General features: G+C 73.1%; 64 protein-coding genes and 1 other RNA gene. 32 read left to right on the plus strand and 33 right to left on the minus strand.

From position 1 onward, the window contains the following. From WCD74_RS28630 to WCD74_RS28645, 4 genes are all read left to right on the plus strand, one after another. Nucleotides 1-1,115 (plus strand): transposase (locus WCD74_RS28630; protein ID WP_337698332.1); only part of this gene is annotated, 1,115 nt, incomplete at its 5' end. 185 nt (nt 1,116-1,300) lie between these two features. After that, complete coding sequence (locus WCD74_RS28635; protein ID WP_337698333.1) at nt 1,301-2,062, plus strand: YebC/PmpR family DNA-binding transcriptional regulator; 762 nt, start codon at nt 1,301-1,303, stop codon at nt 2,060-2,062. Continuing rightward, on the plus strand, nt 2,059-2,559 hold the full coding sequence (locus WCD74_RS28640; RefSeq protein WP_337698334.1) for a GNAT family N-acetyltransferase: 501 nt from the start codon (nt 2,059-2,061) through the stop codon (nt 2,557-2,559). The genes WCD74_RS28635 and WCD74_RS28640 overlap by 4 nt, the downstream gene beginning before the upstream one ends. 40 nt (nt 2,560-2,599) lie before the next feature. After that, nucleotides 2,600-3,226, plus strand: a complete 627-nt coding sequence (locus tag WCD74_RS28645) for a hypothetical protein (protein WP_337698335.1) — start codon at nt 2,600-2,602, stop codon at nt 3,224-3,226. Here WCD74_RS28645 and WCD74_RS28650 read toward each other — a convergent pair. The 3 genes from WCD74_RS28650 to WCD74_RS28660 all read right to left on the minus strand — a co-directional run bounded on the left by WCD74_RS28650 (nt 3,223) and on the right by WCD74_RS28660 (nt 5,283). After that, nucleotides 3,223-3,843 (minus strand): recombinase family protein, encoded by a 621-nt coding sequence (locus WCD74_RS28650; protein WP_337698336.1) that lies wholly within the window; start codon nt 3,841-3,843, stop codon nt 3,223-3,225. The genes WCD74_RS28645 and WCD74_RS28650 overlap by 4 nt on opposite strands. A gap of 572 nt (nt 3,844-4,415) precedes the next feature. Continuing rightward, the gene (locus WCD74_RS28655) at nt 4,416-4,988 is read right to left on the minus strand and encodes a GNAT family N-acetyltransferase (protein WP_337698337.1); all 573 of its coding nucleotides are present in this window, start codon (nt 4,986-4,988) and stop codon (nt 4,416-4,418) included. 55 nt (nt 4,989-5,043) lie between these two features. Beyond that, complete coding sequence (locus tag WCD74_RS28660; RefSeq protein ID WP_337698338.1) at nt 5,044-5,283, minus strand: hypothetical protein; 240 nt, start codon at nt 5,281-5,283, stop codon at nt 5,044-5,046. Nucleotides 5,284-5,406: 123 nt separating this feature from the next. Between WCD74_RS28660 and WCD74_RS28665 the strand changes: the two genes are divergently transcribed. Beyond that, nucleotides 5,407-5,727, plus strand: a complete 321-nt coding sequence (locus WCD74_RS28665) for a hypothetical protein (RefSeq protein ID WP_337698339.1) — start codon at nt 5,407-5,409, stop codon at nt 5,725-5,727. 25 nt (nt 5,728-5,752) lie between these two features. Then, nucleotides 5,753-6,085 (plus strand): hypothetical protein, encoded by a 333-nt coding sequence (locus WCD74_RS28670; RefSeq protein WP_337698340.1) that lies wholly within the window; start codon nt 5,753-5,755, stop codon nt 6,083-6,085. Between the two features lie 8 nt (nt 6,086-6,093). Here the strand turns inward: WCD74_RS28670 and WCD74_RS28675 are convergent, their stop codons facing one another. Beyond that, complete coding sequence (locus WCD74_RS28675; RefSeq protein WP_337698341.1) at nt 6,094-7,518, minus strand: MFS transporter; 1,425 nt, start codon at nt 7,516-7,518, stop codon at nt 6,094-6,096. A 316-nt stretch (nt 7,519-7,834) separates the two neighbouring features. Here WCD74_RS28675 and WCD74_RS28680 point away from each other — a divergent pair, with 316 nt between their 5' ends. Further along, nucleotides 7,835-7,966, plus strand: coding sequence for a hypothetical protein (locus tag WCD74_RS28680; protein ID WP_337698342.1), 132 nt, complete (start codon nt 7,835-7,837; stop codon nt 7,964-7,966). Nucleotides 7,967-8,015: 49 nt separating this feature from the next. Here WCD74_RS28680 and tenA read toward each other — a convergent pair whose 3' ends face one another. From tenA to WCD74_RS28705, 5 genes are read right to left on the minus strand one after another with little or no spacing between them, the layout of a single operon-like run. Continuing rightward, a complete protein-coding gene (gene tenA / locus WCD74_RS28685) occupies nt 8,016-8,666 on the minus strand; it encodes a thiaminase II (RefSeq protein ID WP_337698343.1) in 651 nt (216 codons plus the stop codon). Between the two features lie 4 nt (nt 8,667-8,670). Then, nucleotides 8,671-8,976, minus strand: coding sequence for a YciI family protein (locus tag WCD74_RS28690; RefSeq protein WP_337698344.1), 306 nt, complete (start codon nt 8,974-8,976; stop codon nt 8,671-8,673). Then, entirely contained in the window at nt 8,973-9,464 is a 492-nt protein-coding gene (locus WCD74_RS28695; protein ID WP_337698345.1) for an SRPBCC domain-containing protein, read from the minus strand. The genes WCD74_RS28690 and WCD74_RS28695 overlap by 4 nt, the downstream gene beginning before the upstream one ends. Continuing rightward, the gene (locus WCD74_RS28700; protein WP_337698346.1) at nt 9,461-9,796 is read right to left on the minus strand and encodes an ArsR/SmtB family transcription factor; all 336 of its coding nucleotides are present in this window, start codon (nt 9,794-9,796) and stop codon (nt 9,461-9,463) included. The genes WCD74_RS28695 and WCD74_RS28700 overlap by 4 nt, the downstream gene beginning before the upstream one ends. Beyond that, a complete protein-coding gene (locus WCD74_RS28705; protein ID WP_337698347.1) occupies nt 9,793-10,149 on the minus strand; it encodes a VOC family protein in 357 nt (118 codons plus the stop codon). The genes WCD74_RS28700 and WCD74_RS28705 overlap by 4 nt, the downstream gene beginning before the upstream one ends. 92 nt (nt 10,150-10,241) lie before the next feature. On the opposite strand from WCD74_RS28705, the gene WCD74_RS28710 reads away from it, so the two are divergent. Then, a complete protein-coding gene (locus tag WCD74_RS28710; RefSeq protein ID WP_337698348.1) occupies nt 10,242-11,177 on the plus strand; it encodes a cobalamin biosynthesis protein in 936 nt (311 codons plus the stop codon). Here the strand turns inward: WCD74_RS28710 and WCD74_RS28715 are convergent. From WCD74_RS28715 to WCD74_RS28725, 3 genes are read right to left on the minus strand one after another with little or no spacing between them, the layout of a single operon-like run. After that, nucleotides 11,165-11,965 (minus strand): SURF1 family cytochrome oxidase biogenesis protein, encoded by an 801-nt coding sequence (locus tag WCD74_RS28715; protein WP_337698349.1) that lies wholly within the window; start codon nt 11,963-11,965, stop codon nt 11,165-11,167. The two genes, WCD74_RS28710 and WCD74_RS28715, sit on opposite strands and share 13 nt — an antisense overlap. 15 nt (nt 11,966-11,980) lie before the next feature. Continuing rightward, nucleotides 11,981-12,772, minus strand: coding sequence for a fructosamine kinase family protein (locus WCD74_RS28720; RefSeq protein ID WP_373696149.1), 792 nt, complete (start codon nt 12,770-12,772; stop codon nt 11,981-11,983). Further along, nucleotides 12,769-13,236 (minus strand): low molecular weight protein-tyrosine-phosphatase, encoded by a 468-nt coding sequence (locus WCD74_RS28725; RefSeq protein WP_373696150.1) that lies wholly within the window; start codon nt 13,234-13,236, stop codon nt 12,769-12,771. Before WCD74_RS28725 ends, WCD74_RS28720 begins: the two co-directional genes overlap by 4 nt. 38 nt (nt 13,237-13,274) lie before the next feature. On the opposite strand from WCD74_RS28725, the gene WCD74_RS28730 reads away from it, so the two are divergent. From WCD74_RS28730 to WCD74_RS28745, 4 genes are read left to right on the plus strand one after another with little or no spacing between them, the layout of a single operon-like run. Then, nucleotides 13,275-14,099, plus strand: coding sequence for a Nif3-like dinuclear metal center hexameric protein (locus WCD74_RS28730; RefSeq protein WP_337698351.1), 825 nt, complete (start codon nt 13,275-13,277; stop codon nt 14,097-14,099). Beyond that, nucleotides 14,096-14,824 (plus strand): zinc ribbon domain-containing protein, encoded by a 729-nt coding sequence (locus WCD74_RS28735; RefSeq protein WP_337698352.1) that lies wholly within the window; start codon nt 14,096-14,098, stop codon nt 14,822-14,824. The genes WCD74_RS28730 and WCD74_RS28735 overlap by 4 nt, the downstream gene beginning before the upstream one ends. Beyond that, complete coding sequence (locus WCD74_RS28740) at nt 14,824-15,480, plus strand: histidine phosphatase family protein (RefSeq protein WP_373696151.1); 657 nt, start codon at nt 14,824-14,826, stop codon at nt 15,478-15,480. Before WCD74_RS28735 ends, WCD74_RS28740 begins: the two co-directional genes overlap by 1 nt. Then, nucleotides 15,477-16,310 (plus strand): SAM-dependent methyltransferase, encoded by an 834-nt coding sequence (locus WCD74_RS28745; RefSeq protein WP_337698353.1) that lies wholly within the window; start codon nt 15,477-15,479, stop codon nt 16,308-16,310. The genes WCD74_RS28740 and WCD74_RS28745 overlap by 4 nt, the downstream gene beginning before the upstream one ends. Here WCD74_RS28745 and WCD74_RS28750 read toward each other — a convergent pair. Together WCD74_RS28750 and WCD74_RS28755 are read right to left on the minus strand one after the other, a co-directional pair. Beyond that, the gene (locus WCD74_RS28750) at nt 16,252-17,475 is read right to left on the minus strand and encodes an SLC13 family permease (protein WP_337698354.1); all 1,224 of its coding nucleotides are present in this window, start codon (nt 17,473-17,475) and stop codon (nt 16,252-16,254) included. The genes WCD74_RS28745 and WCD74_RS28750 overlap by 59 nt on opposite strands. Beyond that, the gene (locus WCD74_RS28755; protein WP_337698355.1) at nt 17,472-18,236 is read right to left on the minus strand and encodes a sulfite exporter TauE/SafE family protein; all 765 of its coding nucleotides are present in this window, start codon (nt 18,234-18,236) and stop codon (nt 17,472-17,474) included. Before WCD74_RS28755 ends, WCD74_RS28750 begins: the two co-directional genes overlap by 4 nt. Before the next feature lie 135 nt (nt 18,237-18,371). On the opposite strand from WCD74_RS28755, the gene rnpB reads away from it, so the two are divergent. Beyond that, nucleotides 18,372-18,771: RNase P RNA component class A (gene rnpB, locus WCD74_RS28760), an RNA gene on the plus strand. Nucleotides 18,772-18,839: 68 nt separating this feature from the next. Here the strand turns inward: rnpB and WCD74_RS28765 are convergent. The 9 genes from WCD74_RS28765 to WCD74_RS28805 all read right to left on the minus strand — a co-directional run bounded on the left by WCD74_RS28765 (nt 18,840) and on the right by WCD74_RS28805 (nt 25,258). After that, complete coding sequence (locus WCD74_RS28765) at nt 18,840-19,346, minus strand: hypothetical protein (RefSeq protein ID WP_337698356.1); 507 nt, start codon at nt 19,344-19,346, stop codon at nt 18,840-18,842. Between the two features lie 87 nt (nt 19,347-19,433). Continuing rightward, a complete protein-coding gene (locus tag WCD74_RS28770; protein ID WP_337698357.1) occupies nt 19,434-20,561 on the minus strand; it encodes a tyrosine-type recombinase/integrase in 1,128 nt (375 codons plus the stop codon). Continuing rightward, nucleotides 20,561-20,752 carry a helix-turn-helix transcriptional regulator gene (locus WCD74_RS28775; RefSeq protein WP_337698358.1) on the minus strand — a complete coding sequence of 64 codons (192 nt, stop codon included), beginning with the start codon at nt 20,750-20,752 and terminating at the stop codon, nt 20,561-20,563. The genes WCD74_RS28770 and WCD74_RS28775 overlap by 1 nt, the downstream gene beginning before the upstream one ends. Next, entirely contained in the window at nt 20,749-22,428 is a 1,680-nt protein-coding gene (locus tag WCD74_RS28780; protein ID WP_337698359.1) for a replication initiator, read from the minus strand. Before WCD74_RS28780 ends, WCD74_RS28775 begins: the two co-directional genes overlap by 4 nt. Continuing rightward, nucleotides 22,425-23,984, minus strand: a complete 1,560-nt coding sequence (locus tag WCD74_RS28785; RefSeq protein ID WP_337698360.1) for an FtsK/SpoIIIE domain-containing protein — start codon at nt 23,982-23,984, stop codon at nt 22,425-22,427. Before WCD74_RS28785 ends, WCD74_RS28780 begins: the two co-directional genes overlap by 4 nt. Further along, entirely contained in the window at nt 23,984-24,151 is a 168-nt protein-coding gene (locus WCD74_RS28790; protein WP_337698361.1) for a hypothetical protein, read from the minus strand. Before WCD74_RS28790 ends, WCD74_RS28785 begins: the two co-directional genes overlap by 1 nt. Further along, on the minus strand, nt 24,148-24,555 hold the full coding sequence (locus WCD74_RS28795) for a WhiB family transcriptional regulator (protein ID WP_337698362.1): 408 nt from the start codon (nt 24,553-24,555) through the stop codon (nt 24,148-24,150). Before WCD74_RS28795 ends, WCD74_RS28790 begins: the two co-directional genes overlap by 4 nt. After that, entirely contained in the window at nt 24,552-24,830 is a 279-nt protein-coding gene (locus WCD74_RS28800; protein WP_337698363.1) for a hypothetical protein, read from the minus strand. Before WCD74_RS28800 ends, WCD74_RS28795 begins: the two co-directional genes overlap by 4 nt. After that, complete coding sequence (locus tag WCD74_RS28805) at nt 24,827-25,258, minus strand: plasmid replication, integration and excision activator (protein WP_337698364.1); 432 nt, start codon at nt 25,256-25,258, stop codon at nt 24,827-24,829. The genes WCD74_RS28800 and WCD74_RS28805 overlap by 4 nt, the downstream gene beginning before the upstream one ends. Before the next feature lie 317 nt (nt 25,259-25,575). On the opposite strand from WCD74_RS28805, the gene WCD74_RS28810 reads away from it, so the two are divergent. The 3 genes from WCD74_RS28810 to WCD74_RS28820 all read left to right on the plus strand — a co-directional run bounded on the left by WCD74_RS28810 (nt 25,576) and on the right by WCD74_RS28820 (nt 27,907). Beyond that, nucleotides 25,576-26,601, plus strand: coding sequence for an NsdA family TPR-like regulatory protein (locus WCD74_RS28810; protein ID WP_507237336.1), 1,026 nt, complete (start codon nt 25,576-25,578; stop codon nt 26,599-26,601). 16 nt (nt 26,602-26,617) lie between these two features. Continuing rightward, nucleotides 26,618-27,319 (plus strand): creatininase family protein, encoded by a 702-nt coding sequence (locus WCD74_RS28815; RefSeq protein ID WP_337698366.1) that lies wholly within the window; start codon nt 26,618-26,620, stop codon nt 27,317-27,319. A 261-nt stretch (nt 27,320-27,580) separates the two neighbouring features. Next, entirely contained in the window at nt 27,581-27,907 is a 327-nt protein-coding gene (locus WCD74_RS28820) for a hypothetical protein (protein WP_337698367.1), read from the plus strand. Between the two features lie 644 nt (nt 27,908-28,551). Here WCD74_RS28820 and WCD74_RS28825 read toward each other — a convergent pair. Further along, entirely contained in the window at nt 28,552-29,448 is an 897-nt protein-coding gene (locus WCD74_RS28825; RefSeq protein ID WP_337698368.1) for a hypothetical protein, read from the minus strand. A gap of 592 nt (nt 29,449-30,040) precedes the next feature. Between WCD74_RS28825 and WCD74_RS28830 the strand changes: the two genes are divergently transcribed. Further along, entirely contained in the window at nt 30,041-30,280 is a 240-nt protein-coding gene (locus tag WCD74_RS28830) for a hypothetical protein (protein ID WP_337698369.1), read from the plus strand. A gap of 39 nt (nt 30,281-30,319) precedes the next feature. Continuing rightward, nucleotides 30,320-30,850: a dihydrofolate reductase family protein gene (locus WCD74_RS28835; protein ID WP_337698370.1), complete on the plus strand. Its 531-nt coding sequence runs from the start codon at nt 30,320-30,322 to the stop codon at nt 30,848-30,850. Here the strand turns inward: WCD74_RS28835 and WCD74_RS28840 are convergent, their stop codons facing one another. After that, the gene (locus tag WCD74_RS28840; protein WP_337698371.1) at nt 30,851-31,207 is read right to left on the minus strand and encodes a VOC family protein; all 357 of its coding nucleotides are present in this window, start codon (nt 31,205-31,207) and stop codon (nt 30,851-30,853) included. A 30-nt stretch (nt 31,208-31,237) separates the two neighbouring features. On the opposite strand from WCD74_RS28840, the gene WCD74_RS28845 reads away from it, so the two are divergent. Together WCD74_RS28845 and WCD74_RS28850 are read left to right on the plus strand one after the other, a co-directional pair. Further along, a complete protein-coding gene (locus WCD74_RS28845) occupies nt 31,238-31,852 on the plus strand; it encodes a dihydrofolate reductase family protein (protein ID WP_337698372.1) in 615 nt (204 codons plus the stop codon). 69 nt (nt 31,853-31,921) lie between these two features. After that, nucleotides 31,922-32,251 carry a VOC family protein gene (locus tag WCD74_RS28850; protein WP_337698373.1) on the plus strand — a complete coding sequence of 110 codons (330 nt, stop codon included), beginning with the start codon at nt 31,922-31,924 and terminating at the stop codon, nt 32,249-32,251. A 6-nt stretch (nt 32,252-32,257) separates the two neighbouring features. Here WCD74_RS28850 and WCD74_RS28855 read toward each other — a convergent pair whose 3' ends face one another. Beyond that, a complete protein-coding gene (locus WCD74_RS28855) occupies nt 32,258-32,698 on the minus strand; it encodes a VOC family protein (protein ID WP_337698374.1) in 441 nt (146 codons plus the stop codon). Nucleotides 32,699-32,751: 53 nt separating this feature from the next. Then, complete coding sequence (locus WCD74_RS28860; protein WP_337698375.1) at nt 32,752-33,489, minus strand: OBAP family protein; 738 nt, start codon at nt 33,487-33,489, stop codon at nt 32,752-32,754. Nucleotides 33,490-33,669: 180 nt separating this feature from the next. Here WCD74_RS28860 and WCD74_RS28865 point away from each other — a divergent pair, with 180 nt between their 5' ends. Beyond that, nucleotides 33,670-33,840 carry a CsbD family protein gene (locus WCD74_RS28865; RefSeq protein ID WP_337698376.1) on the plus strand — a complete coding sequence of 57 codons (171 nt, stop codon included), beginning with the start codon at nt 33,670-33,672 and terminating at the stop codon, nt 33,838-33,840. A 60-nt stretch (nt 33,841-33,900) separates the two neighbouring features. On the opposite strand, the gene WCD74_RS28870 is transcribed toward WCD74_RS28865, so the two are convergent. Continuing rightward, nucleotides 33,901-34,902: an aldo/keto reductase gene (locus WCD74_RS28870; protein ID WP_337698377.1), complete on the minus strand. Its 1,002-nt coding sequence runs from the start codon at nt 34,900-34,902 to the stop codon at nt 33,901-33,903. Between the two features lie 25 nt (nt 34,903-34,927). Beyond that, complete coding sequence (locus tag WCD74_RS28875) at nt 34,928-35,896, minus strand: aldo/keto reductase (RefSeq protein WP_337698378.1); 969 nt, start codon at nt 35,894-35,896, stop codon at nt 34,928-34,930. 144 nt (nt 35,897-36,040) lie between these two features. Here WCD74_RS28875 and WCD74_RS28880 point away from each other — a divergent pair, with 144 nt between their 5' ends. From WCD74_RS28880 to WCD74_RS28895, 4 genes are all read left to right on the plus strand, one after another. Beyond that, nucleotides 36,041-36,517 carry an Hsp20/alpha crystallin family protein gene (locus WCD74_RS28880; RefSeq protein ID WP_337698379.1) on the plus strand — a complete coding sequence of 159 codons (477 nt, stop codon included), beginning with the start codon at nt 36,041-36,043 and terminating at the stop codon, nt 36,515-36,517. Between the two features lie 118 nt (nt 36,518-36,635). After that, nucleotides 36,636-37,001: a helix-turn-helix domain-containing protein gene (locus tag WCD74_RS28885; protein WP_337698380.1), complete on the plus strand. Its 366-nt coding sequence runs from the start codon at nt 36,636-36,638 to the stop codon at nt 36,999-37,001. A gap of 103 nt (nt 37,002-37,104) precedes the next feature. Next, nucleotides 37,105-37,896 carry a polysaccharide deacetylase family protein gene (locus WCD74_RS28890; protein ID WP_337698381.1) on the plus strand — a complete coding sequence of 264 codons (792 nt, stop codon included), beginning with the start codon at nt 37,105-37,107 and terminating at the stop codon, nt 37,894-37,896. A 70-nt stretch (nt 37,897-37,966) separates the two neighbouring features. After that, nucleotides 37,967-38,608 (plus strand): biliverdin-producing heme oxygenase, encoded by a 642-nt coding sequence (locus WCD74_RS28895; protein ID WP_337698382.1) that lies wholly within the window; start codon nt 37,967-37,969, stop codon nt 38,606-38,608. Here the strand turns inward: WCD74_RS28895 and WCD74_RS28900 are convergent, their stop codons facing one another. Then, nucleotides 38,609-39,340 carry an SDR family NAD(P)-dependent oxidoreductase gene (locus WCD74_RS28900; RefSeq protein WP_337698383.1) on the minus strand — a complete coding sequence of 244 codons (732 nt, stop codon included), beginning with the start codon at nt 39,338-39,340 and terminating at the stop codon, nt 38,609-38,611. 87 nt (nt 39,341-39,427) lie between these two features. On the opposite strand from WCD74_RS28900, the gene WCD74_RS28905 reads away from it, so the two are divergent. After that, entirely contained in the window at nt 39,428-40,246 is an 819-nt protein-coding gene (locus WCD74_RS28905) for a helix-turn-helix transcriptional regulator (protein ID WP_337698384.1), read from the plus strand. Here the strand turns inward: WCD74_RS28905 and WCD74_RS28910 are convergent. Continuing rightward, nucleotides 40,180-41,109 (minus strand): patatin-like phospholipase family protein, encoded by a 930-nt coding sequence (locus tag WCD74_RS28910; protein WP_337698385.1) that lies wholly within the window; start codon nt 41,107-41,109, stop codon nt 40,180-40,182. The two genes, WCD74_RS28905 and WCD74_RS28910, sit on opposite strands and share 67 nt — an antisense overlap. Then, complete coding sequence (locus WCD74_RS28915) at nt 41,085-41,825, minus strand: putative protein N(5)-glutamine methyltransferase (protein WP_337698386.1); 741 nt, start codon at nt 41,823-41,825, stop codon at nt 41,085-41,087. Before WCD74_RS28915 ends, WCD74_RS28910 begins: the two co-directional genes overlap by 25 nt. 19 nt (nt 41,826-41,844) lie before the next feature. On the opposite strand from WCD74_RS28915, the gene WCD74_RS28920 reads away from it, so the two are divergent. Next, nucleotides 41,845-43,059: an alpha-hydroxy-acid oxidizing protein gene (locus WCD74_RS28920; protein WP_373696153.1), complete on the plus strand. Its 1,215-nt coding sequence runs from the start codon at nt 41,845-41,847 to the stop codon at nt 43,057-43,059. 4 nt (nt 43,060-43,063) lie between these two features. On the opposite strand, the gene WCD74_RS28925 is transcribed toward WCD74_RS28920, so the two are convergent. After that, nucleotides 43,064-44,281 (minus strand): PucR family transcriptional regulator, encoded by a 1,218-nt coding sequence (locus tag WCD74_RS28925; protein ID WP_337698387.1) that lies wholly within the window; start codon nt 44,279-44,281, stop codon nt 43,064-43,066. Between the two features lie 151 nt (nt 44,282-44,432). Between WCD74_RS28925 and WCD74_RS28930 the strand changes: the two genes are divergently transcribed. Genes WCD74_RS28930 through WCD74_RS28950 form a run of 5 tightly spaced genes read left to right on the plus strand, consistent with a single transcriptional unit; the run spans nt 44,433 to nt 49,388 of the window. Continuing rightward, entirely contained in the window at nt 44,433-45,248 is an 816-nt protein-coding gene (locus tag WCD74_RS28930) for an ABC transporter ATP-binding protein (RefSeq protein WP_337698388.1), read from the plus strand. After that, entirely contained in the window at nt 45,245-45,997 is a 753-nt protein-coding gene (locus WCD74_RS28935) for an ABC transporter ATP-binding protein (RefSeq protein ID WP_337698389.1), read from the plus strand. Before WCD74_RS28930 ends, WCD74_RS28935 begins: the two co-directional genes overlap by 4 nt. Before the next feature lie 42 nt (nt 45,998-46,039). Beyond that, nucleotides 46,040-46,918 (plus strand): branched-chain amino acid ABC transporter permease, encoded by an 879-nt coding sequence (locus tag WCD74_RS28940; RefSeq protein WP_337698390.1) that lies wholly within the window; start codon nt 46,040-46,042, stop codon nt 46,916-46,918. A 2-nt stretch (nt 46,919-46,920) separates the two neighbouring features. Continuing rightward, the gene (locus tag WCD74_RS28945) at nt 46,921-48,057 is read left to right on the plus strand and encodes a branched-chain amino acid ABC transporter permease (RefSeq protein WP_373696154.1); all 1,137 of its coding nucleotides are present in this window, start codon (nt 46,921-46,923) and stop codon (nt 48,055-48,057) included. Next, complete coding sequence (locus WCD74_RS28950) at nt 48,057-49,388, plus strand: ABC transporter substrate-binding protein (protein WP_337698391.1); 1,332 nt, start codon at nt 48,057-48,059, stop codon at nt 49,386-49,388. Before WCD74_RS28945 ends, WCD74_RS28950 begins: the two co-directional genes overlap by 1 nt. The last annotated feature ends 36 nt before the right edge of the window (nt 49,389-49,424 follow it).

The raw sequence follows: 49,424 nt of genomic DNA on the forward strand, positions 1-49,424 counted from the left end.
CACAGTCCGCGGACTTGCGGAAGTACTACAACAAGCACGCCAAGACCGACCGGCTCGACTGCGAGCTGTTGGCTCGGATACCGCTGCTGCACCCCGACGGGTTGGTCGCGACCCCCGGACTGGGACCGGCTGAGGCGTTGCGCCGCGCGGTGGGACGCCGCGCCAGCCTGGTCGCGCGGCGCGCCGGCTCGCTGCAGCGTCTCGACGCGTTGCTCGAGCTGCTCGGACCCGCCTGGACCGCGGCTCTGGGCACCGACCCGGGTAAGGCGGCCTGCAGCGTGCTCGAGCGCTACAGCGATCCGCACGCCCTGCTGAGGCTGGGGCGGGCCCGGCTGACGCGGCTGCTGATCCGCACCAGCCGCGGGGCCTGGCGCGAGGACAAGGCCGATGCCCTGCTCGCCGCCGCCCGGGCGACGTTGTCGCTCTGGCCCGAGGGCGCGATCGACCTCGCCGAACTCGCCGAGGACATCGCCGCCGAGACCCGCCTGCTGCGCGGACTCGACAACGAGATCGACCAGGTCGACGACCGGATTGCCGCGGCCTACCAGGACGCTGATCCCACCGGGATCCTCGCCTCGGTCCCCGGACTCGGACCGGTCCTGGCCGCCGCGATCCTGGGCCGGCTCGGCGACCCCAACCGGTTCCGCGATCTGGCCGCGGTCCGCGCCTATACCGGCCTGATCCCCAAGATCAGCCAGTCCGGCACCTCCGAGACCCATCAGGGCCCCACCAAGGCTGGCGACCACGTCCTGCGCTGGTCGTTGTTCATCGCCGCCGACCACGCCCGCAAGACCGATCCCGGCCTCGCGGCCCGCTACCAACGGCTACGCGACCGCGGCAAACACCACAACAGCGCGCTCTGCACCCTGGCCGCGGTCCTGGTGACCCGCATCGCCGCATGCTGGCGCCGCGGCGAGCACTACCGCCTCCACGACCTCGACGGCCGCGAGATCACTGAATCCGAAGGCCGAGCGCTCGCCAGCACGATCAACACCGAAGCCACCCGCGCCCGCTCACAGACCACGACGGGGACGGGCCGGCGAAGCAAGGAGTCGCAAAGCGCTCCATCGACCGGCCCGTCAACGACGCACTCTACGACCCGCCCCGCGGCTTGACTTCCCTTAGGAACTCAGTCACGCCTCCGTCGTCACCGGGGGAGCCCCCGCCGGTAGACTCGACGGTCGAGGTAGGAGCGCGACGGGCCCCGGAGGGCCCTCGCCGCCCGTGCCGGCGCCGGCACCCCGCTCGCGGAGGTCGGGCGCTGCACGGCCACGCGCGGACGACGAAGGGCGGGAGAGCCATGAGCGGCCACTCCAAGTGGGCGACGACGAAGCACAAGAAGGCCGCCATCGACGCCAAGCGCGGCAAGATGTTCGCGAAGCTGATCAAGAACATCGAGGTCGCAGCGCGGACCGCCGGCGGCGACCCGTCGGCGAACCCCACCCTCTACGACGCCATCCAGAAGGCCAAGAAGACCTCCGTCCCGAACGACAACATCGACCGCGCCGTCAAGCGCGGCTCGGGCGCCGAGGCCGGCGGGGCCGACTACCAGGCGATCACCTACGAGGGCTACGCCCCGGGCGGGGTCGCGGTGCTCATCGAGTGCCTCACCGACAACAAGAACCGCGCCGCCGGCGAGGTGCGCACGGCTATGAACCGCAACGGCGGCGCCATGGCCGACCCGGGCTCGGTGGCCTACCTGTTCAACCGCAAGGGCGTCATCCTCGTCCCGAAGGAGCAGGCCTCCGGGGAGATCGGGGAGGACGACCTCCTGCTCGCCGTCCTCGAGGCGGGGGCCGAGGAGGTCAACGACTACGACGAGAACTTCGAGGTCGTCTGCGAGCCGACCGACCTCGTGGCCGTGCGCACGGCGCTCCAGAGCGCCGACATCGACTACGACTCGGCGGAGGCCTCCTTCGTCCCGTCGATGAACGTCGAGGTCGACGCCGACGGCGCCCGCAAGGTGCTGCGCATCATCGACGCCCTCGAGGACTCCGACGATGTGCAGAACGTCTACTCGAACTTCGACGCCTCCGACGAGGTCATGGCCGAGGTGGGATGACGGTCCTTCCCGACGGCCGGTCGGTGCCGGTCGTGATCGACCGGCTGCGGCCCGAGCACGTCGGCGAGGCGCTGACCGTGCAGTACGCGGCGTTCCTGTCCGAGGGCCGGCTGTACGGGACGTTCGAGATCCCGCCGCTGACCGAGACGGTCGACGAGCTGGCCGCGGACCTGGACCGGGCGGACACCCGCGGGTGGGCGGCCTTCGTCGGGCCCCGGCTGGCGGGGAGTGCCCGGCTGCGTGGCGTGGGTGGCGTGGGGCCCGTCGGTTTCGCCCGGTGTTCCGTGGCTCCCGACCTGCAGGGCCGCGGGATCGGCACCGCGCTGCTCGTCGCGGCGCACGCCGACCTCGCCCCCGGTACCGAGTCGGCGCTGGTGACCGGCGAGCGCAGCGTCGGCAACCTGGATCTCTACCGCCGGCACGGGTACGTCGAGGCGGGGCGCGAGGTCGACTCCGAGGGGGTGTCCGTCGTGCGGATGCGCCGGGTCGCGCCCTGAGGACCGTCACCCCCGGGTGGTCGCGGCCGTTGCGGATGGCGTGACGTCCTCCGGAGGGCCCGGCCGGGGTCGTGCGACGCCCTGGTACTGCATCCACGAGTCCGGGGGCGCCGCGGCCTCGACCCTGGCGGCCGCGGGACTCGTCGCGGCCGCCGCCACGCTGGCGTTCCTCGGCCTGGTGTTCGCGGGGGAGTGGGCGCTCGGCGCGGTGGCGTTCGGGGTCGCGCTGGTCGCGGGCGGGAACGCGTGGGCAGCGGCTCGCAACATCTCGTGGTTCGACCGCGGACGGCCGGCGCCGCCGGCGCCCGCCCCGGCGGCGCCCCGTCCGCCCGTCCAGCCCGTGCCGCCGGTGTCCGTGGCCCGTCCGCAGGGACCCCTCCCGCCGGGATGGACGCGACCGGGGCCGCCTCCGCCGCCGGTCGCCCGGCCCGCCACGGCCACACCGCAGCCGACGCCCCGACCGGCCACGCCGCAGCCGACGCCCCGCCCGGCCACTCCGCAGCCAGTCGCGCCGGAGGCGTGCGATCAGCACGACGCGCCCACGGTCGTCGACCAGGGGGCGGACGAGCGCCCGAGTCCCCGGGAGGCCGCCCGGTCGGCGCGGGTCCGCGTCCGCGGCGGGGCGACCGCGAAGGGCCGGCGCGTCGCGGGGTCGCGGCAGAGTTAGTTGTCGAGGCCCGAGCGGCCCTCGTCGTGCGGCTCGGGCGGGACGATCTGCCGTCCGCCGAGCTCGGGCACGTGCTTGTAGAGCGTCGAGCGGCTGACCCCGAGGAGCCGGGCGATCGATGCGACCGAGTTCTCCGGGCGGGCGAGCATGGCCCGGGCCTGGGACACCTGCTCCGGGCTCAGGGCCGGCGGGCGCCCGAGCCGCTGGCCGCGGGCGCGCGCGGCGGCCAGGCCGTCCCGCGTGCCCTCGACGAGCAGCTCGCGCAGGAACTCCGACAGCGCGGCGAAGACGTGGAAGACCAGGCGGCCCCCGGGCGTCGTGGTGTCCAGGCCCTCGTGCAGCGACCGGAACCCCACGCCGCGGCTGCGCAGCTCTCCCACCAGCGCCACCAGCTGCGGCAGGGAGCGGGTCAGCCGGTCGAGGCGCACGACGACGAGGACGTCGCCGGGCGACAGCGCGGCCAGGCACGCGTCGAACTCCGGCCGTGCCGCGCCGCCCTTGCCCGACGACTGGTCCACGAACACCCGCGTGCACCCGGCGTCGAGCAGCGCGGCCCGCTGCTCCTCGGGGTTCCCGGCCTCGCTCGGTGCGCCGGCCGACCCCCGTCCGTATCCCACGACCTCCCCGGACATCTCGTCCGGCTCGGCCGCGAGGAGATCGCGACTCTGAACACCTTCCACGGGGCGAAAGGTTACGAGAAACGGTCGGGTGGTGCTCTTTCGCCCCTCGCCGGATGAATTCGCCACGGGGTTCTCGTCGATGTCCGGAGGTATTACCTCGGGTCAGCAGCCGGGCCCGCTGGGCTGATCGGAGGCGTTTCTCTCACTCAGTGAGTCTCGGGCGGTGCCGGCTTCACGCCGTTGATTGCTGAATCAATGCGAACCGATTTCGCCCGATCGGGGGTACGTGCCGCAGTCGCCTGCACGGGGCGTCAGAGCCGCCGCCGAGGTGGGGGCGCGCATCGCGTCGTCGCAGGTGCGGCGACGCTCGGAGGCCGGTGGTCCGGCCGGGAGCCCGTGGCGGCGGGCGCCCGGCCGGACCGCGGACGCCGGGGAGGTGACACGGCGTCCGGTGAGGGAACGGAGATCGCGGATGTTCGTGACGCGAGCGGCGGCACATTCCCGGAACGGGCGGGAGAACGCGCGGGAATCTGTCCGTGCGGCGAACACTTCATTCGCGGAACGTGCATTCAGTCCCGATGCAGGTCCTTCTGCATGATCACCGTGTCCACCCACTGGCCCTGCTTGTACCCGACCGCGGGCATGCGGCCGACGACCTCGAACCCGAGCCGGCGGTGCAGCACGATGGACGGCGTGTCGTGGCGGGCGTCGGGCAGGGTCGCGATCACCGCCACGACCTGCCGGATGTCCGTGTGCCCGAGGTCCTCGACGAGGGTGGTCAGCAGGCGCCCTCCGAGCCCTGCGCCCGTCGCCTCCGGCGCGATGTAGACCGAGTCCTCGACGGTGTAGCGGTAGGCCGCGTGCGGCCGGAAGCGCGCGCACATCGCGAAGCCCGCGACCCGGAGTCCGTGCCGGGGGGCGTTCGGGTGCCCCGCGGGGAGGTCCGCGACGAGGAACGGCACCTTCTGCTCGTGCGCGGCGGCGATCCGCTCGCGCCAGGTCCGCTCGGACGGCGGGTCCTCGACGAACGTCGCGATCGAGGCGAGCACGTACCCGCCGAAGACGTCCGCGATGCGCGCGGCGTCGTCGTCCTCGGCCGGGCGCACGGTGATCTCCGGGCGGGGCCCGGCGGCGGCGGTCATGGACGGATCCTCCCGCGCGGGCGGCTCCGCGCGCCACGGCCGGGCCCGGATGCGGTCACTCGATGCGGACGAGCTGGAACTCCCACTCCTCGGCCTCGTTGAGCGCGGTCCGCTCGTAGATCGCGTGGCTCTGCCCGCCGACCATGCGCGACATCGTCTCGCGCACGCCGCGCTCGTCAGACGGCAGCGGGATGCGCTGGACCAGCGGGGGCTCGGCCGGCCCGCCGTCCGGCACCGATATGGCTCCGACACCCTGCAACGGCCCGTTGACGTACCGGACGGCGACTTCCCTCATGCACCCCTCCTGCGTGATCGCTGGAGGGTCACCCTACGGCCGCACCCCGCGCGCGTCACCACCGCCGAATCCGACCCGAACAGAGCAGCGCGCGCCGTCCGTGCGCCACCTAGCGTGGTCAGAGTGCGTTCGGCCGTCCTGCTGCTCACCGGATTCGGCGTGCTCGTCGCCGGGATCGCCGTCGTCGCGACCGGGTGGGGCGGGCCGCTCCTCGGCGGCGGCCTGATCGTGGTCGGGCTGGCGCTCAAGGTCGTCGGGTTCCTGCTCGGCGACTCGACGTCCGCCGAGCCGGGGCGGGGCCCGCAGACGCTCGCGGGACGCAGCGTCGAGCGGCCCCGGGCCGGGATCCCGGTGGGGCGGACGAACCTGCGCCGCGGCGTGGTCTCCCCGCTGCGCAGCGCGCGGCCCACCCCCTCGTCGTCGCGACACCGTCGGGCGTCGTGACGGCCCGCGTGCGAAGCTGCGCGCCGTGACGACCTGGGAGTACGCGACCCTGGACATCTCTGCCGTCCAGCTGGCCAAGGCCGACCTGGACCCGTCGTCGTCGAACCACGAGACCGCCGAGTGGCAGGCGTACGCCGTGGGCCCGAAGGACGAGCTGATCTTCGAGGAGTACCGGCCCTACAGCGTGCCCTGGGCCCGCCTGTTCGCCGAGCACCTCAACCGCCTCGGGCGGGACGGGTGGGAGCTCGTGCAGTTCGGCGGGCCGCAGCACGCCCTGTACCCGACGGGGTACGTGCACTCCTCCGGCACGTACACCACCGTCGTCGAGAGCCGGTTCGTGCTGCGGCGCCCCGCCTGACGTTCCGCTCAGTCGCGACGGACGCCCGCGGCCTCGAGCTCGCGGGCCTCCTCCGGCGTCGAGACCGCCGGGTTGGAGCCCAGCAGCGGCCTCCCCGCCGGGTCCTTGAGCTTGACCAGCACCACCAGCCCGACGACCCCGGCGAAGACCAGGTAGGCCGCCGGCCAGTAGCCCCACCCGGTGCCGAGCACCAGCGCCGTCATGATCAGTGACGTCGTCCCGGCGAAGGCCGAGACGAAGATGTTGAACGAGATCGACAGGCCGCCGTAGCGGACCTCGGTCGGGAACTGCGCGGGCAGCGTCGACGGGCACGTGGACGCGAACAGCACCAGCAGCAGGCCCATGACGCCGAGGCCGACGCCCACGAGCACGACCGACCCGAGCTGCAGGATGTAGAGCATCGGGAAGGCGAGGACGATCGTCCCGACCGACCCGGCCAGCAGCAGCGGCTTGCGCCCGACGCGGTCGGAGAGCATCCCGAGGGCCGGGATGACGAAGACCCCGACCCAGAGGATGACGATCTGGATGACCTGCGAGGTCGTCGTGTCGATCGCCTGCCCGCCCACCGCGCTGACGTTGTCCTCGAGGTAGGTCGGCATGTAGCTGGTCAGCATGTAGTTGAGGATGTTCCACGCGACGACGAGCCCGCCGGCGGTGAGCATCGCGGGCCAGTAGGTGACGAAGAGCTTCTTGATGCCCTCGCCCGCCTGGTTGCCCTCGCGCTCCTCGGACTCCGAGAGCAGCGTCTGGAAGGCGGGGGTCTCCTCGAGCTTCACCCGCAGGTACACCCCGACGATGCCCAGCGGCAGCGCGATGAAGAACGGGATGCGCCAGGCCCAGGTGGCCGCGAATTCCGGCGTCGAGATCAGCGGGATGACGGTCGCGACCGTTGCGCCGAGCGCGTAGCCGATGAACGTCCCGCACTCCAGGAAACTGCCGAAGAAACCGCGTCGGCGGTCCGGGGAGTATTCCGCGATGAAGGTCATCGCCCCCGCGTACTCACCGCCGGTGGAGAAGCCCTGCACCACGCGGCAGAGCACCAGCAGGATCGGCGCCCAGATGCCGATCGCGGAGTACGGCGGGATGAAGCCGAGCAGGAAGGTCCCGATCGCCATCATGATGACGGTGATCGAGAGGACCTTGGTGCGCCCGATCCGGTCGCCGAGCGGACCGAAGAACAGGCCTCCCAGTGGTCGGACCAGGAACGACACCGCGAACCCCGCGAACACCCCGATCTGCGCGAGCGTCGGGTTGTCGGGCGGGAAGAAGTTCGACTCGATCGTCGTCGCCAGGTAGGCGTATACCCCGAAGTCGAACCACTCGGTGATGTTGCCGACCGCGGCCGCCCCGACCGCCCGCTTCATCGTCGCGTCGTCGGTGACCGTGATGTTGGCCGGCGTCCCGCCGGCTCCTGCCTCCGCCGTGTCCGTCACGTGCTGTCCTCCCCGCCTCGCGAACGTCGTCGCGCTACTGGTTCGAACCATTAACCATGCGGCACTCCGAGGAAACCCGCAGAGTTGTTATCGGGTATTTGTCCGATTCGCCTGATTAGCGCGCGAAACTGTTGGTCGAACCGTGACATGGCACACGGCTTTCCGAGGTCCGAGCATGGAACACCCCCCGAGATCGAGACGTCATACACGGTGGATGCAGCCAGCATCCGACGCTCGCAAGCGCCGGCTCCCGGCCGGGTCAACCGGACCCGATCACCGGGCGCGGCGCGTGCACGTGGTGAGGAGGAGCCACCTGATGGCTGCTGTGTTCGTGGCGATGGTCGTCGTTGCCGGTGCGGGATTCGGAGTGGCCTCGAGCCTCGCCGCCTACGCGCACCGCAACTGGCGTGAGGTCCGGCCGGCCCCCGCGGTCGTCGCCGAGGCCTGATCGACGTTCGTGACGGCGGGTCCCCTGCGGGGGCCCGCCGTCGTCGTGTTCAGACCGGCCAGGTCTCCCGGCGCCAGGCCGCGTCCCAGAACATCCACTCGTAGCGCGACGTGGTGCGGTAGTGACCCGCGACGCGCGACCGCTCGGCCGGCCCGAGGTCGGCGGCGATCCGGTCGACGACACCCAGCGCGGCGTCGACCACGGCCTGGAAGTCGTCGCCCCCGTACATGCCGATCCACCGCGCGTAGAGCGGGTCCGGGGAGGACTCCGCGAGCAGCGCCTCGCCCACTCGCGCGTAGATCCAGTAGCACGGCAGTACCGCACCCAGTCCCTCCGCGAAGGACCCGCCGTGCACCGTCGCGAGCAGGTAGCTCGTGTACGCCAGGGTGGTCGGGGCCGGGTCGGCGTCGCGGTCGATCGCGAGCGCCGCGGAGAGCTCGGCGTGCATCTCCTGCTCGGCCGCGATCGCTCCCGCCGCGTGCTGGGCGAACAGCGTGGTGTCGTCCTCGGTCGGGGCCTTCGCGGCCAGGACGGCGAGGGCCCGCGCGTAGCCACGCAGGTAGTGGCTGTCCTGCGTGACGAAGTGCCCGAACGCCGCGTGCGGCAGCGTCCCGTCGGTCAGGCCGGTGAGGAAGGGGTGGGCGCGGACCGCCGCGTAGACGTCGGCCGCGCCGTCCCAGAGCTCGTCGCTGAACGTCACGTCCTCAGCGTGGCACGGCCGCCCGGAACGTCGGGTCGATCATGGGGTGCATCTCCCCGTGACAGACGCCGTGCGCCACGGCCGGGTCCGCGTCGCGGATCCGCGCCGCCTCGTCGTCGGACCCGGTCTCGACGACCGCCAGGCCCCAGAAGCCGGCGGGGTCGGCGACCGGGCCGAACAGGACGGCCGTGCCGCGCTCGACGAGGCCGTACCAGTAGGTCGCGTGCTCGCCCATGACGGCGGCCTCGCGCTCGTCCATGTCCTGGGCGAAGCTCGGGCGCGGCGCGATGAGGCGATAGGCGTGGATCATCGGACCTCCCTCTCGGCGGCGGCGGTCAGTCGCTCGAGGATCGTCGTCCAGCCGCGGGTGAACCCGCCGCCGGTGTAGCCGCCGGGCGTCGCGCAGTCGCGGGCCAGCTGCTCGTCGGAGAGCGCCTCCCAGCCGCGGTGCTCGACGGTCACCCGGGTGAGCGCGGGGGCGAGGGCGACGAAGGTCAGCTCGACCTCGGTGGGGGCAGGGGTCGGGCTCCAGGTCATGACGAGCCGGCGCGGGGGCTCCCAGGCGACCAGGCGTCCCCACTCGACCACCGTCCCGTCGTCCCAGGTCTCGTAGACCCGCCCGTCGACGTGCGGCTCGACCGTGACGTCGTCGACCCGCTCCTTCCCCGCGGAGTACGGCCGCAGCGGCCACCAGCGGCCGAGGGTGTCGACGAAGACGGTGAAGGTGTGGTCGGCGCTGCTGCGCACGAGGGTCGAGCGGCGGATCGGCGGGCGCCGCAGCGGCAGGATCTCGGTCACGCGGTCTCCTCGTGGTGCGCGGTGGTGTCCGCCTCGACGAGACGGCGGGCGGTGTCGAGCGCGGAGTCCCAGAGGTCGTCGAGCAGCTCCCGCAGCTGGGCGAGGCCCTCCGGCCGCGCCCGGTAGAGCCGGCGGGTGGCCTCCCGACGCTCGTGCAGGAGCCCGGCCTCCTTGAGGACGGTGAGGTGCTGGCTCACCGCGGTGCGGGAGACCTCGAAGGCGGCGGCGATCTCACCGGCCGCGAGCTCGTCGTGGGCCACGAGCTGCAGGATCGCCCGGCGGCGCGGCTCGGCGAGGGCGCGGAGCGCGGCATCGGCGGGGTCGGGGGTCACGACCAGAGTCCTACCGGGTTGCCGTCCGGGTCCGCGAGCACCGCGATGCGCCCGACGTCGCCGGGGAGGTCCATCGGGTCGGCGATCCGGGCCCCGCCGAGCTCGGTGGCACGGGTGAGGGCGGCGTCCAGGTCGTCGACCCGGACGTAGAACTTCACCCCGGTGTCGCCAGGACCCTGCGAGGGGCCGATGCCGCCGCCGATCGCGTCGTCGCCGGCCCCCGTGTCGACCATGGCGTAGCCCTCCATCGAGGGGTCCTCCTCGACCTTCCAGTCGAACAGCTCGCCGTAGAAGCGCTGTGCCCGCCGGGGGTCGTCGCTGACGACCTCGAAGTACGCGACCGGACGTCCCATGATGCTCTCCTCGTTCGTGTGTCGGTAGTCGCTGACGTTAGCGCGTGCGAACGTCAGTGTCTACTGACAGATGGGTCTGCGATCATGGCGGGATGCGTGCACGGGCCGTCGGGCTGCTCCTGGGCGTCGCCGCGGACGCGGCGTTCGGGGACCCGCGGCGGGGCCATCCGGTGGCGTTCTTCGGCGCGGCGGCCGCACGCCTGGAGCGGGCGTGGTGGGCGGACTCGCGGGCGCGGGGCACGGCCTACTGCGCGGTCCTGGTGGGCGGGGTCGTCGTCGGCGGGGCGGTGGTGGAGCGCGCGGCCCCGGGGCGCGTGCTGATCACGGCGCTCGCCACGTGGGCGGTGCTGGGCGGCCGGTCGCTCGCGGGGGAAGGGTCGGCACTGGCGGCGGAGCTGTCCGACGACGACCTGGCGGCCGCGCGGCGCCGGCTGCCGTCGTTGTGCGGGCGCGACCCGTCGTCGCTCGACGCGGACGGCCTGTCCCGCGCGGCCTTGGAGTCGGTCGCGGAGAACACCTCGGACGCGGTCGTCGCGCCGCTGGTGTGGGGTGCCGTGGCGGGCGTGCCCGGCCTGCTCGGGTATCGCGCGGCGAACACGCTCGACGCGATGGTCGGGCACCTCTCGGAGCGGTACCGGTCGTTCGGCTGGGCGAGCGCCCGCCTCGACGACGTGCTCAACGGCGTCCCGGCCCGGCTCGCGGCCTTCCTGACGGCGGGGGTGGCCCCGCTGGTGGGCGGCCGTCCGTCGCAGGCCCTCGCCGCGTGGCGCGCGGACGCCCACCGGCACCCGAGCCCGAACGCGGGACCGGTCGAGGCGGCGTTCGCCGGGGCCCTGGGGCGCCGGCTCGGCGGGCGGACGGTCTATCCGTACGGCGTGCAGGAGCGCCCGACCCTGGGCTCCGGCCCGCCGCCGGGCGTCGCGGACCTCGCCCGGGCCGTGCGGCTCTCGCGGGCGGTGACGGTGGCGGCAGCTCTCGTCGCGGCCGGTGTGGCGGCCGTGGTCCCGCCGAGCGGTCAGCGGCCGTAGCGGTCGGCGAGCACGTCGGCCGTCGTCCGCGGGGCGGCCTCGTCGGCGGCGCCGGCGGACTGCTCCGCCTCGTCCCGGCGGGTGCGGTACTCCAGGCGCACGAAGTAGGCCCAGCCGCCGATCGCCATGACGCCGAAGATCAACCACTGCCAGGCGTAGGAGTACGACGGGTTCGGGTCGGGCGGGGGGAGCGGGACCGCGGTGAGCGTGCCGGGCTGGTCGGGCAGGAGCTGCAGGTAGCCGGGGCTGAACGACCGCCCCGTCGAGGGGCCGATCTGCGCGGCGTCGATCGCGTAGAACTGCCGGTACCCGGACTGGTCGACGGGCGCGCGGTCGGTCGGCGTCTCGTCGGGGCGCTGGTAGGCCACGAGCGTCACCGTGCCGCCGGGCGCCGGGGGGATCGGCGGCAGGACGGTGCCCGCGGGCCGGACGTAGCCGCGGTTGACCAGCAGGGTCTCGCCGCCCGTCGTCCGGAACGGGGTCAGGACCTCGCTCGCCGCGCTCCCGTCCACCGACCGGAGCCGGGCGAGGACCTCGCCGGGCTCGTAGGTCCCGGTGACGACCACCTGCCGCCACGCGACGGTGTCCGTCGGCTCCGTCCCCGGCGGCACCAGCTCGCCGCGCGGGACGGGGGCGGTGGCCACGGCGCGCGTGAGGGCGGCGTTGTTGCCGTCGCGCTCCTCGCTGCGGTGGAACTGCCACGGCGCGAGCAGGTAGTAGCACCCGAAGGCGAACCCGGCGACCGCGAGCGTCAGGGCGATCCACCCGGGCCGGAGGAGGAAGCGCACGCCTCCAGTATGGCCTCAGCGCACGGCGGCCACGGCCGCGTCGCCGTACCCGCCGCCGAACAGCGTCGCGTGCACGAGCAGCGGGAAGAGCTGGTGCAGCCCGACACGGTCGCGCCACCCGTCGGCGAGCGGTGCGGCCTCGTCGTAGGCGGCGAGGACCGTCTCCAGGTGCGGCAGTCCGAACAGGGCGAGCATGGCCAGGTCGGTCTCGCGGTGCCCGCCGTGGGCCGCGGGGTCGATCACCCACGCGCCGTCGGGCGACCACAGGACGTTGCCGCTCCACAGGTCGCCGTGCAGGCGCGCCGGCGGCTCGTCGGGCCCGGGGTCGAACGACGCGCTCTCGATCCGCGCGACGTCGTCCTGCGAGAGCGCTCCCCGGTCCACCGCGGAGCGCAGGTACGGCTGCACGCGGTCGGCGAGGTACCAGTCGAGCCAGGAACCGTCGTGCGGGTCGTTGCGCATCGGGGCGTCGCCGATCCACGCGTCGGCCGGTCCGTCGGGCGGTGGGGACCCGAACGCCGGTGCCCCGGCCGCGTGCAGCGCCGCGAGCGACCGGCCGAACTCCTCCGCGGCCTCGTGCGACGCCGAGCCGGAGGGCACCGCCGCCGTCACGAGCGTCGTGTCGTCGGCGCCGAGCACCTCGGGCACCCGCACGGCCCGGGCGGCGGCCAGCCAGCGCAGCCCGGCCGCCTCGGCGGCGACGTCGCCGCGCTTGACCACGACCTCCCGCCCGTCGTCGAGCGTGCAGCGGTCCACCGGACCCAGCGAGCGGGTCGACACGACCGTGCGACCCAGCAGCCGGGTCACACCCGCTCCTCGGCCCACGCCACGACCCCGGGCGCCGCCGCCTCGATCATCGCCAGCACCTCGTCGAAGCCCTCGTCGCCGCCGTAGTACGGGTCGGGGACCTCGGCGCCCTCGGGGGCGGACGGGTCGAACGAGCGGAGCAGCCGGACGGTCTCCGGCGCCGCCCCGGCCGCCAGCAGGTCGCGGGCGTGGTCCACGGTGGCGGCCAGGAGCAGGTCGGCGTCGGTGTCGGACACCTGCCGCGCGACGTGGTCCGTGGGGTAGCCGTGCTGCTCGAGGATCGCGGCCGCCCGCGGGTCCATCGGCTCGCCCGCGTGCCACGGTCCGATCCCGACGCTGGTCACCTCGACGCGGTCGGCCAGACCGGCCTCGGCGAGGGCGCTGCGCAGCACCTTCTCGGCCATCGGGGAGCGGCAGATGTTGCCCGAGCAGACGGTGACGATCGAGAGCACGGGACCGATCATCCCGACCCCCGCCCACGTGCACCACAATGGCGCCTGCCATGGGACACCTGATCGCCGACGCCGTCGCCGCCCTCGAGGCCGCCTACCCGCCCGGCCTCGCCCAGGACTGGGACGCCGTCGGCCTGGTCTGCGGCGACCCGGCCGAGCCGGTCGACCGGGTGCACCTCGCGGTCGACCCGACGGCGGGCGTGGTCGAGGAGGCGATCGCCGCCGGGGCCCAGCTGCTGGTCACCCACCATCCGCTGCTGCTGCGCGGGGTCCACGGCGTGCCCGCCGACCAGCCCAAGGGCTCCGTGGTCCACCGCCTCATCCGGGCCGGCGTCGGGCTGCTCGCCGCGCACACCAACGCCGACGCGGCGTGGCCGGGCGTGTCCGACGCGCTGGCCGACGCGCTCGGGGTCGCCGTCGAGGAGGCGCTGGACCCGGCGTCGGGCATCGGCCGCATCGGGCGGCTCCCGCGCCCCGAGCGCTTCGACGCGTTCGTCGCGCGGGTCGAGGCGGCCCTCCCGACGACCGCGTGGGGCGTCCGCGGCGCGGGCGACCCGGCCCGGACGATCGAGCGGGTCGCGGTGTCCGGCGGCGCGGGCGACTCGATGCTGCACCTGGCCCGCGCGTCCGGCGTCGACGCCTACGTCACCGCCGACCTGCGCCACCACCCCGCCGACGAGCACCTGCAGCGCGGCGGCGCCCCGGCTCTGGTCGACGTCGCCCATTGGGCGTCCGAGCATCCGTGGTGCGCCCAGGCGGCGGACGTCGTGCGCCGGGCCCTGCCCGGGACGACGGTCACCGTGTCGACCCTGCGCACCGATCCGTGGACCCTCGGCGCCCGTGCCGTCCCCGCCGTCGCGAAGGAGATCCCGTGAAGGCCGATCCCGCCGCCCAGCGCCGCCTGCTCGACCTGGCCGGCGTCGACGCCGAGCTGGCCCGGGCCGAGCACCGGCGCCGCACGATGCCCGAGCAGGCCGCGGTGGAGGAGGCCGAGCGGGCGCTGCGGGCGGCGCAGGACGCCGTCGTCGTCGCGCAGACCGCCCTGTCCGACCTGGATCGGGACGTCGCGAAGCTGGACCGCGAGGTCGAGCAGGTCCGCACGCGCGAGACCCGGGACCGGCAGCTGCTGGAGAACGGGTCGGTGTCGGCCAAGCAGGCCTCGGACCTGCAGCACGAGCTGTCGTCCCTGGACCGCCGCCGCGCGGTGCTCGAGGAGGAGCAGCTCGAGGTGATGGAGCGCCAGGAGGCGGCGGGGGAGCACCTCAAGCACGAGACCGCGGTGCACGCCGAGGCGCAGACCGCCCTGGAGGACGCGGTCGAGCGGCGGGACGGCGTGCTCGGCGACATCGGGACCACCGAGGTGCGCCGGGGCGAGGAGCGGACGCTGCTGATCAAGGAGCTCCCGGGGGACCTCGTCGAGCTCTACGACAAGCTCCGCGCCCGCTCGGGCACCGGCGCCGGCGAGCTGACCGGGAACCGATGCGGGGCCTGCCGGCTCGAGATGGACCGCAGCGAGCTCCGGACGATCCAGGGTTCGGACCCGGACGAGGTCGTGCGCTGCGAGAACTGCGGGGCGATCGTCGTGCGGACGGGGAAGTAGTGGCGAACGCCGCCGGTGCGTGGACCGGACGCGGCGCGGCCGTCCCGACGCGGGTCGTCCTGCTGCGCCACGGGCAGTCGCCGCTGTCGGTCGAGCGCCGCTACTCCGGGCGGGGCAACCCGGAGCTGACGGAGCTGGGGCAGGCCCAGGCGAGCGCCGCGGCGGCGGCCGTCGCTGCCCGCTACCCGGAGGCGGCCGCGGTCGTCAGCTCGCCGCTCTCCCGCGCCGTCGCGACGGCGGGTGCGGTCGGCTCCGCGCTCGGGCTGCCGGTCGTCCTCGACGAGGGGTTCATCGAGACCGACTTCGGCGGCTGGGAGGGCCTGACCTTCCGCGAGGCCGCGGAGCGCGACCCGGAGGTGCACCGGACATGGCTCGGCGACCCGTCGGTCGCGCCGCCGGAGGGGGAGTCGTTCGCGGACGTCGAGGTCCGGGTGTCGGCGGCGCTGGACGCGCTGCTGGCGCGCCACGCCGGCACGACGGTGGTGCTGGTCAGCCACGTGACGCCGATCAAGACCGTGCTCAAGCTGGCGCTCGACGCCGGCCCCTCGCTGCTGTTCCGGCTGCACCTGGACCTGGCGTGCCTGTCGGTCGTCGACTTCTGGTCCGACGGCGGGGCGAGCGTGCGGCTGGTCAACGAGACGTCGTACCTGCCGTGACCGGGTCCGCCGTCCCCGAGGACGTCGACCTCGAGCGCGCCAACGTCGCGCGGATGTACGACTACTGGCTCGGCGGTGCCTGCAACTTCGCCGTCGACCGCGAGCACGCCGACCGGATCGAGGCGTCCAACCACACCGCCCGGCACGCCGCACGGTCCAACCGGACGTTCCTGCGCCGCGTGGTGCGGTCCTGTCTGGCGCGCGGGATCGACCAGTTCCTGGACCTGGGTTCCGGGGTGCCGACCGTCGGCAACGTCCACGAGATCGCCCCGGACGCGCGGGTGGCCTACGTCGACCACGAGGCGGTGGCGGTCGCCCACTCCCGGGAGATCCTCGCCGGGATCGACCGGGCGTCGGTGACGCAGGCCGACCTGGCCGACGCCGAGGCGGTGCTGACGGCGCCCGGGGTGGCGGACCTGCTGGACTTCTCCCGGCCCGTCGCGGTGCTCGCGATCGCGGTGCTGCACTACGTGCCGGGCGACCTCACCGCGCTGCTCGCGCCCTACCGGGCACGGCTGGTGCCGGGCGGGGTCCTGGCGATCAGCCACGTCAGCGACGAGCAGGACGACCCCGACCTGGCCGACCGCATCCGGGCCGCCGCCGAGGTGTTCCGCGGCAGTGCGAACCCGGTGACGCTGCGCTCGCGCGCCGAGCTGGCGGCACCCTTCGAGGGGCTCGCGATCGACGCCCCGGGGACGGTGGACGTCACCGACTGGCCCGACGCCCGACCCGACGTCGTGCCGGTCGGGATGTACGCGGTGTGCGCCGCGCTCACCACGGCGTCGCCCACAGCACCACCGTCGACGCCACCAGCGCCACCGGCGTCGTGACGAGGCCGGCGACCGTGAACCGCGACAGGGACGGCGGGACGCCCTCCGCGAGCATCACCCGACGCCACAGGAGGGTCGCGAGCGAGCCGACGTAGGTCAGGTTGGGCCCGACCCCCACCCCGATCAGCATCGCCAGCACGACGACGGGGGCGGGCGCGGGACCCAGCGCGGCGAGCAGGAGCAGCGTCGCGGGCAGGTTGTTGACGACGTTGGCCAGCACGGCGGCGATCGCGGCCACGGCGAGCAGCCCGCCGAGGCCCGTGCCGAGCCCGGCGACGAGCGACCCGAGCAGCCCGCCGAGCCCGTTCGCGCCGACGGCGGCCACCACGATGCCCAGCGCGAGCACGAACAGGCAGAACAGCGGGGACGCGGCGCCGACCAGGCGGGGGAGCGTGGTGCGGCGCGCGGTCACCGACCGCACGCCCAGCACGACGACCCCACCGACCGCGACCCACACCGGCTCCACCCCGAGCGGCGACGCCACGCCGAAGCCGACGAGCGTCAGGGCGAGCACGACGAGGGCGAACGCCGGGACCGGCGCGCGCGGCCCGTCGTCGTCGGGAAGGGGCTCGGCCGGAGAGTCCAGCTCGCGCCGGAACACCCAGCGCAGGCCCACGTACTCGACCGCCAGCACCGCGAGCCACGGCAGCGCCATCAGCGCAGCGAAGCGGAGGAACGACAGGTCGGTGGCGTCGACGGCGAGCAGGTTGGTCAGGTTCGACACCGGGAGCAGCAGCGACGCGGAGTTCGCCAGGTGCGCGCAGGCGTAGGCGGCGGGGGCGGCGGCGACGCGGAGGCGCTTCGCGGCGCGGACGACGACGGGCGTGAGCAGGACGACGGTCGCGTCGAGGGAGAGCACGGCCGTCGTCACCGCCGCGATCACGAACACGCGACCGAACAGCCCCTCGCGACGCAGCAACGAGCCGGCCCAGGTGAACACGCCCTCGGCGTCGGCGAGGTGCGCGAGGACGAGGACGGCGGCGAGGAACCCGACGGTCGGGCCGAGCTCGACGATCTCCTCCCACGCGCCGCCGGGCGGGAGCAGGCCGACCACGACGACGACGGCGGCCGCCGGCACGGCTGCGGTCGCCTCGGGCAGACCCCGCGGCCGGGCGACCGCGACGACCAGGACCGCGATCAGCAGGCCGACCGCGAGGGCCGTCATCCCTCGAGGAACAGGTAGATCGCGACCGCGACGCCGAGCACCACGACGCACCACCGCAGCACGGCGTCCGGCATCTTCTGCGCGACCGCCATGCCGAGGTACCCGCCGACCAGCGTGGAGGGCGCGAGCAGCAGGACGGCGAACCAGTCGACCGGGGCGAAGATCGCGAAGATGACCACGGTGACGGTCGCGACGACGAGGCTGAGCAGCACCTTCACCGCGTTCAGCCGCTTGACGGTGTCGGCGCAGAGCAGCGAGAGCACCGCGATCAGCACGACCCCGAGCGCGCCGCCGAAGTACCCTCCGTAGACCGCCGCGAGGAAGGTGACGACGGCGAGGCCGACCGGCCGGTCCCGCTCGGCGCCCTCGCGCGCGGTCCAGCGCTTGATCCACGGCTGCGCGCCGAGGGTGAGACTGGCCAGCAGGACCAGCACGGGCACGACCGCGTCGAACACCGACTGCGGCAGCACCAGCAGCAGCCCGCACCCGACGGCCGAGCCGAGCGCGGCGGGGATCGTCGTGATGGCGATGCGCCGGCCCTGGCGGTCGGCGAGGTCCTTGCGGGCGCTGAGGGTGGACCCGGCGTAGCCCGGCCACTGCGCGACCGAGTTGGTGACGTTCGCCGGCAGCGGCGGGAGCCCGGTCGCCAGCAGCACCGGGAACACGATGAGGCTGCCCCCGCCCGCGATCGCGTTGACCGCGCCGGCGAGCAGCCCGAGCACGATCAGCAGCACGATCTGCAGGACGCTCGGGTCGGTCACGGGCGGGACGGTAGCCGGGCGTGAGGTGGTCGGCGCAGTGGCCGAGGTGCCAGCAATGGTCCGTTGCTGACGTCAGGTGTGCGAACGGCGCCACTCACGCCCGAGCGGGCTCCCGGTAGACTCCTCGGCGGCGGACGAGCCGGCCGGGCGGCCGCGTCGGGGTCCACGAGACCCCGTCGAGGAAAGTCCGGACTCCACAGGGCAGGGTGGTTGCCAACAGCAACCCGGGGTGACCCGCGGGACAGTGCCACAGAGAACAGACCGCCGCCGGGCGACCGGTGGTGAGGGTGAAACGGTGGTGTAAGAGACCACCAGCGTCCTGGGTGACCAGGACGGCTCGGTAAACCCCACCCGGAGCAAGGTCAAGAAGGCACCGGAGACGGTGCTGCGCAGGTCGTCCGAGGGCTGCCCGCCCGAGACCTGCGGGTAGACCGCTGGAGCCCGTCGGCGACGACGGGCCGAGATGGATGGTCGCCGCCCACGGACCCGTGAGGGATCGTGGGCACAGGATCCGGCTTACAGGCCGACTCGTCCGCCGCCAACGCTTTAACCTGCGATTACGTCGGTGAGGCCTCTCCTCGGGGCACACCGGGGGCACAGCACCTATGGGTTGTGGGCCTTGTCCCATGCCCAGAGAGCGCGATCCAGGGTCCGGAGTTCCGAGCCGCAGCGCTTCGCCAGCGAGCGGCAGGTCTCTACGTACTCGGCGTACGGAGGCCACATCGCGCCCCACTCACCGTGCTCGCGGAGAGTCCGTACAGCGCGGTAGTCGATGACGGTGAACCTGTCGGGGCGGGCGATCGTGAGGAAGGCGCTCGCGACCGGCACTCCGACGCCATGGAGCACACAGAGAACGCGGTGAGCAAGCGGCTCGGGGCCGGAGAGCGCCATCCTCGTGACCGCCTCGATGTCTCCCGGTTCGTTCTTGCGCAGCGACGTGATCGTCCGGCTGGACTTCCACCGGATGACGTCCTCGGCCTCCGAGGCGGTGAAGTGCCCGCGCTCGTGGACCGCGGGCTGGACCACACCCAGCACGTGGTCGTCCGCAGCCGGTGGGTAGGACTTGCTCCACTCCGCGACGAACTCGGCGTCGATCCTGCGCTCCGTCATCTCCACACCCCCGCTGTCGGATTGTTGGGCCCGGCCACCGACAGGTGAAGCCACGTCACCCGGTCGTGGACGAGCCCACAAAGTCGGTCACCTCTGGTCGTTGCCTGCCGGGTGCGGCTGCCGCTGCGTCAGCGTGAGCACGGTGTCGACCGCTTCGCGCGTACGGTCGTCCGAGTCGGGCCACAGGTGCGAGTAGGTGTCCAGCGTCTCGGCGGCCGTCGCGTGCCCGAGGCGGTTCTGCACGGTCTTCACCGACTCGCCGTGGCGGATCAGCAGCGAGGCGAAGTAGTGCCGCAAGTCGTGGAATCCGGTGCCGTGTGGCGCGCCGGCCACGGTGACGAGCGGGCGCCAGACGAGGCGGGAGAACGCGGTACGACGCAGGGCCCGGCCGTCGCCGTCGGTGAAGACCAGCCCGTCCGAGTGCGTTGTCGGGAACTGCCGGATGTGCTCGGCCAGCTCGTCGGCGACGACGCGGGGGAGCGGGATAGTGCGATGGGACGCCGATGTCTTCGGCGGCGCGAGGAACGCTGGCTTCGCGGGCATCAGGACGAGTTGCCGATCGACGCGCAGCGTCCGCCGGGTCAGGTCGATGCGGTCGAGCGTGAGCCCGAAGCACTCGCCCTGCCGCATCCCGGTCCCCGCGCCGAGCACCACCAGGGCGCGATACCGCGGGGCGATCTTCTCGATCAGCGTCTCGACGACAGCCGTGTCCAACGGGACGACCTCCCGCGGGAGTTTGCGAGGAAGGCGCGTGCCCTCACACGGCGACGAGGCGACCTTCCGGTCTCGGATGGCCGCCTTGAAGATCGAGGCGACGATCCCGTGCACGACCTGCACCGTGGAGGCCGAGAGTGCGCCAGGCGCGGTCGAGAGCTTCGAGACCCACGCCTGCACCTCGCTCGGGCGAATCGACACCATTCGACGGTCACCGAAGTACGGGTAGACGTTGCGACGGAGGTTGGTCTCCACGTGCGCCCTGGTCGTGGGGCGGTGGACCTGTGCCGCGCGCCACGCCTCCGCGTAGTCCCGGAAGATCGTCTTGTCGTTCGGGTCCACGTAGGTGCCCCGGACGAGATCGGCCTCCACGGTCGCGAGGAACCGTTGGGCGTCGAGCTTCCGCGGGAAGGACCGCTTGCGCTGCTTCCCGTCGAGATCGCGCCACCGCGCGAGCCATGTCGTGTTTCCGTGCCGGAGCCGCTTCTCGATCGACGCCATCAGGCAGCCCCGTCGTCCAGCTGGGCGAACCACCGCCGGACCTCGCTGGGGTCGTATCGGACGTACCGACCGACCCGACGCCCGGGAGGGCCCGAGCCGAGGTAGCGCCAGGTGTAGAGCGTGCTGACCGGAACTCCGAGGTAGGCCGAGACATCATCGACGCCCCAGAGCCGTTCGATCTCCTCGCTCATGCCGCTGCCCCCCGCACCGACGATGCCGGACCGGTGTCGTGCTTGGCCTGGTCGTACTGCTCGCGCCATCGGCGGCGTTGGGCGATGGATCGCAGGAGCAGTTCGAGGCGGTCGGGTTGGTCGGGGTCGCGGGGTCCGATGAGTTGCCAGGTGTAGCGCTCGGAGTTGTCCTCGTCGGTGTCGTGTTCGGGCTTGGCTCCGACGGCGCCGAGGACGCGCAGGACGTGGCTGCGGCGTTCGCCGCGGTGCTCGGTGAGCGTCTTGCCCGACCAGAGGCGGGAGACCAGGCAGCGGCGGCCGCCGTAGCCGAGGTGTTCGGCTTTGTGCGCTTTGGCCTTGCACATGCCGGGGGCGACTCCGGCGCGGGCGTTCTTCGGCGTCACGCCGTAGAGCAGCCAGTTCGCGCAGGTCTCGGAGCAGGGCTCGTGGCGCAGCGCGGCGGCGAGCCGGTCGACGTGATGCTGCGCGGCGGGGCTCTCGGGGGTGTGGCACTCGGCGACGCCCTTGGTGAGGTACTTCGTCAGGTACCCGAGCGCCCGGTCGGCCTGCGAGGTGTCGCCGAGGACGCCTTGGATGTCGACCTGCGCGCCGAACCCGAGCACGTGCGCCGGCCGCGCATCCGCACCGCTGGTGTGGGTGTCCACGGCCTGCTCCCACGTGGGGAGCGGGACGCCGGTGTCGGGGTCGACGTAGCAGGGCTGCTCGCGAGCCTCGTCCCAGACCGGCGGGTGCTCGACGGTGTAGACGGGCTGATCGCTCGGGGGCCACCAGACCTGGTGGTAGGTGGCGGCGGCGACCTCGCGGATCAGCGTGCGCGGGAGGGTGCCGCGGATCGCGGCGTGCAGGTGCGGCGCACCGCGGCGTTGGGGTTCGACGGCGGCGAAGTACTGGACGTTCCAGCCGGCGGCGCGGCGGAGGTTCTGCCAGAACCGGTCGACGAGCTTGCCGAAGTGCAGCGCGTCCCGCGCCGCCCGGCGGTAGTCGTAGCGCTCCGGGTCCCGTGGTGCGCCGTCACCACGGACCGGCCCGTAGGAGGGCAGGGTGAGGGTGACGAAGGTGGAGGGCCGGTAGGTGCGGCCGTTGGGGGCCTCGAACACCCGCCCGGTGGTCTGCGCACGCACCTGGTGGCGCGGGAGGTCGGGGGCGTCCTGACGACGGCGGGTGCTCCGGGTCCGCCGCCTAGGAGCCTCGTCGTGGTCGCGGACGGGGCTCAGCGATCCGCGGATGCCTTCGGCGCGCAGGAGGGCGTCGGCCTGGTCGATGGCCGCCTCGAGGTCGCGGGCGCGGCTGTGGTCGCCGTGCTCGAGGGCGGCGGCCCGGTGGTCTTCGAGGTCGGCGCGTTGGCCGAGCAGGGCCCTTTGCCGCACCGTCGGCTCTGCGGTGGTGATGGTGGGTTCTTCGGTGAGGTGCCAGCCCTCGCGGGCCTGGTGCAGCCGCAACCTGCGGGCCCGGGTCGCGCACGGGCGACACACGCTCTCCCGCGTGGCGCCGCACGGGATCGGGACCACGGTCGTCTGTCCCGTGGTGGTGTCGATACGGCGGACCGCGAGGGGCCGGATGCAGGCGCCGACCTCCTCGGCGTGGGCGACGGCGAGTTCCCGGGCGAGCGGGGCGGTGACCTTCCCGACCGGCACCGGACCCGGCTCGATGGCCTGGTCGTGCGTGGCGGCGGTCATCGGCGGGCCTTGCTGCGCTGCCGCTGCACCGGCACGACCTCCGGCTCGCGTCCCTGCTCGTCTGCCTCGTCGTCGTGGACGAGTTCGGCGTTGATGACGTCGGGGTGCAGGCGGGTGGGGGTGGGGTAGGTGGCGGCGAGCCAGTCGAGTTGGTCGTCGTCGACGTAGCCGGCCCGAACCTTCACGACCGTGGGGGAGCCGTCCTCGATGAGGTAGCCGACCCCGGGAGCGGTGACCGGGATGCGGTCCGCGGTCGCGCCGCGGTCGCGGGCTCCGTCACCGAGGACCATCGCCACCTCGGTCTTCTCCGAAAGCCGCAGGGCGATGCGGGTGGTGAACAGGTTGCGCAGTTCCAGGACGTCCTTACGGGGGTCCTGCACGCACCCGACGACCGACACGCCCGGGGCGCGGCCCTTTGTCAGCAAGCGTCCGAGGGCGAGCTTCGCCCGGTCACGCAGGTGCCGGTCGCCGAGGTAGGCGGTCAGGGAGGCGATCTCGTCGACGACGACGAGGTAGAACGGCTCCTCGACGGTCGGGGTGTGCAGCCGGGCGACGCCGCGCAGGGCGACGGCGCGTGCTTGGACGAGGTCGGCGGCGAGTTCGAGGGCCTCGACCATCTCGACGTCGGTTTCGCAGGCCAGATGCCAGAACAGGTCCGGATACAGGCCGAACTCCATCCCGCCCTTCGGGTCGATCCCGATCACCCGCACCGACCCCGCCGCAATGGCGGGAGCGAGCTGGGTGAACAACGCAGCGACCACGTTCGACTTCCCCGCCCCGGTCGCCCCGGCCACGAGGACGTGCCGTCCGAGGAGGCGCAACAGCCAGGGTGCGCCGTCGTCGCGCCGGCCGAGCTCCAGCGCGTTCAGGTCGACATCAGCGGGGGTGCGGGGCGGGGAGACGCCGTCGAGCAGGGTGTCAGCGGCGATGACCCGCAGCAGACACCAGCCGCGCCGGGTCGGGTGCGGCAGGACGCGGACCTCCAGGGCGTGGAACTCACTGCGCAGGGCGTCGGTCTTCTCGGCGAGCTGCTCGGCGGTGACGCCCGGGCAGAGCTGCACGTGCAGGACGTCGGCGTAGCGGCCGAGCTGGACCCACCACAACCGGGGGACGCGGATGGTGTGGTGGGCATCGCAGGAGGCGAGCCCGCACGCGGCGAGCAGGTCGGTCCAGGTCCAGCGATAGCGGATACGCCGCGCGAACCGGTCCGTGCGGTCCTCGACGTAGCGGTCGAACGAGTCGGGCCCGGTCCACCGCCACGCCACCCCGGCCGCGACCAGGACGGCACCGACGGCGAAGCCCGCCATCCGACCCTCGACGTTGCCGAGGGTGACCACCAGGGCGACGGCGGCGCCGACGACGGGGACGTAGGCCAGGAACCACACGAGCATTGCAGCGAGCCACGCGGTGATCACGACGAGCCGAAGCAGAGCGGAGAGCGTCGATCGCCGCAGTCGTGCGCCGAGGGTGAGCGGCGGCTCGATATAGGTGGGGCGGACGTTCGCGCGACGGTTGACGGTGGTGCCCCGTAGCGGCGAGGCGTCGAAGATCGGCATCAGGAGGTGGCCTTCCGGGAGCCTGCGCGCGGGCGGCGCAGGGCGGTGAGCGGGAAGAGGGGCTGCTGGGCGAGGTGCTCCGCGCAGCGGGGCCGATCACGGCGCGGCCGGTCGTCGGCGAGACAGGCCCGGCACACCTCGCAGCGCGATGACTGATCGGCGGTCACGCGACCGCTCCCGACGAGTCGGGCTCGGCCTCAGCAGCGGTGAGGGCGTCGAGGTGGCGGGCGTGGTCGCGGAGCTGGACGTAGAGCCGGCCCCGCTCGGTAGCGGTAAGGCCGCCGAACACGCCGTAGCGCGCCGACGGGGACTCCCGGGTCATCGCGTCCGCCAGGCACGCCGAGCGGACCGGGCAGCCGGCGCAGACGGCCTTGGCCTGGGCGATCCGCTCGACCCCGGCGGGGCCGCCCTCGCCGAGGGGGAAGAACAGGGTCTCGTCCATCCCCGCGCACGCCGCCCGCTCATGCCAAGCGGGCAGCGAGCCGCCGTCGAACACCAGCTCCCGGACCAGCGTCCGAAGCCGCTCCTTCGACAACCGCCGCGCGTGCCGGACCGGCTCCGGGGCGCTCACCGGACCACCCCCGCCGTCGTGACCCGGTCGTCCTTCGCGGCCGGGGTGGGCATGGGGGACCAGTTCAGTTCGCAGTCCCGGACGAACACCGTCAGGGCGATGAGCAGGGAGCGGGCGGCTTCCAGCTCGTCGGCGGTCACCTCGCTCATCCGCCGGGGCATGATCACGAAGGTGCGGCCCCGGTCGGGCTCGGTCACGTCGAGGATCGGGGTTTGGTCGGTGAAGACCTCGCACGAGGCGCGTCCGGCGGGGGACCAGCTGATCCGGACGCTCACGAGGCCACCGCCTCGGACACCTTGTTGCCGCCGTGGCGACGGCCGCCGGGGGCGTGCATGCCGGTCGCGCGCAGGCTGAACGCGATCCGCGGGCGGACCCCGTTGGAGTCCAGGTACGGGGTGACCTCCAGGCCCTCGAACTCCACCGGCCGGAACGGCAACCCCGGCAGCGCCTCCGGCGGCACCGGCTGCACATCGGCGGCGATCTTCACCGTCACCGACCGCTCCGACTTCCGCGCCTCCGGGTCCGGGTCGTGCACCCCGACCTCCCACAACGGCAGCCCCGAGATCGTGTCGGTCTGCTGCACGAACTTCTCCCGCGTGGAGCGGTCGAAGTCCCGGACCGGCTCCGCGCCGTCGGTGGTCAGGAACGCCCCGTGCGGGAACACGTCCTCCATCGACACCCGCATACGTCGCTTGATCGCCATCTCGGTTCTCTCCTCGATTCCCCGCCCCTTGCGTCGGGGCGATGAGAAAAGAACAGCAGCGACGCCGCACGGTCGTAAGTGGCACGACGTAGCACGACGTAATACGGCTACTGTTACAACTATCTTCTTGGATCTACGTATGCGAGAATCGTCGTGCGACTTGTCGTCGCGTCGACGGGGGTTCGATCATGGGAACTGTGCTTCGGGAGACGCGACGTCGTCGCGGGTGGACCCAGGACCAGCTCCAACACGAGATGCGCCGCGCAGCGAAGCGGCTCCACCTGACGTTGCCCGATGGGCATCAAAGTCTGCGCGTGATGATCTCCGGGTGGGAGAACGGCCGCCATACCCCCAGCTCGGAGCATGTTCTCGTGCTGGCCGAGGCGTACGGGGTGCCCGCCGGAGCACTGGGGTTCGACGAGGTCGAGGGCCCACAGCCCGAGGAAGCGCCGGTGCGGTCGCTGCTGCGTCGTCGCGCCCAGGATGCCGGGCCCGAGGTCGCCGCGTACTTCGCCGGCCAGATGACCGAGCACGCACGGATGGACAACCTCACCGGTCCGCTGTTCGTCGTTGACACCGTGCTCGGGCAGTTCGACCAGCTCCGCGAACTCCCCGGAGTAGAGGCAAAGCGCACCGCATCTCGGTTCGCAGAATTAGCGGGGTGGCTTCTCCACGATTCTGGCGAGGCGGAGAAGGCGCTCGCCTACACCAACCTCTCGATTCAGTTGGCAGACGCTGCCGGTGATGACGCCCTCGCGGTCTACAACCTGATGCGCAAGAGCAGCGTGCTCTACGCTCTGTCGCGCTTCGATGAGGCCGCCGCGGTCGCCCGCCGAGCGGTGGCTCTCGCCCAGCTCTACGCGCCGGAGCAGTTGGCGGTGTGCCTGCGTCAGCAGGCGCTCAGCGCGGCGCGGGCCGGGGACGAGCGCGCGACCCGCGCCATGTTCGAGCGCGCGGTCGGCCTGACTGCGCCGAGCATCGGCGACGACGAGTTCTCGTCGTACTGCACCACCGGGTACGTGCACATGGAAGCCGCGCTGTGCTGGCTCACGCTGCGTCGCCCCGCAGACGCCGTCGACGCGTGCACCGCGGCGCTGCGCAGCTGGCCCACGGAGCTGGTCCGCGACGAAGCGCTGTGCCGCACACGGTTGGCCGTGGCGCACCTGCAGCTGCGCGAGATCGACCAGGCCAGCGCGGCGGCTCGAGGAGCACTGGAGCAGGTACGGTCGGCACCGTCCGCGCGGACCCTGCACATGCTCCAGCTCATCGCCACCAAGCTGGAGCCCTACCGCCAGGACCGACGGGTCCGCGAGCTGACCCGCGAGATCGCTGAGGTGGCCTGAGCGGAGAGGATCACCGGTGCTCATCACCTCCGCCTCCTCACACGACGAACGCGACCGGCACGCCGACGTCGCCGTCCTTCCGGTCGGGAGCTTCGAGCAGCACGGCGGGCACCTGCCGCTCGCCACCGATGCGCTCATCGCCTCCGCGATCGCGAGCCGCCTGGCCGCTGACTACGACCTGTTCCTGCTGCCGCCGGTCACCCTCGGGTGCTCCCACGAACACGCCGACTTCCCCGGCACCGTGAGCATCAGCTCCCGGACCATGGCCGCGATCATCGGCGACGTCCTCGACTCCCTCGCCGGGTCCGACATTCACCGGCTCGCGATCGTCAACGCCCACGGCGGGAACTACGTGCTCTCCCACGTCGCCCAGGAGGCCAACGTCCACGCCCGCCGGGTGGTGCTGTTCCCATCCTCGAAGGAGTGGGACATCGCCCGCGAGCACGCCGGCTGCCAGACCAGTGCCAGTGTCGACATGCACGCGGGCGAGGGAGAGACCTCGATCCTGCTCGACCAGTGCCCCGAGGTCGTCCGCGACTCCTATCGCGCCGCCGACCACCGCGCCGACCAGCGCCCACACCTGCTCACGGTCGGAATGCGCGGCTACACCAACACCGGCGTCATCGGCGTCCCATCCGCAGCCACGGCCGAGAAGGGCCGCCTGCTGCTCGATGCCTTCTCCGCGCAGTTCAAGACCTACCTCGACGTCCTGCGGTAGGTCCCCGCGCTGGTTCGCGCTCAAGGCCGCGCGCCGAGCGAACAACGGTGGAGCCGCCTTCGGCGGCGAGGTCTGTCGGCCCCGGGAGCGTCACACGGGCGCCCTCACGTTCAAGGGTGCTTCGCATCGCTACGCGACGGACTCCGTCCGCCCTTGATCGTGAGCCTCCGCGCCCATGAACAGGCGCTCCAAGCGTGGCGGGGGCAGCACCCCGCCACCCCGACCCGGGGCCGACAGCCCTGGCTTCGCTTGGAGGCCCCCATGACCATGCTCCGCGATCTCCTCGCCACCTGGGAGACCTGGTCCGCCCACAACGTCATGACCCGCGCCTTCGGACACGCACCCGCCGAGCCATCGACCGCAACCGCCGTCGACGCGCTACGAGACTCCGCCGAGCTCGTCGAGCTGTTGACCGGGTGGCAGTGGCAGGCGATGCACGCCGCGCGCCGCGACGGCGCCACCTGGGGCGAGATCGCGGCCGTCCTCAAGGTCAGCGTCGAGCAGGTCCGCAGCGACTACGCCGACGTCCTCGACTGCCAGGAGTGCATTCTCGGCCGGGACGTCAGCGCCTACCGCGAGGTCCTGTAGCGAGAGCGTTGCCGAGTTGACCTCTCTTCAGTCAAGGCGACGCCTCCGGCGCCGCGCGACAGGGCCGCGCGGCCCCTGCCTCCCGCTCCGCTCCGGCCGGGCCGGCGACCCTACTGTCGCGCTACTTGGCGGCATCTGGCGTGTTTCGAGAGTGCTCAGACTGGCTCGCAAGCACACCCCAAGCGAGGAAGGCGACTCGAATCAGCTTTATCAGTCCCAGCGCGGTCGCAGGTAGGAAAATCGTGCTAGCCACTTCGCTCGGCGTAGCGGGGGCTGGCGAAGGGGGCGGCGGCGCAGGCATCGGCGTCGTAAGCGTACAGGCAACGTATGCGCAAGCGCACGAAACCAGGCTCAGGAATGCGCCAATCATCGTCCGGTTGAGTAGGGGTCCAAAATCCCTTCGAAGTTGATTAGCTATACGGTTATCAAGAGCTGCGAGGAAGAAGGTGCTTGCAACGATGAATCCGGCTATGCTTCCAGTGACCCCAGCCGCCGCCGAGTAAGCTGACCGTTGGTTTTCGGCTGGCACTGCAGCCAGTAGCGTGTTGAGATCAAATAGGATTCCGATAAAGGTGACTATGACGACAGCCAAGAGGTCTGCCGAAGGGCGACTGATTGCTGCCCCTGCCTTGTCAAGCACAATTTCACGCGCCTATAATTCTTAATACCGATTGCAAGTTGTCGGCGATGATCCCATCGCTTGCGCGGAATACGATGTCGTCGGTCATTGATCGATCCTGGGCGCCTAGCTCGATGGTGATCTCGCCCTTCGACGTCATGTGATGCTCAATTAGGTCGATGGGGTCGGATTCGCCAATCTTCTTAACTCTAGCGCCCTCGATGAAGCTATCGTCCTCACTTATCGCTCCCAAGACCTCAAGGGCCTGATCCCTGAGGGCCTGCTGTTGGGGACGATTCTTGCGACCGTGGGAAACTGTCGCCCTAATTTCGATCTTTACATCGCCGAGGCTGCGCAGACTTGCTATTGCCTGGATGAGGGAGTTGGAGGCGTTCTCAGGCGCCAGAGCGGGGCGAGCCACAACGTCGACCATGGTGACGCCATTCTCTTGCCGCAGCCGCTCATACCGTTCGGGGTCAATCAGTGGTTCGACGCCCCAGGCAATCCCTGAAGTGATTCCCGAGGCGTTGATCCACTCCGCAACGAGTCGCGCAGGAGGTCCGATCGCGGAACTCCGCGCGAAAGCGAATACGTTCCCCGCGTCAAGGAAAGTGATAAAGCTCTCTTCGATAGGGTTCCAGCTCGATCCCTGCGTTCGCATGGCTCGCTTCTCGCGATTCTGCAGATTTCTCTGTCGTGGTGCGTTGCCGCGGTCACGAGACAAAACAAGGCGGTTCTTCTTGTCGTAGGCGACGACGTCGCCATCGACCTCGCTGTTTTTCGCAGCTTTCGCAAGGGTCTCTTCGGACGCATCCTCAAGCAACTTCGACCAGTCCCGCTGCTGAGCAGGATTGCCCCCTGGCAAGGCTACAAGCCGGAAGAAGGAGACTGTCTTGGTGTAACGCTTCTCGCGACCGGCCATGCAGACGGCCCCCCTTTGCCCTTGACGACGAAAGGGAAACCTAGTCCATGTGGCGTCGCGGGCGCTGCTCGCCCTGCTAGGCCATTCGGACCTCGTCCGTGCTCCTTCAGATCGGTGACGAGGTACAAGCTCGCCGACACGACGCCAGTGGTAGGTCTGAGGCTTGTCCATGATCGCTGTCATGAGAAGGACTGTTGCACGAGGGGCCGACAGTCAAGAGCCTTTTGATCAACAAGCTGGCCCCGTGACCGGCGGGCGGCGCCTGATCTCCGAGCACCCGAGCTAGCAAGCACTGACTCCGCGAGAGGGCGGCCGGGACGGTCACCGAGGCTTCATGAGCCGCGCGCCCGCTGGCTCCACTTTCGTCGCTCTAGCTGGGGTGTTGGGGGCACTTGTGGGGCACACGGCTGTTCGATCCGGCCGGAAGCGACCGCAAGTAGCGCGAGGTCAAGTCCCTGCTCAACGCCACGGCGGTGGTCCTGTTGCAGGTCGCCGGTCGCGGCGATCTTGCTCCGGCTTACAGGTCGACTCGTCCGCCCCCGACCGGGGCGCCTCCCTGGCCGACGACCGACGGAGCCGTCACCGTGGGGGCATGGACCACACGACGATCCGTCCCCTGCGGTGGTGGCTCACGGGCGCGCTGCTGCTGATGGCCTGGCTTCTCGCGGCTGGCTGGACCGATGCCCTGGACGACGTGTCCGACGTCGACGCGTGGGTCCGCTTCGGTGTCGCCCTGGCCGCCATGACGTGTCTCGCCGTCGTCGGTCGCGGCCTGCGGCGGGGGGAGCGTGCGAGCCGGGAGGTCGCCGAGAAGACGTCGACGCGCGGTTGACCTCTACCTGGTCCTGCCGAATGACGCTACGGTCCTGAAATGCGACCGCTGCGGTACTCGATCAACGTCACCGTCGACGGCTGCGTCGACCACCGGGCCGGGACGCCGGACGAGGAGCTGCACCGGCGGGCCGGGGAGACGCTGGCGCGCGCGGACGTCCTGCTCTTCGGACGGGTGACCTACCAGTTGATGGAGGGCGCCTGGCGCGGGGCGGACGCGAGCGACCCGTTCGTCGCCGCGATCGACCCGGCGCGCAAGGTCGTCGTTTCGAACACGCTCGAATCCGTCGACTGGAACGCCGAGCTGGTGCGGGGGGACGACCTCGAGAACACCGTCCGCCGGCTCAAGCAGGAGCCGGGGAAGGGCATCTACACCGGCGGGGTGATGCTGCCGCTCGCGCTCGCCGAGCGGGGGCTGATCGACGAGTACGAGTTCGTCGTCCACCCCCGGCTCGCCGGACACGGCCCGTACCTGTTCGCGGGCCTGACGACCTACGTCGACCTCGAGCTGGTCGACCGGCAGCCCCACGACTCCGGCGTCGTCGCGCACCGGTACGTGCCGCGGCGCTGATCAGTCGTGGCCCTGCCCCACGCAGAACTCGTTGCCCTCGGGGTCGACCAGGGTGGTCCAGTCGAGCCCCGGCACCTCCCCGACGTGCTCCTCCAGCACGCGGGCGCCCAGCCCGACCAGACGCTCCGTCTCACCGGCCCGGTCGTCGGAGTTCAGGTCGAGGTGCACCCGGTTCTTCCCGACACGGTCCTCCGGGACCTGCTGGAAGCCCATCCGCACGCCTCCGGCCGGCGGGCCGACCATGACGAACCCGCCGTAGTCGGCCGCGACCTCGGTGCCCAGCACGCCGCACCAGAAGGCGGCCAGCTGCTGCGGGTCGTGGCAGTCGATCGTCACCATGCCCATCGTCAGGCTCATGCCGGCGCAGCGTAGAGAGAGGGTCCGACAGTGGGCCGCATCCACATCGAGACGTTCTGCAGCCTCGACCTCGTCGGGCAGGCGCCCGGCGGCCCGGACGAGGACCCCTCCGGCGGTTTCGCTTTCGGCGGGTGGCAGGCCCCGCTTCTCGACGACGTCGTCGGGGAGCAGATCGCCCGCGGCATGGAGGGTGTGGACGCCCTGCTGCTGGGGCGGCGGACCTACGACATCTTCGCCGCCTTCTGGCCGCACTACTCCGGCGAGGAGGACCGCGAGGTCGCCGAGCTGTTCGACCGGGTGCCGAAGTACGTCGTGTCCCGGGGAGCGCCGCAGCTGGACTGGGCGAACTCCACGCTGGTGCGTCCCGAGGAGCTGCCCGCCCTCCGCGACCGGCACGACAAGATCTACGTCTCCGGCAGCCTGGATCTCGTCCGCACCCTGCTCGTCGAGGACCTCTACGACCGGCTGACCCTCTTCGTCCACCCGTTGCTCCTCGGCACCGGCAAGCGGGTCGTCGAGAACGGGGCCCTGCCGAGCGGGCTGCGGCTGGCCGAGCCGGCGGTCACCTCGCCGTCAGGGGTGGTCGTGCTGCGCTACGAGCCGACCGGCGCCCCGCCGGAGCGCGGGGACATGACCGTTCGCTGAGGCCCGTCACGTTTTCCGGCCGAGCCGGGTCGTCGTCATGAAGGCCTCGGACCAACCCAGGAGGACACCATGACGAACCAGGGCATCCGCACCGTGACGGACCTCGAGAAGGCCAAGCCCGTCTACACCGCCCTGCTCGGGGTCGAGCCGACCGCGGACTCGCCGTACTACGTCGGGTACGACGTCGCCGGCCAGCACGTCGGGCTCGTGCCGAACAGCGGCATGACCGGCCCCGTCGCCTACTGGCACGTCGACGACATCGAGGCCTCCCTGGCGGCCGTGACGACGGCGGGCGGGACGGTCACGCAGCCGCCGACGGACGTCGGCGGCGGCCGCCGTACGGCGACCGTCGCCGATCCGGACGGCAACGTCCTGGGGCTGCTGCAGGACCCGCGCTAGGAGCGGTCACATCTCGACGAAGACGAACTCGAGCTGGATGTTGTCGGGGTCCCGGAACACGACCGTCGAGTAGGGGATCGGGTTCGTCTCGTCGATGACACCGGAGTGCGCCACCCCGAGGTCGTCGAGCCGGTGGGCCCAGGCGTCCAGATCGGTCCGCGCAGGGACCCCGAAGGCGACGTGGTCCAGACCGGTCCGCCGTTCGTCGGCGCGGTCCCCGCTGCCCGCGCGGTGGTGGTGGAGACCGATGGCGATCCCGACGCCGGGGTCCATCAGCAGGACCGCGTGGCCGCCGTCCTCGTCCCCGTGATGCGGGAAGGGGACGGGGACGCGCTGCAGGCCGAGCACACGCTCGTACCAGGCGGCGCTCGCCTCGACGTCGGTGACGGTGGGTGAGAAGTGGTGGATGCCGGCGAGAGCCGGACGGGTGGCGGTGTCGCTGCTCATGCGCCGAGAGTGATGCAGGTCACTACCGGGGACAAGCCGCCGTCGCGGTGAGGTCAGCCGGAGCGGAAAGGCCGTTCCTCGACCCCCAGCTGCACCGTCCGGCCGGACTCCCAGGCGTTCGCCCCCGGCACGACGTCGGGTGTGGGGATGTCCGCCCGCTTCTGCTGCCGGTCCCGGGCCGACACCCCGAGCCGGCGGTCCCGTTCACGGACCGCCGACTCGTCGGCCTGGCCCTCGGCGGTGAAGGCCATCATCAGCTGGGGGATGCCGTACGGGAAGTCGTCGCGGTCGTACTGCCAGGTGTGGAACGTCTTGCCGTAGGTCGTCACGAGGTCCTCGAAGTAGGCCCGCTCGGCGAGCTCGGGGATGCCTGGTGCGACGAGGACCCCGGACTTCACCTCGTGGTGGTGGCTGTGCCAGAGGCGCTTCTCGTCCTCGGGCAGGGACCGGAAGCGCTCCGCGCTGACGATGTACTCGATGCCGATCAGCCGGGCGTCGGCGGCGTTGCGATCGAAGATCACGCACTGGTGCACGTCGTGCTGCAGGTGGATGCAGAAGTGGCTCGCCTCGACCTGGCGGCCCATGTCGTCGGCGTAGAAGTGGAAGCCGTTGAGGTAGGTGCTCATCGCGTCCACCGGATACTTCTGCTGCAGCACGCCGGACGCCGCGTCGAGTGCCCGGTGCTTCCAGGGGTGCCCCTTCCCGACGGCGGCACTGCCCGCCACCTTGCGCCCCAGTGCGACCGACGCCGCCGCGGCCGCACCCAGCCCGAACCATCCCGCGCGTGACATGCGCGGACCTTCCCGACGACGCCGGGCGGACAAACGACCAGAGTGCGAACGCCCGAACCACCTGGACGCAGCCGGCCCAGGGCGCTCCCGCCGCTGTCGTCATACCGGTCGGTACGGCGTGGATCTCCGCTCGGGGAGGTATCGCACCGGGGCCAGGGTGATCGAGGGAGAGGACGCGACATGGCCGTCGACGACACCGCGAAGAACCGGTCCCAGCAGGTCAAGGGCAAGGCGAAGGAGCAGGTCGGCAAGGCGACGGGCAACAAGAAGCTCGAGCGCAGCGGCCAGGCCGACATGGCCAAGGGCGAGGTCAAGCAGCGCGGCTCGAAGATCAAGGACGCGTTCTCGTAGGTGCTGCGCCCGTGAGTACTTGTGGTCGCGATAGCCGCCACAAGTACTCACGAGACTGCGTCACCTCCGCGTGATGCCCGTCGTCGCCCCGGGCGCCGGGGTGTACTCGCGCTGCGGCACGTCGCCGAGAGCCTGGTCGATCGCGGCCAGGATGTCCTCGGACAGCTCGACACCGGCCGCCGCCGCGTTGGCGTGCACCTGCTCCGGGCGTGTGGCCCCGACGATCGCCGACGCGAGCTCGGTGCGGCGCAGGACCCAGGCCAGGGCCATCGTCGTGAGGTCGAGCCCGGCGCCGTCCGCGATGGGTCGCAGCCGCTCGACGGCCTCGACGGCCGCGTCGATGTCGAACAGCGACTGCATCGAGCCGCCCATCTCCGGGTCGGCGAGACGGCTGCCGTCCGGAGCCTGCTGACCGGGGCGGTACTTGCCGGTGAGCAGGCCCTGCGCGAGGGGCGACCAGACGATCTGCGAGATGCCGTGGGCGGCGCAGACCTCGAACACGCGGTTCTGCGGGGCCTGCCAGAGCATCGAGTACTGCGGCTGGGAGGAGACGAACAGGTCCTTGCCGGCGATCTCGATCGCCGTCTCGATCTGCTCCGGGGTCCACTCGCTGAAGCCGAGGTAGCGGGCCTTGCCCTGCTGCACGGTCTTCTGCAGGGCCTCGATGGTCTCCTCGATCGGCACCGAGGAGTCGAAGCGGTGCGCCTGGTAGAGGTCGACGTGGTCGACCTGCAGGCGCTTGAGCGACGCGTCGATCTCCTGCTCGATGTGCGCGGCCGACAGGCCGCGGTCCGACGGGTCGTCGGACATGGGACCCCACACCTTGGTCGCGAGGACGTAGGAGTCGCGGTCGTGCTTCGAGAGGATCTCGCCCCAGGCGGTCTCCGCGGCGCCCTGGCCGTAGACGTCGGCGGTGTCGAACAGGGTGATGCCCGCGTCGAAGGCGGCCTCGGTGCAGGCGCGGGTCTGTTCCGCCTCGATCCCGCCCGAGTAGGTCAGCCAGGAACCGAGGGAGATCTCCGAGACCTGCAGGTCGGAGTCGCCGAGCTGGCGGTAGCGCATGGTGTCCTTCCGTGGATCGGGTGGTTCAGCGCTCGATGAGCGTCATCTGGGACTCCGAGTGGTGCCCGCCGAGGGCCGGGGTGGCCTCGTCGAGGCGGCGGAGCTGCTCGGGGGTCAGGGCGACGGCGTCCGCGGCGACGTTCTCCTCCAGCCGCGTGACGCGCTTGGTGCCCGGAATCGGGGCGATGTCGGGCCCCTTCGACAGCACCCACGCGAGCGCGGCCTGGGCGGGCGTGCACCCGGCGTCGTCGGCGACCGCCCGCACCTCGTCGGCGGCCGCCAGGTTCGCGCGGAAGTTCTCCTCGGCGAAGCGCGGGTTGTCCCGGCGCATGTCGTCGTCGTCGAAGTCGGCGGTCGACCGGATGGTGCCGGTGAGGAAGCCCCGGCCCAGCGGCGAGTAGGGGACCAGCCCGATCCCGAGCTCGCGCAGGACCGGCAGGACCTCGTCCTGCTCGCGCGTCCAGAGCGAGTACTCCGACTGCAGGGCCGTGATCGGGTGCGTGGCGTGCGCCCGGCGGATGGTGTCGATCCAGGCCTCGGACAGCCCGAGGAACCGGACCTTCCCCGCCGTCACGAGCTCCGCGGCAGCCCCGATCGTCTCCTCGATCGGCGTCTCCGGGTCGACCCGGTGCTGGTAGAGCAGGTCGACGTGGTCCACGCCGAGGCGCCGCAGCGACCCCTCCACCGCCTGCCGGACCGACTCCGGCGACGAGTCCGCACCGGCCCGCCCGGTGTGCGAGATCAGCCCGTACTTCGTCGCGAGCACGGCCTCGTCCCGCCGACCCGCCAGCGCGCGGCCGACCAGCTCCTCGTTGACGTACGGGCCGTACACCTCGGCGGTGTCGATCAGCGTGACGCCCAGGTCGAGCGCGCGGTGGATCGTCCGGACCGACTCGTCGTCGTCCGATCCCGAGCCGGAGTAGCCGTGCGACATCCCCATCGCGCCCAGGCCGATGCGGCCCACCTCGAGGGCGCCGAGTCTCGCGGTCTGCATGCCCGACGGGTGCCCCGCGCCCGACCCGACGACGCCCGGGAAAACCCTGCAGGACGGGCTTGACGAAACCTCCAGGTCTACCTATAACTATCTACGTCAGTCACCTGGAGATGGCAGTGCGTCAGAGAAAGGGAGTGACCCATCGTGCTGCTGAACTACGACCCCGTGGACGCGTTCCGTTCCCTCGACCGGCTCACCGGATGGCGTGGCCAGCCCGGCACCGGCATGCCGATGGACCTGCACCGCGCGGGCGACCACGTGGTCGCCACCTTCGACGTCCCGGGGGTCGACCCCGGCTCGATCGACATCACCGTCGAGGGCAACTCGGTGACGGTGCGGGCGGAGCGCACGGCCCCGGCCGACTCCGGCGAGTGGCTCGTCGCGGAGCGGCCGCGCGGGCGCTACTCCCGCTCGCTCACCCTCGGACGCGATCTCGACGTCGACCGGCTGCACGCCTCGTACGTCGACGGCGTCCTCTCGCTCACGATCCCGGTCGCCGAGCGCGCCAAGCCGCGGCAGGTCTCGGTCGAGCACGCGGGTGCCCCGCGGTCGATCGACGCCGACCGCACCGACCGCTCCGACCACACCGAGCCCGCCGACCCCGCCGAGCCGGCGCACTGATCGTCCCGTCCCCACCGAACCTCCGGAGGTGATGCCCGCGTCCTCCGTTGTGACCCCATCCCAGCCCGGGCGGGGCGGGTCGCCACGACCCGTCCCGTCCGGCACGTCAGGAGACCGCGTGCCCCTGGATCGTCTCGACGACCCCGACCACCCCACCTACGGCATGGGGCAGGCGGCCGACCTCCTCGGCGTCCCGCCCGCGTTCCTGCGCAGCCTCGACGCCGCCGGTCTCCTCAGCCCGTCCCGCTCCGAGGGCGGGCACCGGCGCTACTCGCGCAACCAGCTCGACCGCGTCGCCGCCCTCCGCGGGCTCGCCGACGACGGCCACACCCTCGCCAGCGCCTCCGAGATCCTGGACCTGCGCGCCTCGCTCGACGAGGCCCGGGACGAACGCGACGACGCCCGCCGCGAGCGCGACACCGCCCGGGAGGAGCGCGACACCGCGCGCGAGGAACGGGACGAGGCCCGGCGCGTCGCCGAGTGATCCACGCGCCTGCCCCTATCGTGTGGCTCCTGTTACCCGTGTGACGGATGGGGCGAACGTGGCGTTGCTGACTCGGCGACAGCGGGTGATCCTGCGCCAGATCGTGAGTCCCCCGTACATCTACCGGTGGGCCGGCCTGCTCACGGTGGTCGGACTGCTCGCCGGGGTCACCGCGGTGGTGCTGCTCGACCGCGGGCCCTCGCGCACCCTCGCCGCCGGACCCGTCCTCGACCTGCCGGTCTCGACCGCACCCGCCGTCGTACCCCTCGCGCCGGCCCGTCCCGCGATCGCCCCGACCCTGCTCTCCACGACGGCGGGCGGCGGGGCGGAGGGGAAGGCCGTGGCGCTCACGTTCGACGACGGGCCCGACCCGGCGTTCACGCCGCGCATCCTGGACCTGCTCGCCGCGCACCGCGCCCACGCGACCTTCTGCATGGTCGGCCGGGCGGCGCAGGCGCACCCCGACCTGGTCCGCCGCGTCGTGGCCGAGGGCCACCGCCTGTGCAACCACACGATCACCCACGACGCCGGCATCGGGATGCGCACCCCCGACGTCATGACCCGGCAGCTGCAGATCAGCCGGGACCTGCTCGCGCAGGTCTCCGGGGACGCGGACGTCGACTACTTCCGGGCCCCGGAGGGGAAGTGGTCGCCGGCGCTGGTGCGGTCGTCGGCGCAGGACGGCATGCGGGCGCTCGGCTGGACCGTGGACCCGTTGGACTGGACCCAGCCGGGCGCCGACGCGATCGTGGCGCGGGTGCAGCAGCGGACCCATCCCGGCGCGGTCGTCCTGCTCCACGACGGTGGCGGGCCGCGCGACCAGACCGTGGCCGCGGTGGAGGCGCTCCTGCCGTGGCTGGCCGACCGGGGCTACTCGTTCGTCCTGCCGACTTAGGGTTCCCTCACCTGGTGATCGTGCCTAGGGTCGACGGCGACAGGGTCCGCTCACCAGCCGGAGGCGCCGGATGTCCGAGACCGCGATCCCGTTCCACCAGACCGTGCGGCGGTCCACGCTCGCCGTGCACGACCGCGCCAACCACTCGCCCTTCATGGGCGCCCTGTTCGACGGTCGCCTCCGGGTGGCCGACTACGCCCGCCTCGTCGAGCAGTACTGGTTCGTGTACAACGCCCTGGAGTCCACGGGCGACGCCCTGGTCGACGACCCGGTGGCAGGCCCCTTCGTCACCGAGGAGCTGCGCCGCGTCCCGCACCTCGCCCAGGACATCCGCTTCTACGGCCTGACCGAGCTCACCGCCCTGCCCGCGACCGAACGCTACGTGGACGCGATCACGGCGACGTACGACTGGCCCGGCGGCTTCGTCGCGCACCACTACACGCGCTACCTCGGCGACCTCGCGGGCGGCCAGGCGATCCGCGGCCTGCTGCCCCGGGTCTACGGCGTGACCGGCGGCGGCGTCGCGTTCTACGACTTCCGCGAGCTCGGCCCGACGCCGCGGTTCCGCGACCGCTACCGCGCCCTGCTCGACGAGGCCCCGTGGGACGCCGACGAGCGCGCGCGGATCGTCGCCGAGGTCGAGCGCGCGTTCGAGCTCAACATCGCGATGCTCACCGAGCTGTGGGAGACGACGGAGCAGCCCGCCGCCTGATCAGCCGAGGCTCGTCGTCGTGATCCCGCCGTCGACCGCGATCTCCGCGCCGTGCAGGTAGCCGGCGGCGTCCGAGCACACCCACGCGATCGCGGCCGCGACCTCCTCCGGGCGCCCGGGCCGGCCCGCGGGGGTGCGGGCGGTCATGGCCGTGACGACAGCGTCGTCGGCGTCGTTGATCGGGGTCCGGGTGGCCCCGGGCGAGACGGTGTTCACCCGCACGCCCCGCGGGCCGAACTCCGCCGCCCAGCTGCGCGCGAGCTGGATCTCCGCCGCCTTGGTGGCCGAGTACAGCCCGACGAACGGGTGCCCGACGTGCGCCATCCACGACCCGACGACCACGATCGCGCCGCTCCCGCGCTCCGCCATCGCCGGGGCGAGCGCCGCCGTCAGCACGTGCGGCGCGCGCACGTTCACCGCCAGCGCGGCGTCGAGGTCGGTGTCGGTGAGCGTGACGGTGTCGACGGCGGGGCAGACGGCGGCGTTGTGGACGAGGACGTCGACCCGGCCATCGAGCGCCGCGGTCGCGGCGGCGGCGAAGACGCGCAGCTCGTCGGGGGAGCCGGTGAGGTCGGACGGGAGGAAGGTCGTGCCGAGCTCCGCGGCGAGGGCGTCGCCGCGGGACTCGTCGCGGCCGGTGACCAGGACGCGGAGGCCGGCCGCGGTCAGGGCGCGGGCGGTGGCGGCGCCGATGCCGCTGGTGGAGCCGGTGACGATGGCGTGGGGGGTCATGCCGACGAGCCCACACCCGCCGTCGGGACACAACCAGGGCACGTCGTGACCCGGTTGATCGCCGGGGCGCTGCCTACGCTCGGTGCCGTGGCCTCCGCCCTCGGCTCCTTCCTGCGCTCCCGCCGCGACCGGCTGACCCCCGCGGCCGCCGGCATCACCCCGTTCCCCGGGCCGCGCCGCGTGCCCTGTCTGCGCAAGGAGGAGCTCGCCGTGCTCGCCGGGTTGAGCCCCGACCACTACAGCCGGCTCGAGCAGGGCCGGCAGCGGACGCTCACCGAGGACGTGGTGGAGGCGCTCGCCCGGGCCCTGCGGCTCGACGACGTCGAGCGGGCGCACCTGCGGGACCTCGCGGCCCCCGCCCGCCGTCGGGACTCCGGGTGGGAGGCGCCGCAGCGTCCCGACCCCGGCCTGCTCCGGCTGATGACGGCCCTCGCCGACGTCCCCACCCTGCTGCTGGGGCGGCGCTCCGAGGTCCTCGCGGCCGGGCCGCTGCTGGCCCCGGTGCTCGGCGTGGACCTCCGGCCGGGCGACTCGTTCGCCCGCTGGCTCTTCCTGGACCCCGGCGCGCGGGAGCGGATCACGAACTGGCCCGACTTCGCCGCGGCCGCCGTCGGTGCGCTGCGCTACGAGGTGGGCCGGCACCCGCGCGACCGGGCACTGGCCACCGTCGTGGCCGAGCTGCGGGCTGCGGACCCGGACGTCGCCCGGTGGTGGGACGACCACGGCGTCGCCGACCGGACCTCGGTGACCAAGCACATCGCCCACCCGACGGCGGGCCCGTTGGAGTTCGGCATCGAGGCGGTGTCCACCCCGCACGACCCGGAGCAGCGCCTCGTCGTCTACACCGTCGAGCCGGACTCGCCGACCGAGCGCGCGTTGTGGCTGCGCGTGCTCGCCTCGGCGTAGCCCACCTCCAGCGCTTCCCCCAGCAGACCCAGGTCCGTGGACGTCCGGGAGACGGCGGGCGCGTCCGCGGGCGGGCGGACCTGCCACACCCGCTCGCCGAGCCCGTCGAGCACCGCCTCGGTGCGGGCCGCCTCCGCGACCCGGTCCCGCCACGGCCCGACGACCCCCGGCGCGTGCCGGCGCAGCCACCGCCGCACGACCAGGTCGACCACGCCCGGCGGCTCCGCGGGCACGTGCTCAGCGGCGTGCGTGCGCAGCACGACGAGGTGCGTGATGCCGGCCGCCAGCGCGGCGTGCACCGCGACCGGCTCGGCCAGCCCGCCGTCGACGAACCGCCGCCCGGCCACCGCGACGGGCGGCCCCGCGAGCACCGGCAGCGTCGAGCTCGCTCGCAGGGCCCGCGGGACGTCGTCGGGGGAGTGCAGCAGCGGGCGCAGGTCGGTCGAGGCGCCGGTCGCCGCGTCGGTCGCCATGGGGTGGAACGGCCCTGCGAGGACCCGCTCGAACGGCATCGGGAACTCGTGGACGTAGACGTGCTCCACGAGGTGCGCGAGGTCCACCACCGGTCCGCCCCGGAGCAGCCGGCGCGGCTCGATCGTCCCGCGCATCACCGACCGGTCGACCCACGGCGCCATCGCCTCGCGGGCCATCCCGGCCGTGAACCACGCCGCGTTGAGCGACCCCGCCGACACCCCGTAGACCGCGTCGAAGCAGCCGCCGAGGCCCTGGTCCTCCAGCGCGGCCGCCATGCCGGCGGAGTACGTCGCGCGGCTCCCGCCGCCCTCCACGACCAACGCGACCCGCGACCCGTCGTCGGGAAGGCCTTCCCGACGACGGGTCAGCAGGGTGAGCGGGTCGGCCATCGTCCCTCCACGGTGGTCGCGTCGTCGTCGGTGTGCACGGTGGCCTCCAGCCCGGCGGTGCGCACGGCGGCGGCGAGATCCGGGCCCTGGTGGGTGGCGCACTCCACGAGCAGGGCGCCGCCGGGGGCGAGCCACCGCGGCGCGAGGGCCGCGATCCGGCGGGCGAGGGCGAGGCCGTCGGGGCCGCCGTCGAGAGTGCTGCGCGGCTCGTGCTCGCGGGCCTCCGGCGGCATGCCGGCGATCTCGGCGGTCGGGACGTAGGGCGGGGAGGCGAGCAGGACGTCGACCCGGCCGTGCAGCTCCGGGGGCAGCGGGTCGTCGAGGTCGCCCGCGTACACCCGGCCGGGCACGGTGCGGCGGGCGCACGCGACCGCGGCCGAGTCGAGGTCGACGGCGTGCAGGTCCACCGACCCGACCTCGGCGGCCACGGCCGCACCCAGCGCCCCCGAGCCGCAACAAAGGTCCACGACGACGGCCCCGGGCCGGGCCCGGGCCACCGCGAGGTCGACGAGCAGCTCGCTGCGGTGCCGGGGCACGAACACGCCCGGCGCCACGGCCACCCGCAGGCCGCGGAACGCCGCCCACCCCAGCACGTGCTCAAGCGGTTCTCCCGCGACGCGGCGCGCGACGAGTGCCTCGTCGGCGTCCGTGAGAAGCTCCGCCTCCTGCTCGGCGAACACGCAGCCCGCGGCGCGCAGCCGCGCCACGAGGTCCACGGGCCCCACCGTAGGACGGGTGGCCACCCGGCGTCCGACGTGGTGGCATCTGCGTGTGGCGCAGTACGGGGACTACCAGCTGGAGATCTACGGCGCGGGCCTCAAGGGGGTGCTGCCACGCTGGCCGGTGGACTTCCCGTCGCTCGAGGCCGCAGCCGCGGCGGCGTTGCCCGACTGGATCCTGAACTACGTCGCGGGCGGCTCCGGCGACGAGCGCACGCAGCGCGGCAACGCCGAGGCGTTCGGCTGGTGGGGGGTCGTGCCGCGGATGATGCGGGGCGCCTACGAGCGCGACCTGTCGACGTCGATCTGCGGGGTGGACCTGCCGACGCCTCTGTTCTGCGCGCCGGTCGGCGTCATCGGCATCTGCTCGCAGGACTTCCACGGCGACCTCGCCGTCGCCCGCGCGTGCGCCCGCACGGGCGTGCCGATGGTGATGTCGACGTTGACGAACGACCCGCTGGAGGACGTCGCCGCCGCCCTGGGCGACACCCCCGGGTTCTTCCAGCTCTACACGCCCAAGGACCGGGACGTGGCGGTCTCCCTGATCCAGCGGGCGGAGAAGGCGGGCTTCCGCGGCCTCGTCGTCACCCTGGACACGTGGGTCACCGGCTGGCGCCCGCGCGACCTCAACACCGCGAACTTCCCCCAGCTGCGCGGGCACTGCCTGGCCAACTACTTCTCCGACCCGGCGTTCCGGTCGCTGCTGGACGCGTCGCCGGAGGAGGACCCGCGGGCCGCGATCGGCCTGTGGTCGCGGCTGTTCGGTCACAGCGTGGGATGGGACGACCTGACGTGGATGCGCGAGGCCACCGACCTGCCGATCCTGCTCAAGGGCATCAGCCATCCCGACGACGCCCGACGCGCGGTGGAGCTCGGGGTCGACGGCCTCTACTGCTCGAACCACGGCGGGCGGCAGGCCAACGGCGGGCTGCCGGCGCTCGAGACGCTGCCCGACGTGGTGGCGGCCGCCGGCGAGGTCCCGGTCCTGTTCGACTCCGGGGTCCGCAGCGGCGCGGACGTGGCGAAGGCGGTGGCGCTCGGGGCGTCGGCGGTCGGGCTCGGGCGGCCGTACGCCTACGCCCTGGCGCTCGGCGGCGAGGACGGGGTGGTCCACCACCTCCGCTCGGTGCTCGCCGAGACCGACCTGGTGATGGCCGTCGACGGCTACCCGACGCTGGCCGACCTCCGGGGACAGGACTCGATCCGGCGCCTGCCGCACCAGGTGGCGTAGCCGCTCACGTGTCGGGCTCCCAGAGGACCCCGAGGCCGAGCAGGAGGCGGTCGCGCGGCTCGGTGACGACGCGGCCCGTGAGGTCCCGGATGCGCGCCAGGCGGTACATCACGGTGTTCCGGTGGCAGTAGAGCGCCGCCGCGGCCCGTGACGGCGAACCGTCCGCGGACAGCACGGCCTCGAGGGTCGCGAGGAGCACCCGGCGTTCGCCCGCGGGGAGGTCGAGCAGCCGGCCGAGGGCGGCCCGGCGCACCCGCTCCGCGAGCTCGGGGGACTGCGCGAGCAGGGCCTCCGGGAGCCGCTGGTCCAGGGCCACCACCGCGGCCCGTCCCGCGGGGACCGTCCGCGCCGCGATCCGCGCCTGCGTCAGCCCCACCGGGACCTCCGCGAGACCGGCGACCGGTTCGGACACCCCGGTCGGGGCGTGCGCCCGGGGCGCCAGGGCGGCGACGACCGGGCCGACGACGCCGGGGTCGGGGAGGGCCACGAGCCCGACCAGCTCGCTGTGGCGGTGGTGCCACACCGAGACCAGCCCGGCCTCGAGCAGCGCCTCGGACGGGTCGTCGAGCGGTTCGTCCGTGCCGGGGCCCGCGAGCACGACGGCGAGCGGGCCGTGCTCGGGCAGCCCGAGGGTCCGGGCGGCCTCGGCGGCGAAGCGGGGGTCGCGGGCGCGCCCCTCCAGCACCCCGTCGACGGTCGCCCAGCGGCGGCCCGCGTCCCGCCCGCGCAGCCGGGCCTCCTCGGCGCGGTAGGCGGAGACCAGCCGCGCGGAGCTGCGGTCGATGGTCCGCCACAGGTCGTCGGCGACGTCGAGCAGCTCGTGGTCGTAGGCGCCGCCGAAGTGCTCGGTGGAGGCGGCGCGCAGGTGGTCCCACAGCAGCCGTCCGCACAGCCGGTAGGCCTGCAGCACCACCTCCAGCGGCACGCCCTGCTGGGCCCGACGCCGGGCGGTCGCCACCGTCAGCGACGCCGCGCGGGTCTCGGGCGGCAGGTCGCCGCCGAGCACGAGCAGCACCCGGTCGAGGTTGGCCCGGCAGGTCGCCCGGAGGTCCTCTCCCACGGGGACCCCGTGGGCGGCGTAGGCGGCGTACGCGTCGCCGCTGTCGAGGATGCGGTGGGTCAGCTCGTCGGCGAGTCCGTCGAGATCCGCGCGCAGGACCCGGCACAGGACGGTGAGCACCCTGCCGGTCCGGGGTGTCCCGTCGTCGAGGGACGCGGTCACGGGAGCGAGCATGGCCGGTCGCCGCGACGCCCGGAAGGTCGCCGTGCTCGGTGCTGCATGACCCAGTTCACATTCTGTGCTCCGCGCCCATGGTCCCCGTCGTGCGCAGCGCCCAAGGTGGGCGAACCCGTCACCGACCACCGGAGCGCCCATGACGACCGCCGAGACCCGTTCCGGCTCGGCCGCGGCGGCCGGGGGCGAGCCCCCGGCCTTCGCCGTCGACGGGGTCACGGTCCGGTTCGGGGGGCTCACCGCGATGGACGACGTGTCGGTGGACTTCCGTGCCGGGGAGATCCACGGGGTCATCGGGCCCAACGGCGCCGGCAAGACCACCCTGCTCAACGTCTGCTGCGGCTTCCAGCGCCCGGACGCGGGGGTCGTGCGTCGCGCCGGCCGCACGCTCCCGGCGCTGGCGCCCCACCAGCTGGTCGGCCTCGGCATGGCGCGGACGCTCCAGGGCGTCGGGCTCTTCCGGGGCCTCAGCGCCCTGGAGAACGTCATGGTCGGGGCGGACCGGCATCGTCGGACCGGCTTCACCGCCGCCCTCCTCGCGCTCCCGCGGGCGGCGCGCGACCGGGCGGCGCTCGCGGAGCGCGCCCACGCCGCGCTCGAGGAGGTGGGCGCCGCGCCCTACGCCGACCGCCTCCCCGGCTCGCTGCCCTACCCCGTGCAGAAGCGGGTCGCACTCGCCCGCGCCCTCGCCGCCGACCCGGAGCTGATCCTGCTCGACGAGCCGGCGGGCGGGCTCGGCGCCGACGACATCGCGGCGCTCGAATCGCTGCTGCGGGACCTGTCCTCCCGCATGGCCGTGGTGCTGGTGGAACACCACATGGACCTGGTGATGGCGGTCTGCGACCGGATCACCGTGCTCGACTTCGGCCGCGTCATCGCCGTCGGCGACCCCGCCTCGGTGCAGGCCGATCCCGCCGTCGCCGCCGCGTACCTCGGGGAGGAGACGTCCCGGTGAGCACCGCCGACCCGTCGACGTCGACGGACCGTCTCGAGATCGAGGGCCTCACGGCGACCTACGGGCCGGTGACGGCGCTCGAGGACGTGTCCGTGCCCGCCGCACCCGGGGCGATCACCGCCGTCCTCGGCGCGAACGGCGCGGGCAAGACCACCCTGCTGCGCACGGTCTCCGGACTGGTGCGGCCCGCCGCCGGGCGGGTCTCGCTCGGCGGGCGCGACCTCACGGGTGCCGAGCCCGAGCGGATCGCGGCCGCGGGCATCGCCCACGTCCCCGAGGGCCGCGGGGTGATCACCGAGCTCTCCGTCGAGGAGAACCTGCGGCTCGGGTCGCTGCTCGGTGCGCGGCGCCCGACCGGGAGCGGTGGGCGGCGCTTCGACACCGACGGCGTCCTGGAGCTCTTCCCCGCGCTCGCGGAGAGGTTCCGACGGCCGGCGGACACGCTCTCGGGCGGCGAGCGCCAGATGCTCGTCGTGGCCCGCGCCCTGCTCACCCAGCCCTCGGTGCTCCTGCTCGACGAGCCCTCGCTCGGGCTGGCCCCGCGTGTGGTGTCCCAGATCTTCGCCGTGCTGCGCGACCTCACCGACGCCGGGGGGATCACGGTCGTGCTCGTCGAGCAGAACGCGCGCAGCGCCCTGCAGGTCGCGGACACCGGGGTGGTGCTCTCACTCGGGCGGGTCGTCGCGGTCGACGAGGCCTCCGCCCTCGCTGCCGACCAGGCCCTCCGGCACGCCTATCTCGGCTTCTGACGGACGTCCCGACCCACCCCGACCGAGCCGAAGAGAGGCGACGTGCAGCGGTTCCTCGACCTGACGCTGAGCGGGCTGTCCCAGGGCGCGATCTACGCCGCGTTCGCCCTGGCGCTGGTCCTGATCTGGCGGTCCACCCGGGTGGTCAACTTCGCCCAGGGCTCGATGGCGATGTTCACCACCTACCTGGCCCTCCTGGTGGTCGACGCCGGCGCGTCCTACTGGGTCGCGCTGCCCGTCGCCCTCGTCGCGGGACTGCTCCTCGGCGCCCTCGTCGAGCGCGTGGTGATGCGGCCGGTCGAGAACGGGCCCGAGATCAACCCCGTCATCGTCACGCTCGGGGTCTTCATCGCGCTGCAGGCCCTCGCGTCCCTGGTGTTCGGGGCGCAGTACCGCTCCTTCCCCGCGCCGCTCGGTCTCGGCGGGCTGACCGTGGGCGGCGTCAACATCGCCCTGACGCCCTACGGGCTGTTCACCGTGGGCGCGGTGCTCGTCACCATGCTCGCCCTCGTCGCGCTCTTCCGCTTCACCGACCTCGGGCTGCGCCTGCGGGCGTCCGCGTTCGACGGCGAGGTCGCCCGCCTGCTGGGTGTCCCCGTCGGCCGCATGCTCACCCTCGGGTGGGCGCTCGCGGCGGTCGTCGGGTCGCTGTCCGGGCTGCTCATCGCCGGCGGGAGCCTGGTGTGGCCCGCCTACATGGACGGTCTGATCGTCTTCGGGTTCGTCGCGGCGGTGCTCGGTGGTCTCGAGAGCCCTGTCGGGTCGGTGGTCGGCGGCCTGGTCATCGGCCTGTCCCTGTCCTACGTCAGCGGCTACCTCGGCTCCGAGCTCGCCGCCTTCGCCGCCCTGGTGATCCTCGTGGCCGTGCTGCTGGTGCGGCCGGCCGGCCTGTTCGGCCGGACGACGGTGCGGAGGGTCTGACCGTGACCGACACCGCGCCGCGCACCGGTCCCGCCGACGGGGTCGCCGGGGACGCACCCGAGGGCCCCACCCGGCGGTTCCCGCTGCGTCTGCCGCGCTCGCCGCTCGGGCGCCACCTCGCGGTGCTGCTCGTGGGCCTCCTCGTCGCCGTCGCCGTGGTGGAGCTCGCGAGCCCGTTCCGCGTCTCCCAGGTCGCGACCCTCGCCTACTACGTGGCCGCCTGCGCCGGGCTGACCCTGCTGACCGGGACCAACGGCCAGATCTCGCTCGGCCACGGTGCCCTGATGATGGTCGGCGCCTATACGTGCGCCCTGGTCCTGCCCCTCGGCGTCGGGTTCCCGGTGGCGGTGCTCGTCGGCGCCCTCGCGGCAGGCGTGGTCGGGGCCGTCGTCGGTGTCGCGGCCGCCCAGCTGCACGGGCCGTACCTGGCCGGGGCGACGCTGGCCCTGGCCGTCGGGCTGCCGGGGCTCGCGATCGCCTTCGACGGCGTGTTCGGCGGGGACCAGGGGCTCACCGTGACCGCCCCGCAGCCCCCCGGCTGGTTCGCCGACCTGCACTTCTTCCTCGTCGCCGCCGACCCCACGAGCACGCAGTGGCTGGCCTTCATCGGCATCGGCGTCGCCGCGGTGGTGCTGTTCCTGTTGGCCAACCTCGGGAACTCCCGCTACGGCCGGGTCTGGCGGGCGGTGCGGGACGACGAGGTCGCCGCCGAGCTCGCGGGCCTGCACCTCGGGCGGCTGCGGGTGCTCGCGTTCGTCGTCAGCGCGGTGTGCGCGGGTCTCGGGGGCGGGGTGCTCGCATTGGTCACGCGGCTCGTCGCACCGAGCGGGTTCGGCATTGTGCTCTCGCTCTCGCTGCTCGCCGCCGTCGTGATCGGCGGCCTGGGCAGCCTGCTCGGCGCGGTGCTCGGCAGCGCGGTCATCGTCTTCCTGCCGCCGCTGGTCACCTCCCTCGGCGCGGCGGCCGGACTGTCCGACGTGCAGTCGGCCGAGCTCTCCCCGCTGTCCTACGGGCTGGTGCTCGTCCTCGTGATGATCTTCGCGCCCGCCGGGGCGGCGGGCCTGGTGCGCCGGGCGGGGCGCGCCCGGCGCGGCACGGACACCGACGGGTCGGTACGTGGAACGACGAGGAGGTCGTGATGAGGGTCCGACGAGCGGCGGCACTGCGCGCCGTCGCGATGGTGGCGGTGCTCGCCGCCGTGCTGGCCGGCTGTGGCGCCGGCGGGCGCGGGGAGTCCGGGGGAGGGGCGGCCGACCCCGGCGTCACCCCGACCTCGGTGCGGGTCGGCGCGCACTTCCCGCTGACCGGGGTCGCCGCGCCGGGCTACGCCGAGATCCCCACCGGGTCCCGGGCCTACTTCGACTGGGTCAACGCCCGCGGCGGGGTGAACGGCCGGCAGATCGAGTACCTCTTCCGCGACGACGCCTACACCCCGACCCAGACCACCCAGGTGGTCAACGAGCTGGTCCTGCGCGACCAGGTGTTCGCGATGCTCGGCGGCCTCGGCACCGCACCGCACGGCGCGGTGCTCTCCTTCCTCAACGGCGAGCAGGTCCCGGACCTGTTCGCCTCCTCGGGCTCGTTGCTGTGGAACCAGCCCCGGCAGAACCCGATGACGTTCGGGTGGCAGCCGGACTACGAGGTCGAGGGCAAGATCCTCGGCCAGCACATCGCGCAGACGGCGCCCGGCGCGCGGGTCGGGCTCCTGCTGCAGGACGACGACTTCGGTCGGGACGGCGAGCTGGGTGTCCGGCGCTTCCTCGGGCCGCAGATCGTCTCGGTCGCGCGCTACACCTCGGGCGCGCCGGACATCGCGCCGCAGGTCTCGCAGCTCCAGGCGGCCGGGGCGGACCTGGTCATCGGCTTCACCGTGCCCTCGTACACCGCGCGCAGCCAGCTCGCGGCCCAACGGCTCAACTACCGGCCGCAGTGGGCCTACAGCAACGTCGGGTCCGACGCCACGCTCGTCGGGGGCCTGCTCAGCCGGCTGTCCCAGGGCCAGGCCGGGGCGAACCCGCTCGACGGCGTCCTCACCACCGAGTACCTGCCCGGACCGGACGACGCGAACGACCCGTGGGTGCAGCTGTTCTCCCAGGTCTGGGCCGCGCACGGCAACGGGGAGCCGCTCACCAGCTTCCGCATCTACGGCATGGCCGAGGCCTACACCTTCGTGCAGGCCCTGCAGGCGGCCGGCCCCCAGCTGACCCGCCGGGGACTGGTCGAGGCCGTGCAGCGCCAGGGCGGTGGCCCGGACGGCTTCCGCGGCCCGGCCTTCCCGCCGTTCCGCTACGGCCCGGACTCCCACGCCGGGATGGCGGGGGTCGCGGTGGCGCGGCTGCAGGGCGGCACGACCGTGCCGCTGACCCCGGTCCGCCTCACCGACAACGGCGACGCCCCGATCACCGACTCGGCGGCGGAGACCCGTCCGGCGCCGCCGCCGCAGGGGGTCCCGACGGTGCAGCCGAGGTGAGCACAGGTGAGCACTTTCCCGTGCCGGGGCACGGGA

This window comes from Actinomycetospora aurantiaca (genome assembly GCF_037401875.1).
GTDB lineage: Bacteria > Actinomycetota > Actinomycetes > Mycobacteriales > Pseudonocardiaceae > Actinomycetospora > Actinomycetospora aurantiaca.

What these genes read in the sequence shown, in the direction of transcription:
- WCD74_RS28780 (WP_337698359.1), bottom strand. Translation starts at nt 22,428, where the DNA reads ATGACCGCCGCCACGCACGACCAGGCCATCGAGCCGGGTCCGGTGCCG.
- WCD74_RS28770 (WP_337698357.1), bottom strand. Translation starts at nt 20,561, where the DNA reads ATGGCGTCGATCGAGAAGCGGCTCCGGCACGGAAACACGACATGGCTC.
- WCD74_RS28825 (WP_337698368.1), bottom strand. Translation starts at nt 29,448, where the DNA reads ATGGCCGGTCGCGAGAAGCGTTACACCAAGACAGTCTCCTTCTTCCGG.
- WCD74_RS28660 (WP_337698338.1), bottom strand. Translation starts at nt 5,283, where the DNA reads ATGAGGGAAGTCGCCGTCCGGTACGTCAACGGGCCGTTGCAGGGTGTC.
- WCD74_RS28805 (WP_337698364.1), bottom strand. Translation starts at nt 25,258, where the DNA reads ATGGCGATCAAGCGACGTATGCGGGTGTCGATGGAGGACGTGTTCCCG.
- WCD74_RS28725 (WP_373696150.1), bottom strand. Translation starts at nt 13,236, where the DNA reads ATGATCGGTCCCGTGCTCTCGATCGTCACCGTCTGCTCGGGCAACATC.
- WCD74_RS28635 (WP_337698333.1), top strand. Translation starts at nt 1,301, where the DNA reads ATGAGCGGCCACTCCAAGTGGGCGACGACGAAGCACAAGAAGGCCGCC.
- WCD74_RS28710 (WP_337698348.1), top strand. Translation starts at nt 10,242, where the DNA reads ATGCGTGCACGGGCCGTCGGGCTGCTCCTGGGCGTCGCCGCGGACGCG.
- WCD74_RS28930 (WP_337698388.1), top strand. Translation starts at nt 44,433, where the DNA reads ATGACGACCGCCGAGACCCGTTCCGGCTCGGCCGCGGCGGCCGGGGGC.
- WCD74_RS28855 (WP_337698374.1), bottom strand. Translation starts at nt 32,698, where the DNA reads ATGAGCAGCGACACCGCCACCCGTCCGGCTCTCGCCGGCATCCACCAC.
- WCD74_RS28785 (WP_337698360.1), bottom strand. Translation starts at nt 23,984, where the DNA reads ATGCCGATCTTCGACGCCTCGCCGCTACGGGGCACCACCGTCAACCGT.
- WCD74_RS28750 (WP_337698354.1), bottom strand. Translation starts at nt 17,475, where the DNA reads ATGACGGCCCTCGCGGTCGGCCTGCTGATCGCGGTCCTGGTCGTCGCG.
- WCD74_RS28865 (WP_337698376.1), top strand. Translation starts at nt 33,670, where the DNA reads ATGGCCGTCGACGACACCGCGAAGAACCGGTCCCAGCAGGTCAAGGGC.
- WCD74_RS28860 (WP_337698375.1), bottom strand. Translation starts at nt 33,489, where the DNA reads ATGTCACGCGCGGGATGGTTCGGGCTGGGTGCGGCCGCGGCGGCGTCG.
- WCD74_RS28850 (WP_337698373.1), top strand. Translation starts at nt 31,922, where the DNA reads ATGACGAACCAGGGCATCCGCACCGTGACGGACCTCGAGAAGGCCAAG.
- WCD74_RS28835 (WP_337698370.1), top strand. Translation starts at nt 30,320, where the DNA reads ATGCGACCGCTGCGGTACTCGATCAACGTCACCGTCGACGGCTGCGTC.
- WCD74_RS28875 (WP_337698378.1), bottom strand. Translation starts at nt 35,896, where the DNA reads ATGCAGACCGCGAGACTCGGCGCCCTCGAGGTGGGCCGCATCGGCCTG.
- WCD74_RS28820 (WP_337698367.1), top strand. Translation starts at nt 27,581, where the DNA reads ATGACCATGCTCCGCGATCTCCTCGCCACCTGGGAGACCTGGTCCGCC.
- WCD74_RS28730 (WP_337698351.1), top strand. Translation starts at nt 13,275, where the DNA reads ATGGGACACCTGATCGCCGACGCCGTCGCCGCCCTCGAGGCCGCCTAC.
- WCD74_RS28705 (WP_337698347.1), bottom strand. Translation starts at nt 10,149, where the DNA reads ATGGGACGTCCGGTCGCGTACTTCGAGGTCGTCAGCGACGACCCCCGG.
- WCD74_RS28840 (WP_337698371.1), bottom strand. Translation starts at nt 31,207, where the DNA reads ATGAGCCTGACGATGGGCATGGTGACGATCGACTGCCACGACCCGCAG.
- WCD74_RS28830 (WP_337698369.1), top strand. Translation starts at nt 30,041, where the DNA reads ATGGACCACACGACGATCCGTCCCCTGCGGTGGTGGCTCACGGGCGCG.
- WCD74_RS28950 (WP_337698391.1), top strand. Translation starts at nt 48,057, where the DNA reads ATGAGGGTCCGACGAGCGGCGGCACTGCGCGCCGTCGCGATGGTGGCG.
- WCD74_RS28810 (WP_507237336.1), top strand. Translation starts at nt 25,576, where the DNA reads ATGATCTCCGGGTGGGAGAACGGCCGCCATACCCCCAGCTCGGAGCAT.
- WCD74_RS28900 (WP_337698383.1), bottom strand. Translation starts at nt 39,340, where the DNA reads ATGACCCCCCACGCCATCGTCACCGGCTCCACCAGCGGCATCGGCGCC.
- WCD74_RS28655 (WP_337698337.1), bottom strand. Translation starts at nt 4,988, where the DNA reads ATGACCGCCGCCGCCGGGCCCCGCCCGGAGATCACCGTGCGCCCGGCC.
- WCD74_RS28680 (WP_337698342.1), top strand. Translation starts at nt 7,835, where the DNA reads ATGGCTGCTGTGTTCGTGGCGATGGTCGTCGTTGCCGGTGCGGGATTC.
- WCD74_RS28870 (WP_337698377.1), bottom strand. Translation starts at nt 34,902, where the DNA reads ATGCGCTACCGCCAGCTCGGCGACTCCGACCTGCAGGTCTCGGAGATC.
- WCD74_RS28775 (WP_337698358.1), bottom strand. Translation starts at nt 20,752, where the DNA reads ATGAGCGAGGAGATCGAACGGCTCTGGGGCGTCGATGATGTCTCGGCC.
- WCD74_RS28690 (WP_337698344.1), bottom strand. Translation starts at nt 8,976, where the DNA reads ATGATCCACGCCTATCGCCTCATCGCGCCGCGCCCGAGCTTCGCCCAG.
- WCD74_RS28765 (WP_337698356.1), bottom strand. Translation starts at nt 19,346, where the DNA reads ATGACGGAGCGCAGGATCGACGCCGAGTTCGTCGCGGAGTGGAGCAAG.
- WCD74_RS28910 (WP_337698385.1), bottom strand. Translation starts at nt 41,109, where the DNA reads ATGGCCGACCCGCTCACCCTGCTGACCCGTCGTCGGGAAGGCCTTCCC.
- WCD74_RS28895 (WP_337698382.1), top strand. Translation starts at nt 37,967, where the DNA reads ATGTCCGAGACCGCGATCCCGTTCCACCAGACCGTGCGGCGGTCCACG.
- WCD74_RS28640 (WP_337698334.1), top strand. Translation starts at nt 2,059, where the DNA reads ATGACGGTCCTTCCCGACGGCCGGTCGGTGCCGGTCGTGATCGACCGG.